52 protein-coding genes and 1 pseudogene (2 of these 53 cut by a window edge) are annotated in these 56,768 nt (G+C 61.8%); 32 read left to right on the top strand and 21 right to left on the bottom strand.

Translation table 11 applies throughout. The features are described from left to right. Positions 1-17, top strand: partial view of a DnaJ domain-containing protein gene (locus X744_RS156850; RefSeq protein ID WP_023759265.1) — the final stretch only. The gene continues 682 nt to the left of window position 1, outside the view; only the last 17 of its 699 coding nucleotides appear in the window; its start codon lies off the left edge, out of view; its stop codon occupies positions 15-17. Between the two features lie 46 nt (positions 18-63). Here X744_RS156850 and X744_RS156855 read toward each other — a convergent pair whose 3' ends face one another. Continuing rightward, the gene (locus X744_RS156855; RefSeq protein WP_023759264.1) at positions 64-1,488 is read right to left on the bottom strand and encodes a D-alanyl-D-alanine carboxypeptidase; all 1,425 of its coding nucleotides are present in this window, start codon (positions 1,486-1,488) and stop codon (positions 64-66) included. A 283-nt stretch (positions 1,489-1,771) separates the two neighbouring features. Here X744_RS156855 and X744_RS156860 point away from each other — a divergent pair, with 283 nt between their 5' ends. From X744_RS156860 to clpA, 3 genes are all read left to right on the top strand, one after another. After that, positions 1,772-2,101, top strand: a complete 330-nt coding sequence (locus X744_RS156860; protein WP_023759263.1) for a phasin family protein — start codon at positions 1,772-1,774, stop codon at positions 2,099-2,101. Between the two features lie 298 nt (positions 2,102-2,399). Continuing rightward, complete coding sequence (clpS, locus tag X744_RS156865) at positions 2,400-2,729, top strand: ATP-dependent Clp protease adapter ClpS (protein ID WP_010909565.1); 330 nt, start codon at positions 2,400-2,402, stop codon at positions 2,727-2,729. A gap of 6 nt (positions 2,730-2,735) precedes the next feature. After that, positions 2,736-5,204 (top strand): ATP-dependent Clp protease ATP-binding subunit ClpA, encoded by a 2,469-nt coding sequence (gene clpA / locus X744_RS156870; protein ID WP_023759262.1) that lies wholly within the window; start codon positions 2,736-2,738, stop codon positions 5,202-5,204. Between the two features lie 212 nt (positions 5,205-5,416). Here clpA and X744_RS156875 read toward each other — a convergent pair whose 3' ends face one another. From X744_RS156875 to X744_RS156890, 4 genes are all read right to left on the bottom strand, one after another. Further along, a complete protein-coding gene (locus X744_RS156875; protein ID WP_023759261.1) occupies positions 5,417-5,848 on the bottom strand; it encodes an HIT family protein in 432 nt (143 codons plus the stop codon). A 91-nt stretch (positions 5,849-5,939) separates the two neighbouring features. After that, positions 5,940-7,154 carry a GNAT family N-acetyltransferase gene (locus X744_RS156880; protein ID WP_023759260.1) on the bottom strand — a complete coding sequence of 405 codons (1,215 nt, stop codon included), beginning with the start codon at positions 7,152-7,154 and terminating at the stop codon, positions 5,940-5,942. A gap of 50 nt (positions 7,155-7,204) precedes the next feature. Continuing rightward, complete coding sequence (locus X744_RS156885; RefSeq protein WP_023759259.1) at positions 7,205-7,933, bottom strand: glycerophosphodiester phosphodiesterase; 729 nt, start codon at positions 7,931-7,933, stop codon at positions 7,205-7,207. A 14-nt stretch (positions 7,934-7,947) separates the two neighbouring features. Next, positions 7,948-8,412, bottom strand: coding sequence for a RidA family protein (locus X744_RS156890; RefSeq protein ID WP_023759258.1), 465 nt, complete (start codon positions 8,410-8,412; stop codon positions 7,948-7,950). Positions 8,413-8,550: 138 nt separating this feature from the next. Between X744_RS156890 and X744_RS156895 the strand changes: the two genes are divergently transcribed. The 6 genes from X744_RS156895 (at position 8,551) to tsf (ending at position 13,720) form a co-directional block, all read left to right on the top strand. Further along, complete coding sequence (locus tag X744_RS156895) at positions 8,551-9,378, top strand: cell envelope integrity EipB family protein (protein ID WP_023759257.1); 828 nt, start codon at positions 8,551-8,553, stop codon at positions 9,376-9,378. 108 nt (positions 9,379-9,486) lie between these two features. Then, on the top strand, positions 9,487-10,782 hold the full coding sequence (locus tag X744_RS156900) for a hypothetical protein (RefSeq protein WP_023759256.1): 1,296 nt from the start codon (positions 9,487-9,489) through the stop codon (positions 10,780-10,782). A gap of 59 nt (positions 10,783-10,841) precedes the next feature. Continuing rightward, positions 10,842-11,120, top strand: a complete 279-nt coding sequence (locus X744_RS156905; protein WP_023759255.1) for a DUF4031 domain-containing protein — start codon at positions 10,842-10,844, stop codon at positions 11,118-11,120. Then, positions 11,117-11,725, top strand: coding sequence for a LysE family translocator (locus tag X744_RS156910; protein WP_023759254.1), 609 nt, complete (start codon positions 11,117-11,119; stop codon positions 11,723-11,725). Before X744_RS156905 ends, X744_RS156910 begins: the two co-directional genes overlap by 4 nt. 175 nt (positions 11,726-11,900) lie before the next feature. Beyond that, positions 11,901-12,689, top strand: coding sequence for a 30S ribosomal protein S2 (gene rpsB, locus X744_RS156915; RefSeq protein ID WP_023759253.1), 789 nt, complete (start codon positions 11,901-11,903; stop codon positions 12,687-12,689). A gap of 110 nt (positions 12,690-12,799) precedes the next feature. Further along, on the top strand, positions 12,800-13,720 hold the full coding sequence (gene tsf / locus X744_RS156920; RefSeq protein WP_023759252.1) for a translation elongation factor Ts: 921 nt from the start codon (positions 12,800-12,802) through the stop codon (positions 13,718-13,720). A gap of 12 nt (positions 13,721-13,732) precedes the next feature. Here tsf and X744_RS156925 read toward each other — a convergent pair whose 3' ends face one another. Continuing rightward, a complete protein-coding gene (locus X744_RS156925; protein WP_023759251.1) occupies positions 13,733-14,668 on the bottom strand; it encodes a LysR family transcriptional regulator in 936 nt (311 codons plus the stop codon). Between the two features lie 129 nt (positions 14,669-14,797). Between X744_RS156925 and X744_RS156930 the strand changes: the two genes are divergently transcribed. The 13 genes from X744_RS156930 (at position 14,798) to lpxB (ending at position 27,896) form a co-directional block, all read left to right on the top strand. Beyond that, positions 14,798-15,340, top strand: a complete 543-nt coding sequence (locus X744_RS156930) for a nuclear transport factor 2 family protein (protein WP_023759250.1) — start codon at positions 14,798-14,800, stop codon at positions 15,338-15,340. A gap of 37 nt (positions 15,341-15,377) precedes the next feature. Beyond that, positions 15,378-16,487: an aldo/keto reductase gene (locus X744_RS156935; protein WP_023759249.1), complete on the top strand. Its 1,110-nt coding sequence runs from the start codon at positions 15,378-15,380 to the stop codon at positions 16,485-16,487. 146 nt (positions 16,488-16,633) lie between these two features. Beyond that, a complete protein-coding gene (gene pyrH / locus X744_RS156940; protein ID WP_023759248.1) occupies positions 16,634-17,356 on the top strand; it encodes a UMP kinase in 723 nt (240 codons plus the stop codon). A gap of 87 nt (positions 17,357-17,443) precedes the next feature. Further along, the gene (gene frr, locus X744_RS156945; protein ID WP_023759247.1) at positions 17,444-17,998 is read left to right on the top strand and encodes a ribosome recycling factor; all 555 of its coding nucleotides are present in this window, start codon (positions 17,444-17,446) and stop codon (positions 17,996-17,998) included. A gap of 34 nt (positions 17,999-18,032) precedes the next feature. Continuing rightward, the gene (locus tag X744_RS156950; protein ID WP_023759246.1) at positions 18,033-18,767 is read left to right on the top strand and encodes an isoprenyl transferase; all 735 of its coding nucleotides are present in this window, start codon (positions 18,033-18,035) and stop codon (positions 18,765-18,767) included. Continuing rightward, positions 18,764-19,579, top strand: coding sequence for a phosphatidate cytidylyltransferase (locus X744_RS156955; RefSeq protein ID WP_023759245.1), 816 nt, complete (start codon positions 18,764-18,766; stop codon positions 19,577-19,579). The genes X744_RS156950 and X744_RS156955 overlap by 4 nt, the downstream gene beginning before the upstream one ends. A gap of 103 nt (positions 19,580-19,682) precedes the next feature. Further along, positions 19,683-20,825: an RIP metalloprotease RseP gene (gene rseP, locus X744_RS156960; RefSeq protein ID WP_023759244.1), complete on the top strand. Its 1,143-nt coding sequence runs from the start codon at positions 19,683-19,685 to the stop codon at positions 20,823-20,825. 217 nt (positions 20,826-21,042) lie between these two features. Then, the gene (bamA, locus tag X744_RS156965) at positions 21,043-23,394 is read left to right on the top strand and encodes an outer membrane protein assembly factor BamA (protein ID WP_023759242.1); all 2,352 of its coding nucleotides are present in this window, start codon (positions 21,043-21,045) and stop codon (positions 23,392-23,394) included. Positions 23,395-23,470: 76 nt separating this feature from the next. Beyond that, positions 23,471-24,529: a UDP-3-O-(3-hydroxymyristoyl)glucosamine N-acyltransferase gene (lpxD, locus tag X744_RS156970; protein WP_023759241.1), complete on the top strand. Its 1,059-nt coding sequence runs from the start codon at positions 23,471-23,473 to the stop codon at positions 24,527-24,529. Beyond that, positions 24,522-24,989 carry a 3-hydroxyacyl-ACP dehydratase FabZ gene (gene fabZ / locus X744_RS156975; protein WP_023759240.1) on the top strand — a complete coding sequence of 156 codons (468 nt, stop codon included), beginning with the start codon at positions 24,522-24,524 and terminating at the stop codon, positions 24,987-24,989. The genes lpxD and fabZ overlap by 8 nt, the downstream gene beginning before the upstream one ends. Before the next feature lie 13 nt (positions 24,990-25,002). Continuing rightward, positions 25,003-25,836, top strand: coding sequence for an acyl-ACP--UDP-N-acetylglucosamine O-acyltransferase (gene lpxA, locus X744_RS156980; RefSeq protein WP_023759239.1), 834 nt, complete (start codon positions 25,003-25,005; stop codon positions 25,834-25,836). Then, positions 25,808-26,725: an LpxI family protein gene (locus X744_RS156985; protein WP_023759238.1), complete on the top strand. Its 918-nt coding sequence runs from the start codon at positions 25,808-25,810 to the stop codon at positions 26,723-26,725. The genes lpxA and X744_RS156985 overlap by 29 nt, the downstream gene beginning before the upstream one ends. Next, positions 26,718-27,896 carry a lipid-A-disaccharide synthase gene (gene lpxB / locus X744_RS156990; RefSeq protein ID WP_023759237.1) on the top strand — a complete coding sequence of 393 codons (1,179 nt, stop codon included), beginning with the start codon at positions 26,718-26,720 and terminating at the stop codon, positions 27,894-27,896. The genes X744_RS156985 and lpxB overlap by 8 nt, the downstream gene beginning before the upstream one ends. Before the next feature lie 253 nt (positions 27,897-28,149). Here the strand turns inward: lpxB and X744_RS156995 are convergent, their stop codons facing one another. The 3 genes from X744_RS156995 to gltX form a co-directional block, all read right to left on the bottom strand. After that, on the bottom strand, positions 28,150-30,387 hold the full coding sequence (locus X744_RS156995) for an adenylate/guanylate cyclase domain-containing protein (RefSeq protein WP_023759236.1): 2,238 nt from the start codon (positions 30,385-30,387) through the stop codon (positions 28,150-28,152). A gap of 417 nt (positions 30,388-30,804) precedes the next feature. After that, positions 30,805-32,133, bottom strand: a complete 1,329-nt coding sequence (gltA, locus tag X744_RS157000; protein WP_031260182.1) for a citrate synthase — start codon at positions 32,131-32,133, stop codon at positions 30,805-30,807. A 185-nt stretch (positions 32,134-32,318) separates the two neighbouring features. Continuing rightward, on the bottom strand, positions 32,319-33,743 hold the full coding sequence (gene gltX / locus X744_RS157005; protein WP_023759234.1) for a glutamate--tRNA ligase: 1,425 nt from the start codon (positions 33,741-33,743) through the stop codon (positions 32,319-32,321). Positions 33,744-33,843: 100 nt separating this feature from the next. Between gltX and X744_RS01000000169625 the strand changes: the two are divergent. Then, a pseudogene (locus tag X744_RS01000000169625) lies at positions 33,844-36,308 on the top strand (ComEC/Rec2 family competence protein). On the opposite strand, the gene lexA reads toward X744_RS01000000169625, so the two are convergent. From lexA to X744_RS157025, 4 genes are all read right to left on the bottom strand, one after another. Then, positions 36,302-37,054, bottom strand: a complete 753-nt coding sequence (gene lexA / locus X744_RS157010) for a transcriptional repressor LexA (RefSeq protein ID WP_023759233.1) — start codon at positions 37,052-37,054, stop codon at positions 36,302-36,304. The pseudogene X744_RS01000000169625 and the gene lexA overlap by 7 nt on opposite strands. Before the next feature lie 442 nt (positions 37,055-37,496). Further along, a complete protein-coding gene (gene kynU, locus X744_RS157015) occupies positions 37,497-38,744 on the bottom strand; it encodes a kynureninase (protein ID WP_023759232.1) in 1,248 nt (415 codons plus the stop codon). An 80-nt stretch (positions 38,745-38,824) separates the two neighbouring features. Further along, entirely contained in the window at positions 38,825-39,661 is an 837-nt protein-coding gene (gene kynA / locus X744_RS157020; protein WP_031260180.1) for a tryptophan 2,3-dioxygenase, read from the bottom strand. Next, entirely contained in the window at positions 39,658-41,283 is a 1,626-nt protein-coding gene (locus tag X744_RS157025; RefSeq protein WP_023759230.1) for an AMP-binding protein, read from the bottom strand. Before X744_RS157025 ends, kynA begins: the two co-directional genes overlap by 4 nt. Before the next feature lie 318 nt (positions 41,284-41,601). Between X744_RS157025 and X744_RS157030 the strand changes: the two genes are divergently transcribed. Further along, on the top strand, positions 41,602-42,432 hold the full coding sequence (locus tag X744_RS157030; RefSeq protein ID WP_023759229.1) for an alpha/beta hydrolase: 831 nt from the start codon (positions 41,602-41,604) through the stop codon (positions 42,430-42,432). Positions 42,433-42,478: 46 nt separating this feature from the next. On the opposite strand, the gene glp is transcribed toward X744_RS157030, so the two are convergent. The 5 genes from glp to X744_RS157055 all read right to left on the bottom strand — a co-directional run bounded on the left by glp (position 42,479) and on the right by X744_RS157055 (position 47,984). Then, positions 42,479-43,684 carry a gephyrin-like molybdotransferase Glp gene (gene glp, locus X744_RS157035; protein WP_023759228.1) on the bottom strand — a complete coding sequence of 402 codons (1,206 nt, stop codon included), beginning with the start codon at positions 43,682-43,684 and terminating at the stop codon, positions 42,479-42,481. Then, the gene (moaC, locus tag X744_RS157040) at positions 43,684-44,166 is read right to left on the bottom strand and encodes a cyclic pyranopterin monophosphate synthase MoaC (protein ID WP_023759227.1); all 483 of its coding nucleotides are present in this window, start codon (positions 44,164-44,166) and stop codon (positions 43,684-43,686) included. The genes glp and moaC overlap by 1 nt, the downstream gene beginning before the upstream one ends. 66 nt (positions 44,167-44,232) lie before the next feature. Then, positions 44,233-45,081, bottom strand: coding sequence for an indole-3-glycerol phosphate synthase TrpC (gene trpC, locus X744_RS157045; RefSeq protein WP_023759226.1), 849 nt, complete (start codon positions 45,079-45,081; stop codon positions 44,233-44,235). A 3-nt stretch (positions 45,082-45,084) separates the two neighbouring features. Next, entirely contained in the window at positions 45,085-46,095 is a 1,011-nt protein-coding gene (gene trpD, locus X744_RS157050; RefSeq protein WP_023759225.1) for an anthranilate phosphoribosyltransferase, read from the bottom strand. Further along, positions 46,092-47,984: a SurA N-terminal domain-containing protein gene (locus X744_RS157055; protein ID WP_023759224.1), complete on the bottom strand. Its 1,893-nt coding sequence runs from the start codon at positions 47,982-47,984 to the stop codon at positions 46,092-46,094. The genes trpD and X744_RS157055 overlap by 4 nt, the downstream gene beginning before the upstream one ends. Before the next feature lie 143 nt (positions 47,985-48,127). On the opposite strand from X744_RS157055, the gene tpiA reads away from it, so the two are divergent. From tpiA to X744_RS157080, 5 genes are all read left to right on the top strand, one after another. After that, positions 48,128-48,895: a triose-phosphate isomerase gene (gene tpiA, locus X744_RS157060; RefSeq protein WP_023759223.1), complete on the top strand. Its 768-nt coding sequence runs from the start codon at positions 48,128-48,130 to the stop codon at positions 48,893-48,895. 170 nt (positions 48,896-49,065) lie between these two features. After that, on the top strand, positions 49,066-49,518 hold the full coding sequence (gene secG, locus X744_RS157065; protein ID WP_023759222.1) for a preprotein translocase subunit SecG: 453 nt from the start codon (positions 49,066-49,068) through the stop codon (positions 49,516-49,518). Between the two features lie 209 nt (positions 49,519-49,727). Continuing rightward, a complete protein-coding gene (locus X744_RS157070) occupies positions 49,728-50,843 on the top strand; it encodes a L,D-transpeptidase (RefSeq protein WP_023759221.1) in 1,116 nt (371 codons plus the stop codon). Positions 50,844-50,979: 136 nt separating this feature from the next. Then, positions 50,980-52,617, top strand: coding sequence for a CTP synthase (locus X744_RS157075; RefSeq protein WP_084025403.1), 1,638 nt, complete (start codon positions 50,980-50,982; stop codon positions 52,615-52,617). A 19-nt stretch (positions 52,618-52,636) separates the two neighbouring features. Next, positions 52,637-53,182: a DUF1697 domain-containing protein gene (locus X744_RS157080; RefSeq protein ID WP_023759219.1), complete on the top strand. Its 546-nt coding sequence runs from the start codon at positions 52,637-52,639 to the stop codon at positions 53,180-53,182. A 54-nt stretch (positions 53,183-53,236) separates the two neighbouring features. On the opposite strand, the gene X744_RS157085 is transcribed toward X744_RS157080, so the two are convergent. Beyond that, on the bottom strand, positions 53,237-54,694 hold the full coding sequence (locus tag X744_RS157085; protein WP_023759218.1) for an NCS1 family nucleobase:cation symporter-1: 1,458 nt from the start codon (positions 54,692-54,694) through the stop codon (positions 53,237-53,239). 289 nt (positions 54,695-54,983) lie between these two features. On the opposite strand from X744_RS157085, the gene X744_RS157090 reads away from it, so the two are divergent. Next, on the top strand, positions 54,984-55,286 hold the full coding sequence (locus X744_RS157090) for a DUF982 domain-containing protein (protein ID WP_023759217.1): 303 nt from the start codon (positions 54,984-54,986) through the stop codon (positions 55,284-55,286). A 92-nt stretch (positions 55,287-55,378) separates the two neighbouring features. Here X744_RS157090 and X744_RS157095 read toward each other — a convergent pair whose 3' ends face one another. Next, positions 55,379-55,825, bottom strand: a complete 447-nt coding sequence (locus X744_RS157095) for a pyridoxamine 5'-phosphate oxidase family protein (protein ID WP_023759216.1) — start codon at positions 55,823-55,825, stop codon at positions 55,379-55,381. A 179-nt stretch (positions 55,826-56,004) separates the two neighbouring features. Here X744_RS157095 and X744_RS157100 point away from each other — a divergent pair, with 179 nt between their 5' ends. Next, entirely contained in the window at positions 56,005-56,229 is a 225-nt protein-coding gene (locus X744_RS157100) for a hypothetical protein (protein WP_023759215.1), read from the top strand. On the opposite strand, the gene fixJ is transcribed toward X744_RS157100, so the two are convergent. Next, on the bottom strand, positions 56,226-56,768 hold the 3' portion of the coding sequence (fixJ, locus tag X744_RS157105) for a response regulator FixJ (RefSeq protein WP_023759214.1). The gene runs 72 nt beyond the window's last position; only the last 543 of its 615 coding nucleotides appear in the window; the start codon falls outside the window, past its right edge; it ends in the stop codon at positions 56,226-56,228. The genes X744_RS157100 and fixJ overlap by 4 nt on opposite strands.

Below are 56,768 nucleotides of genomic sequence, written 5' to 3'. Positions count from 1 at the left end.
TCTCCAACCACAACTAGTCTCCTTCGACGCAGAAATCTTCCGGGAGATGGCTTCCACGCCGTCCTACTGCTGGACGGCGTAGCACTCGATGTTCTTCTTCTTCAAAGCAGTACAGGTCTTCCAGGCGGCGGTCTTCGAACCAAAGCCACCAAAGCGGGCCCGGTAATAGGTGACCCCGTCCTTGTCGAAGGCGACGGTGAAGCCGGACGCGTCGGCCAACACGTTGGGTGCCTTCTTGGCCGCCTTGTCGAGGAAAGCCTGGGCTTCAGACTGTTTCGGCGACGAGGCGACCTGAATGGCCCAGCCCGACGGCACCGACGCCGTGCTGACCGGATCGACAGGCGCAGCCGGCGTCGGCTCGGCAGCCGGCTCGGCGTAAGCAGCGACGACCTGGGCAGTGGCAATTTGAGGGGCCGAGACGATGACGGTCTTGACCTTCCTGGTCTTGATGGCCGGGGCTGCCTCTTCGGCCTGCGCGGTGTCGTCTTCCGCGACGGTGGCGTCCTCGGCAACCGTGGCATCATCTTGTGCCACCATCGGCTTGTCGTCCAGGGTCGGCGCGTCATGCTTGGGCAGGAGGACCTTGGCAAGCGCAGTGACTGGGTTGTTGCCGCTGGCCTTGGCAACCAGATCGCCGCCGCCTCGGGTAGAGGCCCTCGGCAAGTAGGTGTTGATCAACATCGCCATCTGGTTATCGCGGCTGCCGCCGGAGGTGCCGCCCATGACCACGCCGACGAGGCGGCGATTGCCGTCGGAAACCGACGAGACGAGATTGAAGCCGGAGGCGCGGGTGTAGCCCGTCTTGATGCCGTCGACACCCTTGATGCGTCCGAGCAGGCGGTTGTGGCCGTTGATGCGCTGGCGCCCGTAGAGAAAGGAACGCTGCGAGAAGTAACCGTAGTACTGCGGGAAATGCTCCCTCAGCGCGATGCCGAGCGTCGCCATGTCGCGCGCGGTGGTGAACTGGCCGGGGTCGGGCAGGCCATTAGCGTTGCGGAAGACGGTGCCGTTCATGCCCAGCGCCCGTGCCTTGGCGGTCATCATGCGGGCAAAAGTGGGTTCATTGCCGCCGAGCATTTCACCTAGCGCGGTGGCCGAGTCGTTCGCTGACTTGGTGACAATCGACAGGATCGCGGTCTCGACCGTGACAGAACCGCCCGGCTTAACCCCGAGTTTCGTCGGTGCCTCGGCGGATGCATGGGCCGAAAACACGACTGGCGAGTTCCTGCTGATCTTCCCCTTCGCCAGTGCTTCGAAGGTCAGATAGAGCGTCATCATCTTGGTCAGCGATGCCGGATAGCGCCTGCCGTCGGCGTCCGCCGAATACAGCACCTTGCCGGTCTTGGCGTCGATGACGATGGCCGCCGACCTCGCCGCCAGCGACGAGGCAACGTCGCCGCAAACGAATGCCATCGCCATCGCGATGATCATGATCGTTTTGAGAGGGGAGGTGGATTTGGAAACGATGCCCAACAACGCCTTACGCACTGGTACTTCCCTTGGATTCTTCGTTGCGCTGGAGGCGGCAAAGGGTCCTGCCTCGCTTCCGGCCAAGCTACCGGGGCAGCGTTACCAATCCGTTTATGGTAACCGCCGCGTTCACCATTTTCTTCGAGCTTGAAGCTCTCTTTATTCGATTTTTAGCCATTGGCTGCGCAGGCGGGTTCGCGCGCCGGTGGAATATTGACTTTTGTGCGGCGCACAATATATTAAGGTGCACTGCACAAGGGCGCCCCGAAGAAGGACGCCTCAACCGTCAAGGGAATTAGAAATGACCCAGACCTATGAGGATTTCAGCAAATACGGCAAAGAGTTTGCCGACACCGGATTGAAGAGCTTCGCGTCGCTCTCCAAGGGCGCCCAGGCGATCGCCACCGAGGCTGGCGAATACACCAAGAAGAGTTTTGAGTCAGGCAGCGCTACTATAGAGAAGCTGTTTTCGGCCAAGTCGCTGGAAAAGGCGATCGAGATCCAGTCGGATTATGCCAAGCAGTCCTACGAGGCGTTCGTCGCCGAGGCCACCAAGATTGGCGACCTTTATGCCGAACTCGCCAAGGAAGCTTACAAGCCCTTCGAATCGATCGTTGCCAAGGCGAAGTAATTTTCGCCCGGGCGAATTAACTTCGTCCAGACACGACCCTGAGTTGGCCCTTTGGGGCCCGTAAAAAACCCGGCAGCGGAAACGTGGCCGGGTTTTTCATGTCAACTGCCGATCAAAGGCCTCGCGCCCCTTCACGATTGCGAAAATCGTCCAAGTTTGGTCACCTAGCCATATTGTCAGCTAAACAGAAGGGCTTAAAATCGTCCATCGAACACCTACATGTCGAGTTCGCATGGGGATTCGAAAGAGGCAGGAATACGTGACGATCGGTTTGACTGCCACGAGATGCGTGGTGCGGATGCAAAACGGCGGCGGCGACGGCAATGAGGCCGGCCGCGGGACGGCCGTCATCACGCGCACGAAAACCAAAACCAAGAAGCCCAGCCTTTATCGGGTCCTCATCCTCAACGACGACTACACGCCCATGGAGTTCGTGGTTCACGTGCTGGAGCGTTTTTTCCAGAAGGACCGCGAAGCCGCCACACGCATCATGCTTCATGTTCACAATCATGGAGTGGGCGAGTGCGGGGTCTATACATTCGAGGTGGCCGAGACCAAAGTGTCCCAGGTCATGGATTTCGCCCGACAGAATCAGCATCCGCTGCAATGCGTGATGGAGAAGAAGTGAGGTAACATGCCGGCTTTCTCCCAAGGCCTGGAAAAGGCGCTTCACCAAGCGCTGACGCTCGCCAATGAGCGGCACCATGAATACGCAACCCTTGAACATCTGTTGCTCGCGCTCATCGACGACACCGAAGCGGCTGCCGTCATGCGCGCCTGCAATGTCGATCTCGATGAGCTCAAGCATACGGTTCTCACCTATATCGACACCGAACTCGACAATCTCGTCACCGGCTACGACGAGGACTCCAAGCCGACGGCCGGTTTCCAGCGCGTCATACAGCGCGCGGTGATCCATGTGCAGTCATCGGGCCGCGAGGAAGTGTCGGGCGCCAATGTGCTCGTCGCCATCTTCGCCGAACGCGAGAGCCATGCCGCCTATTTCCTGCAAGAACAGCAGATGACCCGCTACGACGCGGTCAACTACATCTCGCACGGCATTGCCAAGCGTCCGGGCGCGTCGGAAACACGCTCGCCGCGCGGCGCCGAAGACGAGCAGGGTGGCCAGAACGGCGCCGAGCCGCAGGAGGAAGGCGGCAAGAAGAAGCAGCAGCAGGACGCGCTGACCGCTTATTGCATCAACCTCAACAACAAGGCCAAGGCCGGCAAGATCGACCCGCTGATCGGCCGCGAGTCCGAGATCAACCGCACCATCCAGGTGCTGTGCCGCCGCTCCAAGAACAACCCGCTCTATGTCGGCGATCCCGGCGTCGGCAAGACGGCGATAGCCGAGGGCCTGGCCAAGCGTATCGTCGAAGGCGACGTTCCCGAAGTGCTGCACAACGCCACCATCTTTGCGCTCGACATGGGCACGTTGCTGGCAGGCACGCGCTATCGCGGTGACTTCGAGGAACGGCTGAAGCAGGTCGTCAAGGAGCTCGAGGACTATCCAGGTGCTGTGCTGTTCATCGACGAGATCCACACGGTGATCGGGGCTGGGGCCACATCAGGCGGCGCCATGGACGCGTCCAACCTGTTGAAGCCGGCCTTGTCGTCGGGTGCGATCCGCTGCATCGGTTCGACCACCTACAAGGAATTCCGCCAGTTCTTCGAGAAGGACCGCGCCCTGGTGCGACGCTTCCAGAAGATAGACGTTAACGAGCCGACCATCGAGGACGCCATCGCGATCATGAAGGGCCTGAAGCCCTATTACGAGGAATTCCACAAGGTGAAGTTCACCAACGAGGCGATCAAGGCCTCGGTGGAGCTGTCGGCGCGCTACATCAACGACCGCAAGTTGCCGGACAAGGCGATCGACGTGATCGACGAGACCGGCGCCTCGCAAATGCTGGTGCCGGAAGCCAAGCGCAAGAAGACCATCGGCATCAAGGAGATCGAAGCCACGATCGCCACCATGGCGCGCATCCCTCCGAAGACGGTTTCGGCCGATGACGAGAAGGTGCTGCAGGGCCTCGACATCGAGCTGAAGCGCGTCGTCTATGGCCAGGACACCGCGATCACCGCGTTGACCTCGGCCATCAAGCTGGCGCGTGCGGGCCTGCGTGAACCGGAAAAGCCAATCGGTTCCTACTTGTTCTCCGGCCCGACCGGCGTCGGCAAGACCGAAGTGGCCAAGCAGTTGGCCGCCTCTCTCGGCGTCGAGCTGATCCGCTTCGACATGTCGGAGTACATGGAACGTCACACCGTATCGCGGCTGATCGGTGCGCCTCCCGGCTATGTCGGCTTCGACCAGGGCGGCCTTTTGACCGACGGCGTCGACCAGCATCCGCATTGCGTGCTGTTGCTGGACGAAGTCGAGAAGGCGCATCCGGACCTGTTCAACATCCTGTTGCAGGTGATGGACCATGGCAAGCTGACGGACCACAACGGCAAGCAGATCGACTTCCGCAATGTGATCTTGATCATGACCACCAATGCGGGTGCGTCGGATGCGCAGCGCGCGGCGATCGGCTTCGGCTCGACCAAGCGCGAAGGCGACGATGTCGAGGCGATCAACCGGCTGTTCACGCCGGAGTTCCGCAATCGTCTCGATGCGATCATCCCGTTCGGCTCGCTGCCGGTACCGGTTATCCATCAGGTGGTGCAGAAGTTCGTCATGCAGCTCGAGGCCCAGCTTTCCGAGCGTGGCGTCACCTTCGACCTGTCGCCGGATGCGATCGCCTGGCTCGCCGACAAGGGTTATGACGAGCGCATGGGAGCGCGGCCGCTCGGCCGGGTGATCCAGGAGCACATCAAGAAGCCGCTGGCCGACGAGGTGCTGTTCGGCAAGCTCAAGAAGGGCGGTACGGTGCGCGTCACCGTCGAGAAGAAGGAAACCGGCGAAACCGGTCTGAAGCTCGAATCGCTCGCCGACGAGGCGCCGGTGAAGCCGAAGAAGGAAGAGCCGGAAGAAACGCCGAAGCCCAGAAAGGCCGTGGCGAAAAAGCCCGCGGCCAAGAAGCTGGTGGCTCAGAAGCCCGAAGCCAAAGGCAAGGACGGCGGCAAGCGCAGCCTCGTGCCGCAACTGCCCAGAAAGAACTGACCTTGATGGAAGTCGAAAAAGCCCCGGAGACGGGGCTTTTTCATTGGAGCGAGAGCTGCTTGTCGGTGTTCGCTGCCCGGTCGAAATCATCACGAAGAGGTGTGCGGCCAGAGCGCTGCCAGCGGCTGGAGCAAGGCATCGCACGGCCGAGTCCGATCGAGCGATGGGCTCAGCCCGACTAAGACTGTTCCAGTTTGCCGGCGATTGCGGTGTCAGCTTTGCAGTGCCGCCCGTATCTTTTCGGCGTTTTCGGCCAACACCTCCGACTTTTCCATCGCGCCCGTGTGTGGCTTCAGCGGGATGCCGTCGAAGCGCGGGATGACATGCACATGGAGATGATAAACGGTCTGGCCCGAGGCCGGCTCATTGAACTGCATGACGGTGACGCCGTCGGCGCCGAAGGCCTTTTTCACCGCCTGCGCCACTTTCTGAACGACCGTGAAAAGCGGGCCGAAAATTGACGGATCGGCGTCGAGCAGGTTGCGCGACGGCACCTTCGGCACCACGAGCGTATGGCCCGGCCCCTGCGGCATCACATCCATGAAGGCTATGAACGCATCGTCCTGGTAGACGCGGTGCGAGGGAATTTCGCCGCGCAGGATCTTCGCGAAGATGTTGTCGGTGTCATAGGCGGTTTCAGCCATGGCAAATGCTCCCGATTGTGACTTTGGTGTAGCGAAGCGGTCGAAAATCGGCAAGACGATCGTCGATCCTGCCCCTCCGGGCAGCGGGTCGCTACTCCTCCAAATCCTTGCGGAACGGGGTATGCTCTTCGAGATATTCGCTCATCCGCTCCACCTCATGGCGTTCGCGCCTGAGATAGTCGGCAACGGCGTTGCGCAGGCCGGGATGGGCGATGTAGTGCGCGGAATGCATGGTCACCGGCCGGTAGCCGCGCGCCAGTTTGTGCTCGCCTTGCGCGCCTGCCTCGACCACTTTCAGCTTGCGCTCGATGGCGAAGTCGATCGCCTGATGGTAGCAGACCTCGAAATGCAGGAAGGGATGATCCTCGATGCAGCCCCAGTTGCGGCCATAGAGTGCGTCGGAGCCGATGAAATTGATGGCGCCGGCAATGTAGCGCCCGTTGCGCCTGGCCATTACCAGAAGGATGTCGTCGGCCATGCGCTCGCCGATCAACGAAAAGAACTGACGGTTGAGATAGGGGCGGCCCCATTTGCGGCTGCCGGTGTCCATGTAGAAGGCGTAAAAATCGTCCCAGGCCTTCTCGGTGATATCCTTGCCGGTCAGCCGGTCGATCGAAATGCCATCTGCAAGCGCCTCGCGCCTTTCCTTCTTCATCGCCTTTCGCTTGCGCGAGGCAAGGGTGGCGAGGAAATCGTCGTAGGTTGAAAAGTCTTCATTGAAGAAATGGAATTGCTGATCGGTGCGGCGCAGGAAACCTGCCGCTTCCAGCACCTTCACGTCGCTATCTTGCGCGAAGGTGACATGCGCGGAAGAGACGCCGAGTTTTTGCGTGACCGCTTTCAGACCCGCCGCGAGACCGGCCTTCACCGTGGCGCTGTCCTCGCCCTTGCTGACCAGCAGGCGAGGGCCGGTGACCGGCGTGAACGGCACAGCACTTTGCAGTTTGGGATAGTAGCGGCCGCCGGCCCGCTCGAAGGCATCCGACCAGCCATGATCGAAGACATATTCGCCCTGGCTGTGCGACTTGAGATAGCAGGGAACCGCACCGAGCAACGTGCCTTGCCCATCCTCCAGCCTGAGATGGTGGCCCTGCCAGCCGGTGCGCCGCACGGCGCAGCCGGACTCCTCAAGCGCGCTCAGGAAAGCGAATGAAACGAGTGGGTTGTAGCCGTTTTCTGCGTCGTCGCGCGTGGTCCCACGGAGGCTGTTCCATTCATCGCAGGTGAAAGCGCCGACGCCGGCGGCGACGCGGATCGAATAGTCCGCATTTGCTGTTTGGCCATCGCCCTCGTCGCCTTGATCCATGAGGCTTATTTAAGCTCCGTCCGGCTCGGTACAAGTCACGTTTCAGGCACTCAGGCGACTTTGACCAGATCGGGTTCGAACCCTTCGAATGTCATCTGGTCGGCGTATCTGAAGGTCAGGTCGACAGCCGGCTGGTCATGCACGGTCCAGGTGATGACAGGCATTTTCAGCTTTTCACGCACGAAGCTGACGAACCGGTTCGGCAGGTCGCCGGCCGCATAGGAGGTGAAGGCGATCTCGTGCGCAAGCATGGAGAAATGCGCTTCGATCAACTTGACGTCGTTGCCGTACGCGGTGAGTCCCCCCGGGATACCCGGCGCGTCCTTCGGGAAATCGCGGATCAACCAGTGGTCGAACGACATGATCGCGGCTTTGCCCTTGTAGCGCTTGAGCATCTTGCCGACGCTTGCCACCAGGCCTTCGTCATAGCCTGGCACGCCCTTCAGTTCGACCACCAGTGGTACGCGGCCATCGATCAGGTCGAGCACTTCCCGCAGCGTCGGCACATGGTCCGCCGTGCCACCGATCTTGAGCGCCGCCAGTTCCGCCGCGCTGCGCTGCCAGACGAAGCCGTCCTGGCCGGTCAGGCGCTTGAGATCGCCATCATGGATGATGACGGGAACGCGGTCAGACGACAGGTGCACGTCGCATTCGATGGCATAGCCACGCTCGGCCGCGGCCGCAAAGGCGGAAAGCGTGTTTTCCCAGCGCTTCTTGTTCATGTCGTGAAAGCCGCGATGGGCGACGGGCCGGGCGGTCAGCCAGGATAGGTCGGTCATATCTGTCCTCTGGCTCATTCGACTTCGAAGACGGCTTCGATTTCCACTGCGGCATTAAGCGGCAGGCAGGCGGTGCCGGCAGCCGAGCGTGAATGCTTACCGCGTTCGCCGAGGGCCGCAACCAGGAAATCCGAGGCGCCGTTGGCAACCAGATGCTGTTCGACAAACTCAGGTGTCGAAGCCACGAAAACGGTGATCTTCACCAGCCGGCGGATCTTCTCGAGGTCGCCGAGCGCTGCCTTGGCCTGCGCCAGGATGTTGATCGCGCAGTGCTTTGCCGCGTCCTTGCCGCCTGCCGTGTCGACATCGCGGCCAAGCAATCCGCTCGCCTGCAGCTTGCCATCCTTGAGCGGCAACTGCCCGGCGGTGAACAGCAAATTGCCGGTCCTGCAATAGGGCACGTAATTGGCGGCGGGCGCGGCGGCGACAGGAAGCGTCACGCCCAGATCGCTTAGCCGCTTTTCGATTGTTTCACTCATGGTATTTCCCTATTGCTTGGTGACGCCGCGCTGGCCGGGCCGAAATTGCTATTTTTGCCTCGCTTCCGCCATGACTTTTTTTAAGCTGGACCATCTTTCCCTGCGGCATACCATCAGCCGCGACGATCGGAGTACCTTATGCGCGCAGCGCGCCTTGCATTCCATGCCGTCCTGTTGTCGGGGATCTTCTCGATCGGCCCGGCCTTTGCCGCGCCGGCGCTGCAAGCCCACCGCGCCGTCTACGACCTTACCCTGAAAAAGGCGTCCGATCAGTCCGGCATCACAGGCATATCCGGTCGCATGGTCTATGAGTTCAACGGCTCTGCCTGTGAAGGCTATACGGTGAAATTCCGTTTCGTGACCCAGATCGTGACCGCCGACAACACCAGGCTGACCGACCAGCAGACAACCACTTTCGAGGATGCCGAAGGCAAAACATTCTCGTTTGTGACGAAGTCCTTCGTCGATCAGAACCTCGACAAGGAGGTCAAGGGCATCGCCACGAAGGAGACCAAGGGCCTGAAGGTCGATATCGACAAGCCGGAAAAGAACAGCGTCGAGCTGTCGACCACCCAGTTCCCGACCCAGCATCTGGTCGAACTGATCGGCAAGGCCGAAAAGGGCGAGAATTTCTACGAAACCAATCTGTTCGACGGTTCCGAAGATGCCAACAAGGTGATGACCACCACCGTCGTCGTCGGCAAGAAAACCGATGCCGACAAGGCCGATCCGGAGGCTCCGGCACTGGCGAAGCTCGCCACCGAAAAGTATTGGCCGGTCGACATCGCCTATTTCGACGACACCGGCAAGACTGGCGAAGAGGTGCCGGAATACCGCATCAGCTTCAAACTGCATGAGAACGGCATCACCCGTGACCTCACCATGGACTATGGCGACTTCTCGATGACGGGCAAGCTGGTCAATCTGTCGCTGTTCGACCAGACGAAAGCCTGCCCGACGAAATAAGGCTTCGATCCGGACCGGTTAAGCATGCCACGCCGTGGCGAACGACTTGAACGTGCCGCAATTTTCTCTCAACCTCTCCCCAGCGTCCAGGCGCAAGGGGGGAGCAGCTTGAGCAAGATCGATGTCTTCGTTGCGCCGAGACCTAGCCGGTTACTGATCAGGGCCATGACATCCGTTAACCGGATCGTCATGCTGCGCGGCATTCCCGGATTTCGCGATCTGTTGCCGTTCAACCGCCTAGCCGGTTTGCGCGGCGTCTCCAATGTCCGCCACATCGACTTGCCCGACGCCGACCTTGAGCAGCTGAAGGCCAGTTGCGGGGCGGGGAAGGCGACCTTCATCACGCCCAATCACCCCGAGTTCTTCACCGACTGGATGATCGACAAGGAGATCGTCTCGCAGGTCAGCCCGCTCACTGCGTCATGGGCGACGAATGGCGTCGTCAACGGTCTCGGCAGAATGATGCAGAAATTCTGGCTGGCCAACAACCTGATCGCCCAGATTCCGGGCAACAGCGGGGCAGCTAAGGAACACTCCATCGCCTGGGCCTTGAAGGGCCATGGCGTGCTGCTGCATCCCGAAGGCGGCGTCGGCTGGCATGCCAATGTCGTCGCGCCGCTGCTGCCGGGTGCCGTGGAGATGGGGCTTGAGGCTCTCCGGCGCGGCCGGGCCACGGATCCGGATTTCAAGGTCTGGATCGCGCCGGTCGTCTGGAAGCTTGCCTTCACCGGGAATGTCGAAGCGGCGCTGGCAAAGGAATGCGCCTATGTCGAGAAAAGCCTGAAGATAGAACGCCAGGCGACCGACACACTGCCGCAGCGCATCCACCATGTCTATTCGACGCTGCTGACCCGCGATGAAGCCGCCTGCGGCATACAATCCGACGAAGGCGCGACATATACCGAGCGCCGGAAAGCGTTGGTCATCGAGCTCGGCCGCCGGCTCGGCGAGAGCATCTCGGCCGACACTGCCATCGATACCGCCGAGCTTCTGCGTCGGGCGCGTCGCTGGCAGCGCGAAAACACCGGCGATGCGGAACGGCAAAAGGAGGTTCGCACGCTTGCCGACACCATTCAGAGGCTACAACGCGTCGGGCCCTGGGCCTCGGCCAACCCGCGCATCACCCAGGAGGAGATCGCCGAACATCTGAAGCGGATCCGCAACGATTATTGCCAGAACGGACTACGTGACACGATGAACCGGTTCATTCCGCAGCCGGCCGGGCCGCGTTGCGCCCACATCCGGGTGCCGGAGGCGCTGGGCCTGCATGCGTATGCGGGCTCGATCGATGATGCGGTTGCCGAACTGCACCGTCGCATGCAGGAAGCCGTCACCAGCACGGTGACCGAGCTTGCGGCCAAAGGCAGCTTCATTTTCTATCCGAATCCATTCTATCGTCACTGACATCCGGACGGGCCATGTGGCCGACTGTCGTGAAAGATGGAAGGCAGACAGCAAGCTTCATGGCAGTCTATGTCGACGCAGCGATCTGGAAATGGGCTGGCCATCGCTGGTGCCATCTGTTGGCCGACGACACCGACGAACTGCATCGCTTTGCCGCGGAGCTGGCGATCAAGCGTTCATCCTACCAGGGGCCGCCCAAGACATCGGCGCCGCATTATGACATAACCGGCTTCGAGCGCGACCGTGCGGTGCGGCTCGGCGCCATCGAATGCAGCCGCGAGGAGATCGTCGCGATCTTTCGGCGGGTGCGGGTGCCGAAGGGAAAGGTCCGATCGTGACGCTCACAGCATTTCTGACTTATTGCGCTGCGATCACTCTTGCCGCCGCGACGCCGGGACCGGCGATGTTCGCGGTCATCACCAACGGCGTGTCGCGCGGGTTCCTTCGCGCGTTCATGGCCGGAGTCGGTGTTGCCGCCGGCGATGCCGTGCTGGTCACCCTGGCATTGCTCGGACTGGTGGCGCTGGCCCAGACGTTCGAATGGATTTTCCTCTTGCTGAAATATGCGGGTGCTGCCTATCTGATCTTTCTCGGCGTCAGGATGTGGCGCGCTGCCGCGCAATCGAATGAGCCGCAGGCGACGCAGGCAAGATTGTCGCGGTCATTCTTCCTCGGTGCGTCCATTGCGCTCGGCAATCCGAAGGCCATCCTGTTCCATGCCTCGATCATGCCGCTGATCCTGAACCTCGACACCATGACCCTTGCCGACGGCCTGCTGGTGATCCTGGTCGTGATCAGCGTCAACATCCTCACTATGGGTTTCTATGCTGCGCTCGCGGGCCGGGCTTCGGGTTGGTTCAGGACGCCGAGGCGCATGCGGCTGATGAACCGGTTTGCCGGCAGTGCCATGATCGGCACCGGGGCGCTGATTGCCGCACGCTGAGCGTGAAGCGCCACACGGCTTGCGTTTGTCGCGTATCCCCTCTATATGCGCGCTCATTCCACACACGGACTTTGGTGTCTGCCCGGGAGAAATCCGGCTGAAACCTCCGGTGGCGTTCGAGGACAAAGTCCAAAAATGCCTGTGTCCGTGGAGGCTAACCGGAAAGGAACTTTGAATGGCACTGCCTGATTTCAGCATGCGCCAGCTTTTGGAAGCTGGCATTCACTTCGGCCACCAGACCCATCGCTGGAACCCGAAGATGGCGCCCTATATCTACGGCGCACGCAATAACATCCACATCATCGACCTCTCGCAGACGGTGCCTTTGCTGCACCAGGCGCTGAAGCAGGTTTCCGACACTGTCGCCAAGGGCGGCCGCGTGTTGTTCGTCGGCACCAAGCGCCAGGCGTCCGACATTGTCGCCGATGCGGCACAGCGTTCGGCTCAGTACTATGTCAACTCGCGTTGGCTCGGCGGCATGCTGACCAACTGGAAGACGATCTCGAATTCGATCCAGCGCCTGCGCAAGCTCGACGAAATGCTGGCCGGCGAGGCCCAGGGCCTGACCAAGAAGGAACGCCTCAACCTCGATCGCGAGCGCGAGAAGCTCGACAAGGCGCTGGGCGGCATCAAGGACATGGGCTCGACGCCCGACCTGATGTTCGTCATCGACACCAACAAGGAAGCGATCGCCATCCTCGAGGCCAAGCGTCTCGGCATCCCGGTCGTCGCCATCATCGATTCGAACTGCGATCCGGACAAGATCGACTTCCCGATCCCCGGCAATGACGACGCGGCCCGCGCCATTCAGCTCTATTGCGACCTGATCGCCAAGGCTGCCATCGACGGCATCGCCCGCCAGCAAGGCGCGCTCGGTATCGACATCGGCGCTTCGGTCGAAGCCCCGGTCGAGCCGGCGCTCGAGCCGGCCCCGGCCCCGGCGTCGGAAGCCCCCGAAGCTTGACAAGCGAAGGCCGGTTGCGGCCTTCATCTTTCTCATATTTTGGCACGCTAAACAGACGCATCATCGAATATCGATGGTGCGTCGGTGCATTTAAAACCAAAGAGGCGACAATGAGCATTTCGGCTGCACAGGTCAAAGAACTCCGCGACTTGACCGGCGCGGGCATGATGGATTGCAAGGCGGCGTTGACCGAGACCAACGGCAACATGGAAGAAGCCGTGGACTGGCTGCGCAAGAAGGGTATTTCCAAGGCCGACAAGAAGGCTGGACGTACTGCAGCGGAGGGCCTGATCGGCGTCGATTCCGGCGTTCGCGAGGCTGCCGTGGTAGAAGTCAATTCGGAGACCGACTTCGTTGCCCGCAATGCCGCGTTCCAGGAAATCGTCGCCAAAATTGCCAAGGTTGCTCTGGCCTATGGCACGACAGAAGCCGTGGCTGCCGCGAAGTATCCGGGTTCTGACAAGTCGGTAGCCGATACCATCAAGGACGCTGTCGGCACCATTGGCGAAAACATGGGCTTCCGCCGCTCGGCCAAGCTGACCGTTCCGCATGGCGCCGTCGCCACCTACGTCCACAACGCGGTTGCCGATGGTCTCGGCAAGCTCGGCGTTCTGGTTGCCATCGAGACCACCGGCAACGAGCATGCGGCGCATGCTTTCGCTCGTCAGGTCGCCATGCATGTTGCCGCCACCAATCCGATGGCGCTGACCGCTGAGCAGATCGATCCGGCCGCGGTCGAACGCGAGAAGGCGATCTTCTCCGACCAGGCACGCCAGTCCGGCAAGCCGGAAGCGATCATCGAGAAGATGGTCGAAGGCCGTCTGCGCAAGTTCTACGAGGAGGTCGTGCTCCTGAAGCAGGCCTTCGTGCTCAATCCCGACATCACCGTCGAGAAGGCGCTGACGGATGCCGAGAAGGACATCGGCGCGCCGGCCAAGATCACGGCTTACCTGCGCTTTGCGCTGGGCGAGGGCATCGAGAAGGAAGAGACCGACTTCGCGGCGGAAGTCGCGGCCGCGGTCAAGAAGTAACTTCCTACCGCTTTATTCCGAAAGCGTTTTTCGGCCGGATGTCCGCAGGGATGTCCGGCCGATTTCTTGTGCGGTGTCGATAAAGGCCCGCAGTTTCGGCGCCATCGCCGCCCGGCGCGGGAAATAGAGGAAAAGGCCGGGTTCCTCGATTGCCGACTGCGGCAGAACCTGCACCAGGCGGCCGGCCGCAAGATCGGCGCGCGCCAGCGGCTCGAACATATAGGCAAGGCCCACTCCGGCAAGCGCCAGGGCAATCGCCGCGAGCGAATCCGTGACGATGGTCGTACCGCCGGTCTCCATGACGACATCCTTGCCATCTTCGGTCAAATCCCAGCGATAGAGGGCACCGGAGCGGACAAGCCGGTAGCCGATGCAATTGTGGTTGGCGAGATCGGCGACGCAACGCGGACGGCCGCGGCGTCCGATATAGTCGGGAGAGGCGACGATGACGGCTTTGAACGGAGGCGTGAGCCGCACGGCCACCATGTCCTGCGCGATCATCTCGCCCAGCCGGATGCCCGCATCAAAGCCTTCGCCGACGATGTCGACCAGCCCCTGGTCGGCGAAAATCTCCACCGTAACGTCCGGATAGCGCTCGGCCATCGCCGCGACGACAGGCGTCACCGCCAATGGAATCGCGATGGTGGAGGCGTTGATCCTGAGCAGGCCGGAGGGCCTGCCCTTGACGCTGCGGATTCGGTCGATCCGTTCACCAATATCCTGAAGGGCAGGGGCCGCGGTCTCCACCAACGCCTTTCCGGCTTCGGTCAGCGAAACGCTGCGCGTCGTGCGTGCGAACAAGGGCTGGCCGATACGCTCCTCGACCAGCCGCACGGCATGGCTGACCGCTGACGGGCTCATGCCGAGTTCGGCCGCCGCAAGCGCGAACCCGCCGCGCCGGGCAACGGCAACGATCACAGGCAAATGTATGAGGAGATCGCGGTCCATTCATGAGCAATATCGCATTGTCTTTGCGAACTATGCAATCTTATCGACGCCGATTCAGTGGTCTACATTGTCGCCAACACATCGGCGCCCACACTTTGCCGATCGACTGATGGCATCAGGAGGAGAGACATGTATGCGTTGAAGCACGTAACGTTCGCGGCAGGCATGGCGCTGGCGCCCATTGATACCGGCGGGGCGGAACCTTCCGGCTGGCAGGCGCTAGCGGACGAACGCGCGGTCATCCGGATAGCCGATGGCATCGACCGCGCCGTCGACGCGCAGGACTGGAAACTGGCGCGCAGCTATTTCGCGGATCGGGTCACCGCCGATTTCAGCAGCCTGTCCGGGCAGCCGGCGGCCAACATCGCCTCCGACGACCTGATCGGCGCCTGGGCCGGCAACCTCAAGGGTAGCAAGACAAGCCTGCATCTGCGCACCAACCATCAGGTCGCTCTCCAGGCGAACACGGCGACGGTCCGTTCGAACGGCTATGCCTGGAACCGGATGGAGGGCAATGGCGACCCGCTTTGGGAAGTCTGGGGCACCTATGAGCATCACTTGACGCGCTCCGCCGCCGGCTGGAAGGTCGACGGCTTCGCGTTCCACATGACGCATGAGCGCGGCAACCCGTGGGTCAAGGCAACCCCGGGCAATGACACGGCGGGCCAGTGACGCCACGGCATTCACCAGCAAGCATTGGAAGACGATCATGACCATGACCTATTACACGCTCGGCAACAGCGGCCTCAGGGTCAGCCGGCTGGCGCTCGGCACGATGACTTTCGGCAAGGAATGGGGGTGGGGAGCAGACAGGGACACGGCCCGCGCCATGTTCGACGCCTATGTCGAGGCGGGCGGAAATTTCTTGGATACGGCGGACCTCTACACTGGCGGCACGGCCGAAGCCTGGCTTGGCGAATTCATCGCCGAGCGAGGCTTGCGCGACACCGCGGTGATCGCCAGCAAGTTCACCATGAACATGCAGCCGGGCAATCCGAATGCCGGCGGCAATGGCCGCAAGAACATTATGCGGGCGGTTGATGCCTCACTGAAGCGGTTGGGCACTGACTATATCGATCTCTATCTCATGCATGTGTGGGACAGGCTGACGCCGGCCGAAGAGGTCATGCGTACGCTGGATGACCTGGTGCGGATGGGCAAGGTGCGCCATGTCGGCCTGTCCGATGTGCCGGCCTGGTATGCGGGGCGCGCGCAGACGATTGCCGAACTGCGCGGATATGAGCCGGTTTCGGCCCTGCAACTCGAATATTCCCTGGCCGAACGCGCGATCGAGAACGAGTTCGTGCCTTTCGGCACGCGCCATGGCGCCGGCATCATGGTCTGGAGCCCGCTCGCCAGCGGGCTGCTCAGCGGCAAGTATCGGCCGGCCCGGGCCGGAAATGTGGGCCGGCTCGACGGGTTCCGCAATTCGACGCATCCGGGCTTCCAGAAATTCACTGAGCGTAACTGGGCCATCGTGGCCGAACTCAAGAAGGTTGCATCCGAGCTCGGCCGCAGCATGCCACAGGTCGCGCTCAACTGGGTGGCGACGCAGCCGGGGATCGCCACCGTCATCATTGGTGCGACCACGCTGGCCCAGATACAGGACAATCTTGGCGCGCTGGACTTCGAGATTCCGCCAGGGCTTCGCGACCGGCTGGATTCGGTCAGCAGAACGCCCGCGTCGTTCCCCTATTCCTATTTCGGGCCGCAGATACAGGCGCGCGTCACAGGCGGTGCCGCAACCGGCGACAAGCCCTCCGGCTACGCATCGCCGGTGCTTGTCGAGGGCGAGCCAGCCAGCGTGTCCGCCGACTGATCGATCCGGCAGGTTACCACCAATTTGCCGGTCGGGCGCCGCGTGACATCGCGGCGCCCTTCGTGTATCGGAACGCGATTGTTCGGGGCGGTGACTGCGCGGGGGTTGCCGCCCGGAGCGCGCCACACGCAAATGACGAGGACCAGATGACGGTGAAGCCCCTCTACCGACGTGTCTTGCTGAAAGCGTCGGGCGAAGCATTGATGGGCGAACAGCATTTCGGCATCGACGTTTCGGTCGTCGATCGCATCGCCGGCGACATCGCCGAGGCGCGTGCACTGGGCATCGAGGTCGGCGTCGTCATCGGCGGCGGCAATATCTTTCGTGGCGTGGCCGTTGCTTCCAAGGGCGGCGACCGTGTCACCGGCGACCACATGGGCATGCTTGCGACGGTCATCAATTCGCTGGCGCTGCGCACGTCATTGAACAAGATCGGTGTCGACGCCGTGGTGCTTTCGGCTATCGCCATGCCTGAGCTTTGCGAGAGTTTTTCGCAGCGCCAGGCGACCAGCTACATGAATCAGGGCAAGGTGGTGATCTTTGCCGGCGGCACCGGCAATCCGTTCTTCACCACTGATTCGGCCGCTGCACTTCGCGCGGCTGAAATCGGCGCCGACGCGCTGTTCAAGGGCACCCAGGTCGACGGGGTCTACTCGGCGGACCCGAAGAAGGACCCAAATGCGACACGTTTCGAGCGCATCAGCCATGGCGAAGTCATAAATCGCGGCCTTTCCATCATGGATACGGCAGCGATTGCACTTGCGCGCGAAAACAACATTCCGATAATCGTCTATTCGATCCACGAAAAAGGTGGTTTCGGCGATATTCTAAGGGGCGGCGGCCGCTGCACGGTCGTCACAGACGATTGACCCGGGCCTGATCCCGAAGAAAGGGAAGCAGGCTCGAACACGGCCCCGAAGCAGTGAACCCGCGTCAGACGGGTCGAGGAGATTAAGATGAGTGGTGAGTACGACGATCTCAAGCGGCGCATGGATGGAGCAATCGCAGCGTTCAAGCATGATCTGGCTTCGCTGCGGACCGGTCGCGCCTCCAGCAATCTGCTCGATGCGATCCAGGTGCAGGCCTATGGCACCACGATGCCGATCAATCAGGTCGCCAACGTCTCGGTGCCGGAGCCTCGTATGATCTCGGTATCGGTCTGGGACAAGTCGATGGTCGGCGCGGTCGACCGCGCCATCCGCGAATCCAATCTGGGTTTTAACCCGATCGTCGACGGCACCAACCTCAGGATTCCACTGCCCGAACTCAACGAACAGCGTCGCAAGGAACTGGTGAAAATCTCGCACACCTATGCCGAGAATGCCCGGGTCGCCGCGCGCCATGTGCGCCGCGACGGCATGGACTTCCTGAAGAAAGCGGAGAAGGACGGCGAGATCAGCGAAGACGATCAGCGCAAGCGCTCGGACCAGGTCCAGAAACTTACCGACGAGACGATCAGCACCATTGACCACCTGCTTTCCGATAAGGAAGCTGAAATCATGCAGGTTTAGGGTCGTGGCCATAGGCTGACCCGAAAGCGAGAACATGGCAACGCCCGCGCATGTCGCGATCATCATGGACGGAAACGGACGCTGGGCCAAGGCGCGCGGCATGCCTCGTCTTGCGGGCCATCGTGCCGGCGTCGAGGCGCTGCGCAAGACGGTTCGCGCCGCACCCGGGCTCGGCATCTCCTACCTGACCGTCTATGCGTTCTCGTCGGAGAACTGGTCGCGTCCGAAGTCCGAGGTCAGCGACCTGATGGGCCTCTTGAAAATGTTCATCCGCCGGGACCTGGCCGAACTGCACCAGAGTGGCGTGCGGATCAGAATCATCGGCGACAGGGCAGGGCTGCAGCCCGATATCAGGGGGCTGCTCGACGAGGCCGAATCGCTTACATCAGCCAATGAATCGCTGACGCTGGTGATCGCCTTCAACTACGGCGGACGCGACGAGATCGTGCGCACGGCGCGCAAGCTTGCTTCGGCGGTGGCGCGTGGCGAACTCGAGAGCGACGCGATATCAGCCGAAAGCTTTGCCGGCGCCCTCGACACGCATGGCATTCCCGACCCCGAGCTGGTCATCCGCACCAGCGGCGAGCTCCGGCTGTCGAACTTCCTTTTGTGGCAGGCCGCCTATAGCGAGCTCGTCTTCCTGCCTTGCTATTGGCCCGACTTCAGCCGCGAGCATCTTGCCGAAGCGTTGCGTGAGTTTGCCGGCCGCGAACGCCGATTCGGCGGACTTGGAGCCCAGGACGTCGCTTCGCGACCGGCCGCGGGATGAGCAATCTCCGGCTGCGCGTCATTTCGGCGATCGTGCTTGCCATCATCACCCTTGGCTTGACCTGGCTCGGCGGTATGCCGTTCCGCTTGCTGTGCGCCGTGATCGCTGCGGTCATTTTCTATGAATGGACCCGCATGTCGCGCCGGGCCGGGGCCACGGGTCTGGGTTTCCTGCCGGAAGCGCTGCTGGTTGTCTTCATTGGCGCCTTGATTGGCGGCCTTGGCGCGTCCTGGCTGTTGCCATATGTCGTGGTCATGGTTGCCACAACGGCGATTGCCGCGTCGGTTCGCAAGGCCGGGCAATGGGACGCGAGCGGTCTTGCCTATGCTGCCGTTTCAGGCCTGTCGCTGGCCTTGCTGCGCGACGGTGACCGTTCGGGCCTTGTCGCCATCCTGTTCCTGTTCGCGGTCGTCTGGGCCACCGATATTTTTGCGTATTTCGTTGGCCGTGCGGTTGGAGGCCCGAAGCTGGCGCCGGCGATCTCACCTGGCAAGACACGCAGCGGCGCGCTCGGCGGCGCTGTCGGAGGCGTTGTCGCGGGGTTGATCCTCGGCGCCGCTGCCGGCGTCGGCAACCTGGCGTTGCTCAGCCTGGTGGCGCTCGTGTTGTCAATTGTCTCACAGGCCGGGGACCTGTTTGAATCCTGGGTCAAACGCCGCCACGGCCGCAAGGATTCGGGTACGCTGATCCCAGGCCATGGTGGCGTGATGGATCGCGTCGATGGGCTTGTCGCGGCGGCTTTCGCCCTATACGTCATTGGCTGGATTTCGGCGACCGCCGATCATCCGGCGCAGGGTCTGTTCCCCGTTTGAGTGGTGTCATTTCAGGTCCGATGCGCGATGCGCCTTGGATTCGCCCGGATTGGTGTCACAGTCACGGCGCAATCCGCGCTGTGGAAGAATTTGAGGGTTTGTCTTGAACGAGATTCTTCACGCGCTTTTCAGCACAGAAGGCTTTGTCCTCGGCACGCTGGTGCCGTTCCTCTTTGTGCTGACCGTGGTCGTATTCGTCCATGAGATGGGCCATTACCTTGTCGGGCGCTGGTGCGGCATCGGCGTCAAGGCCTTCTCGATCGGCTTCGGTCCCGAACTCTTCGGCTTCAACGACAGCCACGGCACGCGCTGGAAACTCTGCGCGATACCGCTTGGCGGCTATGTCAAATTCGTCGGCGACATGAGCGCCACCTCGAGCCAGCCCTCGACGGAAGAACTCAAGACGCTGACGGAGGAGGAGCGCAAGGTCGCCTTTCACACGCAGCCGATCTGGAAGCGCGCGGCAACAGTGGTGGCCGGGCCAGTGTTCAATTTCCTGCTGACGATCGTCGTCTTTGCCGTGCTGTTCACTGCCTATGGCCGTTATGTCGCGGAGCCGATGGTGGCCGAGGTGACGGCCGACAGCCCGGCGGCGAAGGCCGGCATCCTGCCCGGCGATCGATTCGTCAGCGTCGACGGCAACAAGGTCGAAACCTTTGGCGACGTCCAGCGCCTGGTCTCGGGCCGCGCCGACGACATTATTACCTTCGTCATGCTGCGCGGCGGCAAGGAGGTCACGGTGACCGCGGCGCCGCGGCTAATGGAACAGGAAGACGCGCTCGGCAACAAGGTCAAGGTCGCCGTGATCGGCGTTGTCAACAACAAGGAACTCGGCCAGCCGCGACTCGTCACCTACACACCCGTCGGGGCGGTTGCAGCGGCCGTCCAGGAAACCGGGCATGTCATCCAGCGCACCGGCCAGTTCCTGCAGCGCTTTGTCGTTGGGCGCGAGGACAAATGTCAGCTGGGCGGCCCCGTGAAGATCGCGGACATGGCCGGCAAGGCGGCGAAACTGGGATTCGAATGGCTCGTGCAGCTGGTTGCAATGCTGTCGGTTGGCATCGGGTTTCTCAACCTTTTGCCGATTCCCCCCCTCGACGGCGGCCATCTCCTGTTCTACGGGGTGGAGGCCGTCATTCGCCGTCCGGTGTCGGAACGGATGATGGAAATGGCCTATCGGGCCGGGTTGCTTCTGGTGCTGTGCTTCATGGGGTTCGTTTTCTGGAACGATCTGTTTGGATGCTGAAATCATGAAGAAATTCGGCTTCTGCATGGCCGATGTTGAGACGCCGTTTACCATGCACGGGGATATGAGTGACGCGAAAGCCACGCCGCAAGGCTAAGTAAATACAAATTAACCAGAAGCCTTGCGTGTAGGGAAAATCCGGTTAATACGGTAGGGGAAATTACCGCACGTCCGGTTTTCTCGCCGTGGGGACTACGAGAAAAGGTTATTAAGCCCGATGAAGGCAGCATCCAAGTTTCTGAGCGCCGCTTCCGCGGTGACCCTGTCCGCGGCTCTTGTCGTGTCAGGCGCTCTCGCAGTGCAGTTCGTTGCCACATCGGCGGCCGAAGCCGCTGTCGTCAGCAGAGTCGAAGTGAGCGGCAACCAGCGTATCGACGCTGAGACAATCCGCAATTACATCACCATCAAGCCGGGCAAGGCGTTCTCCAGTTCCGATATCGACAGCGCCATCAAGGCGCTGTTCGGCACCGGCCTGTTCTCGGATGTGCAGATCAACCAGGTCGGATCGACCCTGGTGGTCAAGGTTGCCGAGTACCAGGTCGTCAACCAGGTGCTGTTCCAGAACAACAAGAAGCTCAAGGACAATGCGCTTGCGGCGGCGGTGCAGCTGAAGCCGCGCGGGACGTTCTCGCAGGCAACGCTCGATGCCGACGTCGAATCGATCAAGGCTGCCTACAAACGTATCGGCCGGGACGATGTGACGGTGACCACGCAGGTCATGCAGCTCGGCGACAACCGCGTGAACGTGGTCTTCAACATCACCGAAGGCGAACGTACGCAGATCGCGGCGATCAATTTCGTCGGCAACAGCGCCTATTCGAGCCGCCGCCTGTCGGATGTGATCAATACCAAGCGTTCGTCGTGGGTATCGTTCATCCTGCGCGACGACGTCTATGACGAGGATAAGCTGCGCGCCGACCAGGAGCTGCTGCGCCGTTTCTACTACAATCACGGCTATGCCGACTTCCAGGTCGTGTCCGCAGTCGGCGAGCTCGACAGCGCGACGAACAAGTACACGGTCACCATCACCGTCCAGGAAGGCGACCGCTACACATTCGGTGACGTCAGCGTCGAAAGCACGATCCCGGAAGTAGACGGCAAGGCACTGGAATCGGTGATCGAGACCCGCAAGGGCGACGTCTACAACGCCAAGGACGTCGAGGATTCCATCATTGCCCTGACCGAGAAGGTGGCCGGTTCCGGCTATGCCTTCGCGCAGGTGACGCCACGCGGCGACCGCAATTTCGAAAACCACACCATTTCGGTGGTCTACACGATCGACCAAGGCACCAAAGCCTATATCGAGCGCATCGAGATCCGTGGCAACGACCGCACGCGCGATTATGTCATCCGTCGCGAGTTTGACGTCAGTGAGGGCGACGCCTTCAACCAGGTGCTCATCCAGCGCGCGAAGAAGCGTCTGGAAAACCTTAATTACTTTGACAAAGTCGATATCTCGACCGTTCCGGGCTCGCAGCCTGACCAGGTCGTTCTGGTGGTCGACGTGGTCGAGAAGTCGACCGGTGAATTCTCGGTTGGTGCTGGCTATTCGACCGGTGGCGATACGGCTGGCCCATCCGTCGAAGGGTCGATCACCGAGCGCAACTTCCTTGGTCGTGGCCAGTTCATCAAGGTGTCGGCAGGCGGCGGCAAGAATTCGCGCGATTACAGCCTGTCCTTCACCGAGCCCTATTTCCTCGGACGGCGTATCGCTGCCGGCTTCGACATCTTTAAGCAGACCCGGAACTACGATCACTACGACAGCGACACCACGGGTGCGACCGTTCGCTTCGGTCTGCCGATCACGGACAGCATCTCGACCCAGTTGGCCTACAACATCTCGCAAGAGAAATATAAGCTGGATGATGATTGCGATCCCAACGCCGGCTGCGACGTTTCCACGGCTATCCTAGACGGCATCGAACAAAGCCCTTGGATCAAGTCGTCGGTCAGCCTCGGGCTGGTCTACAACACCATCGACGATATGAAGAGCCCGCACGAGGGTATCTACGCCACCACGACGGTGGAAGTCGCAGGCCTCGGCGGTGATGCCAAGTTCGTGAAGGTCACGGGGCGCGGCAGTATCTACCAGACGCTGTCGGAGCAGTACGACCTGGTCGGGCTCATTTCAGGTGGCGCTGGCCATGTTGTAGGATACGGCAGCGATGGTTTGCGGATCTTCGATCAGTTCCAAAGCTCCGACCGCATGATCCGTGGCTTCGCCTATGGCGGCATCGGTCCTGTAGACGTCAACACGGGTGACCATCTCGGCGGCACGACCTATTTCAATGCCTCCGCAGAAGCCCAGTTTCCGTTGCCGGTCGTGCCGGAAAGCTTCGGCTTGCGTGGCGCGGTATTCGCCGACGCGGCAACGCTCTATGGAAGCAAGGTCGACACCGCTGGAGTCACTCAGGACTCGGTCGGTATGAAGTTGCGTGCCTCGGTCGGCCTCGGCCTGATGTGGGCGTCGCCGTTCGGTCCGATCCGTATCGACTATGCGATCCCGGTCAAGAAGGAAGCGCGCGACGATGTGCAGGAATTCAACTTCGGCATATCGACCCGCTTCTGATCGGTGGCCAACGATGCTCCCGGGTCTTTAAGGTCCGGGAGAAAATGTTCCGATCTAGCTGGATATAGCTTCTGGAATGACCGATCCGGTGTTCTTCGCGCCATCACGCCGGTATACGGCGGGCGAAGTCGCGAATCTGACCGGCTCGGTGCTTGTCGATTCCGGCCAATCCGATATTTTCATCGATGCGCTCGCGCCGGCCAGCGAGGGCGGCGAGAATGCGCTCGTATTTGTCGACGGCAGGCGTAATTCCGCGCTGATGCCGTCGCTGCGGGCGGCCGCGGTGCTGTGTCCGGCGGAATTTGCGGGCAAGGCGCCGGCCGGCATGGCCGTTCTGGTTCATGCCCGTCCGCAGCAGGCCTTCGCGCTGGTCGGACGCCTTCTGTTTCCTAGGGCGGCGACGCCAGGACCGATGACCAGTGAAACCGGTGTCTCGCCGCATGCTCATGTCGATGTCACCGCGCATGTCGAAGCAGGTGCCATCGTCGAGGCCGGAGCGGTCATCGGGCCGGGAGCGTCGATCGGCAGCGGTACCGTCATCGCGCCCAATGCGGTCATCGGACAATCCTGCCAGATCGGCCGCGACGGTTATGTCGGTCCGGGCGCCAGCATCCAGTATGCCTTGATCGGCAACCGCGTCATCATCCATGGCGGTGCCAGGATCGGCCAGGATGGTTTTGGCTTCGTCGGTGGCGCCAAGGGCCCGGAACGCGTGCCGCAGATCGGCCGTGTCGTCATTCAGGACGACGTCGAGATCGGCTCCAACACCACCGTCGATCGCGGCGCCATGTCCGATACGATCATCGGCCAGGGTACCAAAATCGACAATCTCGTGCAGATCGCCCATAACGTTCGCATCGGCCGCAATTGCATAATCGCCGGGCTTTCGGGTATTTCTGGGTCCGTGGTCGTGGGTGACAACGTCACTATGGGCGGTGGCGTCGGGCTTGCGGATCACCTAACCATCGGGACAGGGGCCAAACTTGCCGCCAGAAGTGGATTTATGAGCAATGTCCCTGCAGGCGAGATCTGGGGCGGTTATCCGGCACAGCCGATGGCGGAAGCCATGCGGGAGATAGCCATGCTGCGCAAGCTCGCCAGGAGCCGCAAAAAGGGCGAGGGAGGCAATGGCTGACATGATCGCGTCGACGACGCTGGAAGCGGTCGACATTATGGGGCTGATAAAGCTCTTGCCGCACCGCTATCCGTTCCTGATGATCGATCGCATCGTCGACATCGATGGCGACGAGTCCGCCGTTGGCATCAAGAACGTGACCATAAACGAGCCACATTTTCAGGGGCATTTTCCAGAGCAGCCTGTGATGCCAGGTGTGCTTATCGTCGAAGCGATGGCGCAGACGGCTGGTGCCATCTGCATCCGTAGCCTCGGGACTGAAAAGCCGTCGCTGGTCTATTTCCTGACCATCGACAACGCCAAATTCCGCAAACCGGTCGTCCCCGGCGACCAGTTGAAGATCTATGTCAAGAAAATCAAGAAACGCGGCAATCTGCTCAAATTCGCTTGTGAAGCCATGGTCGACGGCGCCAAGGCGGCCGAGGCCGAGATTTCAGCCATGATGGTCACCAGCGACTGACGATCGAATGCTTATGAAAATCAAGACATCCATCCATGTTTCTTCCGTTGTGGAGGAAGGCGCCCAAATCGGCGACGGTGTGCGCATCGGACCGTTCTGCCACGTCGGCGCCGATGTCGTGATCGGCGACGGCGTCGAACTGGTCAGTCATATCTCGGTAATGGGCGCGACTTCAATCGGTGCTTCGACCAAGGTCTACCCAATGGCGACATTGGGCGCCCCACCACAGAACACCAAGCACAGGGGCGGCCGCACCACCCTGGTCATCGGCCAGAACTGCACGATCCGCGAAGGCGTGACCATGCATCTCGGCACCGATTCCAGCCGCGGCGAGACGACGGTCGGCGACAATGGCAATTTCCTTGCCTACGCCCACATCGCCCATGATTGCGTGGTGGGCAACAACGCGACGTTCGCCAACGGCGCGACGCTGGGCGGCCACTGCGAGGTCGGCAACAATGTCTATATCGGTGGGCTGACCGCCGTGCATCAGTTTGTCCGCATCGGCGACAACGCCTTTCTGGGCGGCTGCTCGGCGATCGTCGGCGACGTCATTCCCTATGCCATCGCGGTCGGCAACCGTGCCAGCCTGCGCGGCCTCAACATCATAGGCCTGAAGCGCTCCGGCCTGCCGAGGTCCGAGATCCATGTGCTGCGCAAGGCCTACAGGATGATCTTCGACCGTTCCCGCACAGTTGGCGAGAACATCGAATTCGCCAAGGCGGAGTTCGCGTCTTCGCCGACCGCCATGAAAATCATCGATTTCATCTCCAGTCGCGGCAAGCGGCACTACGCTGTGCCGTCGCTCAAGGGCGGCGATGGCGACGATGTCGATGACGAAGACTGAGACAGCGGCAGCGCGTCTTGATCTCCCGCCAGGCGCCAGGGTCGGCATTATCGCCGGCGGTGGCAGTCTGCCCGTAGAGGTCGCGGCCGGTTCGGCTGAACAAGGCTATCCGCCCTTTGTCATCCTGATGGACGGCGAGGTCGACCGCACGGCGGAGCTCTCCCGGTATGAGCATGAAAGCCTCGCTCTGGAAGGCATCGGCTCGCTGATATCGTTGCTGCGGCGGCACCGGATCACCCATCTGGTGCTTGCCGGGGAGATCAAGCGCCGGCCAAGACTGACACAGCTGCGTCCAAGTCTCGGTCTGCTCGCAGTGATACCGGTCGTTGTCGCGGCGCTGGCGCGTGGCGATGATGGCCTGCTGAAGGTCTTGGCGCGAGGCCTCGAAGCGCGGGGAATAAAGGTCGTCGGCGCCCATGAGATCGTGCCGAACCTTGTCGCTGCCGAAGGCGTGCTGACGAAAGCCTCGCCAAGGAAATCCGACTGGCGCGACATCGAGGCCGGCCTTGCGGCGGCAAAGGCCATAGGGGCGCTCGATATTGGCCAGGCGGCGATCGCCGTCGGCGGCCGGACCATCGCGTTGGAAGGTATCGAGGGAACAGCAGGACTGCTCGACCGTGCGAAGCTGCTGCGTGGCCACGGCCGTATTGCCGGCAAGACCCGCGGTGTCCTGGTCAAGTGCGCCAAGCCTGGTCAGGAACTGCGCGCGGATCTTCCCTCCATCGGCCCGCAAACGGTCGAAGCCGTGCATGCGGCCGGGCTTGCCGGCATTGCCGTGGAAGCGGGACGTTCGCTGGTTCTCGAAGGCCCGGAAACCATCGCGCGCGCCAACGCGCTTGGTCTGTTCGTCATTGGTCTGCCTGCCGCGACGGAGCCACGCAATGGTTGACAGGGCATTGAAGATCGCAATCGTTGCCGGCGAGGAGTCCGGCGATCTGCTCGGTGCCGACATCGTGCGTTCGCTCAAGCAGGCTACCGGGCGCGACGTGCGACTCGTCGGCCTCGGCGGTCGCCATTTGCAGGCACAGGGACTGGTCCCGCCATTCGATGCCGGTGAGATCGCCCTCATGGGCTTCAGCGCCATCCTGCGCGACCTGCCGCGGCTGATGCGGCGGATCAACGAGCTGGCCAGGAGCGTTGCGGACGAGAAGCCTGATTGCCTCATCACCATCGACAGCCCGGACTTTTCGTTGCGCGTCGCCAAAAAGGTCCGTGCGGCCAATCCATCGATCCCGATCATCCACTATGTCTGCCCGAGCGTCTGGGCGTGGCGGCCGGGCAGGGCGGCGGCGATGAAGCCCTATGTCGACCATATCCTCTGCATCCTGCCGTTCGAGGTGAAGGAGCTTGAGCGGCTGGGCGGCCCCCTGGGCACCTATGTCGGGCATCGCCTCATGCATGATGCGGGCGTGCTCAGCGCGGCCAAGGCACAGGACCTGCCGCGCGACCTTGCTGCGGACCGCGTGAAGACGCTGCTCGTTCTGCCCGGCTCGCGGCGCGGCGAGGTGCGTCGGCTGCTCGATCCGTTTGTCGAAACCGGGTCGATGCTGCGCGCGCGCGGGCACCGCCTGCGGCTGTTGCTGCCGACAGTTCCGCATGTCGCCGACCTGGTCAAATCCTCGGTAAACCGTTGGGATGAAAAGCCTGAGATCATCATCGATCCGCAGCGCAAATGGCAAGCGTTCGGCAAAGCCGATGCCGCACTCATCGCGTCCGGGACGGTGTCCCTGGAACTGGCGCTGGCCGGTGTGCCGATGATCTCCTGCTATCGGCTCGATCCTGTCGCGCGCGTCGTCGCGCCGTATATGGTTTCGGTCTGGTCGGCACTGCTGCCCAATCTGATCTCGGATCGAGCGTTGATCCCTGAATTCTACAATGAGTACGTCAAGCCGAACAATTTGGCTCGGCAATTGGAGGCGCTGTTTGCCGACAGCGGCATGCGGGCCTGGCAGAAGCAAGGCTTCGCCGAGATCACGCGGCGCATGGCGACCGAGAAGCCATCCGGAGAGATCGCTGCGCAGGTCGTGATGCGGTACATTAAGAGAGCGAATAGCGAATAGGAAGAAGGCCGTTCTCACCGCCTCGGTCTATATGAGGGCATAGCGTTGGTTTCCCGCTAAACAACGCCAAGGGAGATCAAATCGCGAACACGAACCGGATGGTGTGCTGAACTTCTCTGTGGGTGGAACGTTGCCCTTCTCTCGTCGGTGGGAACGAGCAAGCAGCGCCACTTCCGGTCATTTGCGGTTATGGCGAACAAGGTCGCATGTATATCCGCAAGCAGACTTTCGGGCTTTTGCGGCATTTTGGAGTTCACTTGACGACCGAAAACTCGAACTGGTCCCCGCGGTAAACGGCCTTGTATTCGTCGTCGCGCCCTGGCGTCCTGAACACATTGCGAAAAATCGCCCCACAGCTTGTCAGTTCTATGGGAAAGGCGTTGCACAAGAAATCGCCTTGCACCCACGAGGTTCCTACGCGGCTCCTCTGGCCAACGGTCTCGCTGACGGCGCCGTCGACCGAGGTTGTGCGCTGCATCGGCAGGAACGTGGGCATTACCAATTTTCCGCGCGTTTCGTGCCCGAACATGAGAGACTTTATTTCCGCCCCTGTGAGCCGGTCCTTCGGATTCATGCCTGCCTTTGCCAATGCCGACAGCTCTGGCACACCTGCCTTGGTCAGCCCGGCCAAAAGGCGTTCGATATCGGCTGTATTCTTGAACACCATGTAATCCTGGGTCATCAACTGGCTCGGCTCCCATTCCATTCTCTGCGCAACAACCTTCCTAAGCGTTTCCAAAGCCGCCGCGGCCTGGTCTGTGCGCCCAAGATGCCCATAGGCCGAAATAAGGACCTGCAGGGCATAAAATTTCGCCCGTGGATCGGCCGATATAAGGTCCATCTTCTCGATAGAGCGAACCGCGTCCTCAAACTTCTCCTGGCCGAACTCGGCCAGTCCGGCTTGGTAGCGCCTGTAGTCCATCCACGAGTTTGGGTCGACGCGCGCAGCCGCATCGAGATAGCTAAGCACTTCCTTCGGCCTGCCGTTGAAATTCAGAGCATTGGCCAGCGAGAGATAATTCCAAGTATCGCTGGGATCTAGCGCCACCGACTTCAGAAGAACGGTAACTGCGTCGTCCGAGTCGTGCTCGCGGACCATCAACTCGGCGACGAGCTGATAGTAGCCCGGCGAAGGATACCTGGCCGCCGCTTCCAGGGTTTCATAGATCTTGCCCTGGGCCACGTCGGTCGTAAGCCCCATTACTACGACCCGACCGACATCCGCGTCCCAGTAGGCCCAGGCGAGCTGGGCGTACGCCGCGCCGAAATCGGGGTCGAGTTGCACGGCTTGCTGGAAATACTTCACAGCCTGCGCAAACTCCTCGGGCGTGTTGATACGGTTGTAGATGTCCATCCCCTTGAGATAGGCCTCATAGGCCTCGGGATTACTGGTGCCTCCGGCCCGGGTAGCCGGCGCGCCGCTCACCAGGCGGAGCTGGAGCGCACCCGCGATGCTGCTGACAACGCTGTCCTGCAGCGCGAATACGTCTGCCCACCGGCCGTCGAAACGCTCCGCCCAGAGATGTCTGGAAGTCGAGCCATCGATCAGCTGCGCATTGATGCGCATGTCGTCGCCGACGCGGCGAATCGAGCCTTTCAGCAGGTACCGGACGCCCAATGCCGCCGCAATCTCCGCCGGCTTTGGGTCCTTGTCCTTGTAAGCGGAGGCCGCGTTGGGGGAGAAGACGAAAAGACCCGGCACACGCGCCAGTGCGGTCGTCAGATCCTCGGTGAAGCCGTTGGCGAGATATTCTTGTTCCTTGTCGTCGCTGAGATTGTCGAAGGGCAGGACGACTAGCGAGGCCCGGGTGTCGGCTGCCTCGCTGACGGTCGGAACGGCAAGCTGTGCAGGCCTCTCCCACGGCTGCCACCATGCTACTGCAAGGCCGAGAGCCAGGACGAGAACACCCGCCGTGACTGGAAGACGCCAGGCGCGCGGCTGGCGGCGAGCATGGAGGGTCTTGCCCGCTGCCGCTGGATCAAGCAGTACGCGATACGCCCGAACTGGTTCGGTGATGTTCTTAACCCTCTGTTCGCCCATTGACGCAAATGTGAACGCTAGCTTCCTCTCGACCTCCTTGGCCACTTTTCCCGAGACGCAGATGCCGCCCGGTTCCGCTAACTGCTGAAGTCTGGCCGCGATGTTGACCCCATCGCCATACCGGTCGTCGCCGTCAACGATCACCTCGCCGAGGTTGATACCGATCCGCACCAGGATCTGTTCCGACTCGGGAAGCGAGGCGTTGCGCTCGGACAGGCCGCGCTGCAGCGACACTGCACATTCGACGGCATCGACGACACTGCCGAATTCGGCCAGCATCCCATCGCCCATCAGCTTGAAGATATGGCCGTGGTGGCGAGCGATTTCGGGTTCGAACAGCTCTTTGCGTCCGGCACGAAGGCGCTCGAATGTACCGGCCTCGTCGCGCTCCATCAGAGACGAATAGCCCACTACATCTGCGGCTAGAATCGCGGAAAGCTTGCGGTCCATTGTTGGCCTGGCCCCGGCGGAACATAGCATTGGTTGTTCCGATAAGAAACTGACCTCACCAGCACTCAGCAAATCCCTATTTTCCGCGCGTTCATTGATGGCTGATGCGGCGACGGTTGACCAATATCGTATTCTACCACATTCAAGACATTCGAGCTTACCTGTCGGAATGGCTCGTTTGGGTCATGGATGTGAATTCGGCCGAGCGGGTGGGAGCATATTGCCTTCTCCGGCGACTTCCTTTGGGATCGAGCAGCCAAAGCAGCCGGCCGGAAAGCTCTCAATCTGTCCGCGAAACAGCGGGCAGCATGACGATGTTCAAGCTTCGTTCCCCCTTAGCGTTGTTTAGCGGGAAACCAACGCTATGCCCTATATAAAAGTCCCTATTCGCTACTGGCTATTCGCTATTCGCTCCCATCACCGCTTGGCGATCGGCACGTAGTCGCGCTCCGGCGCGCCGGTGTAGAGCTGGCGCGGGCGGCCGATCTTCTGGCGCGGATCCTCGATCATCTCTTTCCACTGCGCGATCCAGCCTACGGTGCGGGCGACCGCGAACAGCACGGTGAACATCGTGGTGGGGAAGCCCAGCGCCTTCAGCGTGATTCCGGAATAGAAGTCGACATTCGGGTAGAGCTTCTTCTCGATGAAATAGGGATCGGTCAGCGCGATCTTCTCCAGTTCCATAGCGATGTCGAGCAGCGGATCGTCCTTGATGCCGAGCTCGCCCAGAACCTCGTGCGCCGTCTTCTGCATGATCTTGGCGCGCGGATCGTAGTTCTTGTAGACGCGGTGGCCGAAGCCCATCAACCGGAACGGGTCGTTCTTGTCCTTGGCGCGGGCGATGAACTCCGGGATATTATCGACATGGCCGATCTCGCCCAGCATGTTGAGCGCCGCTTCATTGGCGCCGCCATGGGCCGGCCCCCACAGGCAAGCAATGCCGGCGGCGATGCACGCGAACGGGTTGGCGCCAGAAGAGCCGGCGAGCCGAACGGTCGAGGTCGAGGCATTCTGCTCGTGATCGGCATGCAGGATGAAGATGCGCTCCATGGCGCGCGCCAGCACCGGGTTGATCTTGTATTCCTCGCATGGCACGGCAAAGCACATATGCAGGAAATTGGCGGCGAAATTCAGCTCGTTCTTCGGGTAAATGAAGGGCTGGCCGATGTGGTATTTGTAGGCCATCGCGGCGATCGTCGGCATCTTGGCGATTAGCCGCATCGACGCCACCATGCGCTGATACGGGTCGGAGATGTCGGTGGAATCGTGATAGAAAGCCGACAGCGCGCCGACCACGCCGCACATCACGGCCATCGGGTGCGCGTCGCGGCGGAAGCCGGTGAAGAAGCGCGACATCTGTTCGTGCACCATGGTGTGGCGCGTCACGCGGTAATCGAAATCGTCCTTCTGCGCCTTGGTCGGCAATTCACCGTAGAGCAGGAGATAGCAGACCTCGAGGAAGTCGCCGTGTTCGGCCAACTGGTCGATCGGGTAGCCGCGATGCAGCAGTATGCCGGCGTCGCCGTCGATGAAGGTGATTTCGGATTCGCAGCTTGCGGTCGAGGTGAAGCCGGGATCGTAGGTGAAGGCCCCGGTGGTGGTGTAGAGCGAAGCGATGTCGATGACGTCAGGCCCGACAGAACCGCTTCTCACCTTGAATTCATGGGTCTTGCCGGCGAATGCAAGCGTTGCCGTGGCCTCCTGGCCCTTGCCGCCCAAGTCCAGTTTTTTAGCAGCGTCGGTCATTGCAAACTCCTTCTTGTTTCCTCATGCCGGCAAAGGCAAAAATTCCGCAGAGCGACACGTTGAGATCACCGCAATGCGCGTATTCGCCACCGCATTTCAGGAGGTGCGTGCCAGATTGGGCCAAGGCCTAATGTTGCACTGCGAAACCCGCCTTTCAATGCCAATCTTCTTGGGCCAGTTTGCTCCTAATCGATTTGGTCTTCTATGCGCGCCAGGCTTTCCTCGCGGCCGAGCACGGCAAGCACATCGAACACGCCCGGCGAGGTGCTTTTGCCGGTCAAAGCGGCGCGCAGAGGTTGGGCCACGGCGCCGAGCTTGTGGCCACCAGCCATGGCAACCTCGCGGATCGCGGCCTCCGCCGAGGCGGCCGTCCAATCACTTGTAAGCCCATTCAAAGCTTCGTGAGCGCCGCGCAGGATCTTGCGGGCATCGTCATTGAGCAGAAGGGCCGCCTTGTCGTCGATCGGTAGTGGCCGGGTGGCAAACAGGAAGGCAGCACCATCGACGAGTTCGACCAGCGTCTTGGCTCGCTCCTTAAGGCCCGGCAACGCGGCCAGCAGCTGCGCCTTGTTGCTGTCGTTCAGGCGCGCGGCCATCGCCGGGCCGCCTTCGAGATAGGGCAGGGTGGCGATGAAGATATCGAACAGCTCGGCATCGCTCATGCGGCGCATATGCGCGCCGTTGATCGCCTCCAGCTTGGCGAAGTCGAATCGGGCCGCGCTTTTGTTGACGTCACCGATGTCGAACCAGGAGATCATATCGTCGATCGACATGATCTCGTCGTCGCCGTGGCTCCAGCCCAAGCGCGCCAGGTAGTTCAGCAATGCCTCCGGCAGATAACCCATGGCACGATAGGCTTCGACGCCGAGCGCGCCATGCCGCTTCGACAGCTTGGCGCCATCGGCACCGTGGATCAACGGGATGTGCGACATCGAGGGCACGGCCCAGCCCATGGCGTTGTAGATCACAGTCTGGCGCGCGGCGTTGGTCAGATGATCGTCGCCGCGGATGATATGGGTGACGCCCATGTCATGATCGTCGACGACGACTGCATGCATGTAGGTCGGATTGCCGTCCGAACGCAGGATGATGAAATCGTCGAGATCCTTGTTGGGGAAGCGTACCTCGCCCTGGACACGGTCATGGACAATCGTCTCGCCCTCGGTCGGCGCCTTGATGCGGATGGCACCCTTGTCGCCTGCAGGCGCCTCTGAGGGGGCGCGGTCGCGCCAGCGGCCATCATAGCGGGGCGGCAGGCCTTTGGCTCTGGCGGCCTCGCGCATCGCCTCCAGTTCGGCCGGCGTGGCATAGCAATAATAAGCCTTGCCCAGGCGCACGAGTTCCTCGGCCACCTCGCGGTGGCGCGGCGCGCGCTCGAACTGCGACACCGGCTCGCCGTCCCAGGTCAGGCCGAGCCAGGAAAGTCCGTCGAGAATGGCAGCCGTCGCCGCGTCGTTGGAGCGTTCGCGATCGGTATCTTCGATGCGCAGCAGCATCGTGCCGCCGGTGTGCCTTGCATACAGCCAGTTGAACAGCGCCGTGCGCGCGCCGCCTATATGCAGGTAGCCGGTGGGCGAGGGAGCAAAACGGGTGACGACCTTGTCGGACATGTAACTCTCGGAAACCATCTGAAGCGGGTGCGGTGCGCGGACTTTCGCGCGCCCGGCGTTCATGTAGCATAGGGTGTCGAGGGCGCAAGGGGCAGACCCGATGGCTGGACGAGGCTGGGGCTCGGATCAGGACGAGGACGCTGTCATTGGCGTCAGCGAGCGGTCCCTGTTTGCAGCGCCACTGCCAGCTTCATTGCCGCCGCCATCGCCCCTTGTGCCGGCACCCGACAAGGCGCCTTTGCAAGCCGGTGTCTCCGCCCCTGTTCCAACTGCCGAAGCCAGCAGGATCGTGCGCTTGCGCCGGCAGATTGGCCTGATATCACCGCCGCGCCTGCGCAATAGCTGGCCATGGCGGCGGGCCTGGAACTCGACCGAGGCGTGGCCTTCCTGCTGGTGCCGGTCTGCCTGGCAAGCGGGGCGATCGGCTATTTTTCGCTTGTGGCGGAGCCGGACTTCGCAAAGCCTGTCGCAGTTGTCATCTTGGCGGGGCTCTGTGCGCTGGTCTCGCGTTCCTGGCCGAAAACCCATCTGTCCTTCATGGCGGCGCTTTTGTGTACACTCGGCCTGCTCGCCGCGAAGGTCGAGACATGGCGAGCCGGAACGCAGATGCTGGGCTCGGAAATCTCGACGCAAGTGACCGGCCGGGTCGTCTCGCTCGAACGGATGGAGAGCGGTCGCATCCGGCTGACAATCGACGTGGCATCGACTGCAAGGCCGAAACTGCGCTATGCGCCGGAGCGGGTGCGGCTTTCGGCACGCAATATCCCGGCGGACATGACCGCCGGTTCCCTGATCACTGGGTATGCCAAGCTGTTGCCACCGACCGGGCCGGTGCGGCCGGACAGCTACGACTTCTCCTTCGACAGCTATTTCGCCGGCATCGGCGGCAGCGGTTTCTTTCTCGGCAATCCAAAACTTGTCGTCACCGAGGACGATAGCATGCCGCTGGCGGCCCGGCTTTCCTCGGGGATCGAAAAAGCCCGTGAAGCCATTGCCGATCACATTAGGGGCAGCGTCGGTGGCGCCGAAGGCGAGATCGCCGCGGCGCTGATCGTCGGCGTTCGCGCCGGCATTCCCGATGACGTGAACGAGGCGATGCGGCGTACCGGCATCTATCACATCATCTCCATTTCCGGACTGCACATGGCGCTGGTCGCTGGCACCATCATGGGTTTGCTGCGTGGCGCCTTCGCCCTGTTTCCGGATTTTTCCGCGCGTCGCCCGGTCAAGAAGTATGCTGCGGCTGCCGCACTGTTCTCGATCGCCGCCTATCTTATCATCTCAGGCGTCGTCGTTGCCGCCGAGCGCAGTTTCATCATGCTGGCGGTGATGCTGATTGCCGTTCTTTTTGATCGGGCAGCACTGACGATGCGCAATCTGGCGATCTCGGCGATCGCGGTCATCATGGTGTCGCCGCATGAAGTGGTCGGCCCGAGTTTTCAAATGTCGTTTGCCGCGACGGCCGCGCTGGTCGGTGCCTATGCCGGCTGGGCGGATCATCGTGCGGGGAAGGCGAGGCCACCGCCGCCAAAGCGATCCTTGCCCGGCTTCCTGACGCGAAAATTCCTGCTGGCGGCAGGCGGCCTTGCCATGACCTCCATCATCGCCGGCAGCGCCACGGCGCTGTTTGCCATCTGGCATTTTCAGCGTGTGTCGCCGCTCAGCCTGTTCGCCAACCTGGCCATCATGCCTATCGTAACAGTCGTGATGTTCCTGGCTGTCGCCAGCGCGCTGCTGATGCCATTCGGGTTGGACTGGCCGGCCCTCTATCTGATGGGCAAAGGCCTGACGGTGATGATCGCGATGTCCGGATGGATTTCCGAGCGTTCGCCAGTCGACGCAATCGGTTTGATTTCGCAGCAATCCGTCGTGCTGGTGACGATTGCCTTGGTCATCGCGACGATGGCGACCACATGGTTGCGGCTCGCAGCGCTTCCCTTCGCGCTTGCCGGCCTGTTGACCGTCTCGGATACGCGCGTACCTGACGTGCTGGTCTCGGAGGATGCGAGGCTGGTGGCGCTGCCGATTGGCGGCGGCGAACTCGCGGTCAGCCGGGCCAGGCCGAACGAATTCACCGTCGACAACTGGAAGCGTGCGCTGACATCCGAAAGCATTATCGCGCCGGAGGTGTTCGACGAAGGCGACGGGCAATTCGACGTCGAGGATGCGGCTGAAATGCCGCCGGGAGCGCCATTCTATTGCACATCAGGCGTTTGTCTCGCCAGGCATCCGTCCGGAGCTATCATTGCCTATGTCGAGGACCGAAAGGACACCTGGAAAGCCTGCGGCTTCGCCGACCTGATCGTCATCAACGACGCGACGGCCTATGACGCTTGTCACAACCCGCTGGTTCTCGTCATCACCAAACGGCAACTGGCTCGCAATGGCAGTGCTGCCGTCTTCTTCGATCGCCAGTCGGCGACCACGCCGGCAACGGTCAGCTTTGCGGTGGGTAGGCCCTACCGGCCTTGGCACGTGCAACGCAAGTTTTCGCGTGAGGCGAGGGGCCTGCCGCCCTTCAAGAGACCGGACAAGCCCGTCGTTAAACCGCAGCTGCCTCAGTAACGGCGGATCAGGCCGACAAGCTTGCCCTGCACCTTGACCCGGTCTGGTCCGAAAATCCGTGTCTCATAGGCCGGATTGGCGGCTTCGAGAGCAATCGAGGCACCCTTGCGGCGGAACCGCTTCAGCGTCGCTTCCTCTTCATCCACCAGCGCCACGATGATCTCGCCAGGGCTCGCCGTATCGGCGTTGCGGATGATGACGGTGTCGCCGTCGAAGATGCCGGCCTCGATCATCGAGTCGCCCTTGACCTCCAGCGCATAGTGCTCGCCTCCCATGATCATGTCCGGCGGCACCGAGATCGAATGGGTCTGGTGCTGGATGGCATCGATCGGCACACCGGCGGCGATGCGCCCCATCACAGGGATCGACACGGCGGAGACCACGTCGTCGTCATTGCCGGCTGAAGGCATCCGTGAAGACGCCGGCTTGATCTGCCGGCCAAGGCCGCCCTGGCCGAGACTGGCCTGACCAAGACTGCCCTGGATGACGCTAGGCGAGAACTTTTTCGCCGCGTTGAGGCCGGGCGCGATCGAATCCGGCAGCCGCAGCACTTCCAACGCGCGCGCCCGGTTGGGCAGCCGGCGAATGAAGCCGCGCTCTTCCAGTGCCGTGATCAAACGATGAATCCCGGATTTGGAGGCAAGGTCGAGCGCCTCCTTCATCTCGTCGAAGGATGGCGGAATGCCGCTTTCCTTCAGGCGTTCATGAATGAACATCAGCAGTTCGTGTTGCTTGCGTGTCAGCATGGCGGCCCCCAGGGTACCTAAAACCAGAATCAGAAAACAAACCCAGAACAAACACTATATGTTCCAGTTGTGTTCTGCAACCGTTTAAAGTTTAATGAATCTGTTAAGGCCGCTGAAATTATTTGGCGCGCGCCAGCGCGCTTGGGTGATCACGGCATGCCGTCACAAGGCGCTTTCCGGCATTGAAATTGTTATGGTTAATGGGCTGCCGCCCATCGTTGGCCCAAGCTTTGGCATGAGCTGCCCATGGATCCGCGACGGGGCATTTCCAGCCTTCCATGCGTTCGTCTGCCGTGAACGAAACGAAGCCAAAATGCCAACCTTGGTTAATTTGTTGATGCCAGTGTTGGCCAGCAGCGGCAACCGGATTTGTGCACTGGAAATTCGTCCCTCCATCATCCGACCAAGAGGCAACGATGCGACAACAGTTGGGACGACTGCGTCAGGTCACGGCCTCCTTGACGGCGAAACGCTGGTCCTTCCATGCATCCGTTCGCAGAATGTCTTCCAGCACCTCGACCGCCAGCCACACGTCCTTGTAGCCGACATAGAGCGGCGTAAATCCGAAACGGATGGTTGACGGCGCGCGGAAGTCACCGATCACTCCGCGCTCGATCAGCGCCCGCACGATTTGATAGCCATGATCGTGAACGAACGACACCTGGCTGCCGCGCCTGGTCGCGTCGCGGGTGCTCTCCAGCGTGAGGCCATAGGCACCGCACTTCGCTTCGACGAGCTGGATGAACAGTTCGGTCAGCGCGACGCTTTTCTTTCGCAATGCCGCCACGTCGACGTCGTTCCAGATTGCGAGCGCACCTTTGAGCGCCCGCATCGACAGGACCGGCTGCGTGCCGCACAGAAAGCGGCGGATACCGGTGCCGGCAACATAGCCTCGTTCGAAGGCAAAGGGCCGTGCATGCCCCCACCAGCCGCTGAGCGGCTGGCTGATCGCGCCGTGGTGGCGTTGCGCGGCATAGATGAAGGCTGGCGCGCCTGGACCGCCGTTGAGGTACTTGTAGGTGCAGCCGACAGCGAAATCGGCTTTTGCATGATCGAGCTCGACTGGCAGAGCGCCAGCGGTGTGGCATAGATCCCAAACGATCAGCACTCCGGCCGCATGAGCTATGCGCGTCAGCGCCGCCATGTCGCGCAGTTCACCCGATTTGTAATTGACGTGGTTGACCAGCACCACCGCGACGCTTTCGTCGATCAGCTCTTCGATGGTTGGCGCGTCGACGCCCGCGAGGCGCAGAAGGACCCCATCGCGGGTCGAGGCAACGCCTTCGGCGATGTAGAGGTCGGTGGGAAAACTGTCAGCCTCGGCGACGATCGCCGATCGGCCGGGCCGCATCTCCATCGCGGCATGTAGCACCTTGTAGATGTTGATCGACGTCGTGTCGCAGACAACAGTCTGTCCGGCTGCGGCCCCGATCAAGCGTCCGAGCTGGTCGCCAAGTTCGATCGGCATCTCGAACCATCCGGCTGTATTCCAGGCCCGAATGAGATCCTTGGCCCATTCCTCGGTGGCCGCCTGCTGCAGCTCGCCGAAAACGGCATGCGACGCTGCCCCAAGCGAATTGCCGTCGAGATAGATCACCCCCTCCGGCAGAATGAAACGATCGCGCATGGCGCGGAGCGGATCCGTGGCATCCATCGTTTCGATTGCAGCGAGATCAGGAATTCCACTCATGGTCAGTCAGTCCTCGGTTGTTCGCGAAGGTTTTCCGCTGCAAGCGCGCCCTCGATGTGCCTGTTCTCATTTCGATTGTGTCAAAGCCGGGTACGGACTGCCCACAGCTCCGGAAACAGCACGACCTCGAGCATCTTCTTGAGATACGAAGCACCCGACGTGCCGCCGGTGCCGCGTTTCAGGCCGATGATGCGCTCGACCGTGGTGACGTGGTTGAAGCGCCAGCGGCGGAAATAGTCCTCGAAGTCGACCAGCTTCTCGGCCAGTTCGTAGAACATCCAGTAGCGCTGCGGGTCGCGGTAGATGGTCTGCCAGGCGACCAGAACCTCTTCATTCTCGGTTCGCGTCTCACGCCAATCCGTGCGCCTGGCATCGGTGCCGATGTCGAATCCGTTGCGCGCCAGAAGCAGCAGCGCTTCGTCGTAGAGCGACGGCTCCGCCAGGATCGCCTCCAGCTTGCCGCTGAGGTCCGGCCGGTGCTTGTGAGGGCCCAGCATGGCGAGGTTGCGGTTGCCGGCCATGAACTCTATGGCGCGATACTGCCAGGACTGGAAACCCGAGGACTGGCCGAGTGCATCGCGGAACTCGGTATATTCGCTGGGCGTCATCGTGCGCAGCACATCCCAGGCGTTGTTGAGCTGTTCGAAAATGCGGGCGACGCGCGACAGCATCTTGAAGCTTGGCTCGAGGCGATCGGCGCGGATCGAGCGGATCGCAGCGCCAATCTCGTGCAGGGCGAGCTTCATCCACAGTTCGGAGGTCTGGTGCTGGATGATGAACAGCATCTCGTCATGCGCCGAAGACAGCGGCGTCTGGGCCTCCAGCACTTTCTCCAGGTGCAGATAGTCGCTGTAGGACATGCTCTCCTTGAACGACATCTGTGCGCCTTCGGACGCCGGATCGTAGGGTTCGCTCAATTGATCTTCTCCGTGCGCAGCCGAAAACGCTGGATCTTGCCGGTCTGGGTCTTGGGCAGCGCGGCGATAAATTTCACCGATCGCGGATATTTATAGGGCGCGATCGTTGCCTTGACGTGGTCCTGCAGGCGCTTGGTCGTCAATGCGTCCGGCGCTACGCCCTGCACCAGCACGACGTGCGCTTCGACGATCTGGCCGCGTTCGGCATCTTCCGTGCCGATCACCGCGCATTCGGCAACATCCGGGTGCGACAGGAGTGCCGCCTCGACCTCGGGTCCGGCAATGTTGTAGCCGGCGCTGACGATCATGTCGTCGGAGCGCGCGGCGAAATGGAAGAAGCCGTCTTCGTCCTGCGTGAAGGTGTCGCCGGTGAGGTTCCAGCCGTCGCGGACGTAGTCCTTCTGCCTGTTATCGGCCATGTAGCGGCAGCCGGTCGGTCCGCGCACCGCCAGCCTGCCGGTCGCGCCGCGCGGCAGCTCGCGCATCTCCTCGTCGACGATGCGCGCCTCGTAGCCGCCCACCGGCTTGCCGGTCGACGCCGGCTTCATGTCGTCAAAGCGGTTGGAGATGAAGATGTGCAGCATCTCGGTGGCGCCGATGCCGTCGAGGATAGGCTTGCCGGTCTTTTGCGTCCACTCTTCGAAAACCGGAGCGGGCAAGGTTTCGCCAGCCGAAACGGCGACACGCAGCGATGACAGATCGGCCCCTTCATCCATGGCCTTCAGCATGGCGCGGTAGGCGGTCGGCGCGGTGAAGGAGACGGTCGCCTTATAGGTCTCGATGATGTGTATCATGTTGGGCGGCGTCGCCTGTTCCAACAGTGTCGCTGCCGCACCGAAGCGGAGCGGGAAGATGGCGAGCCCGCCAAGGCCGAAGGTGAAGGCCAGCGGCGGCGAGCCGACAAAGATATCGTCCGGTGTCACCCGAAGGATTTCGCGTGCGTACGCATCGGCGATGATCAGGAGGTCGCGGTGGAAATGCATCGTCGCCTTCGGCACGCCAGTCGTGCCCGAGGTGAAGCCGAGCAGCGCGACATCGTCGCGGCCGGTGTCGACGGCGGTGAACGTCACCGGCTTATCGAGAGCGGCACGGTCGAGTTCAGCATCATGGTTGGCGGTGCCGTCGAAGCCGATGACCTGTTTGAGGAACGCGCTGTCCTTGGCGCAGGCTGTCATCTCGTCCATCAGCCTGGTGTCACACAACGCGATGGTGATTTCCGCCTTGTCGACGATCTTGGCAAGCTCACCGGCGCGCAGCATCGGCATGGTGTTGACGACCACGGCGCCGACCTTGGTGGCGGCCAGCCAGCAGGCGACCATGGCGGGGTTGTTGGCGGAGCGGACCAGCACCCGGTTGCCCGGCTTGACGCCGTAGTTCTCGACCAGCGCGTGGGCTAGCCTGTTCGTCCAGTCGGACAGTTCCTTGTAGGTGCGGCGGCGGCCATTGCCGATCAGCGCGGTGTGGTCACCGAGGCCCCTCTCGACCAGCCTGTCCGTCAGTTCGACGCCGGCATTGAGACGTTCGGGATAATCAAAGCCGTCGAGCAGGAAATCCGGCCACTGCTCCGGAGGCGGCAGGTGATCGCGCGTGAACGTGTCGATATGCGCTGAAGGCCCAAGCATGTCGCCGCTATCCCGTCTGCTGCCTGGCCAGTGCGCGATGTGCCTGACCTGTGTGGTGGATTTGAAGTTCCTGTCTTTCGCGGGAGGTTTTCGTACCGCCAATCGTGCCAGCTCGACTATGCCACCGGGAAAGGACGAGCATCTACGGGGTCAGGGCAGCACAGCAGACCTCCCATTTCGTCGGCTGATCGTCTTGTCAGGATCGCACCAGTCGAAATTTGTTTCAAGCCTAAAATGTTTTGGCCTTGAAGCATTGACGCATGGCGTGCCGGTGGCCATTGCTAGCTCACAAGCGATGCCGTTTTGGGGGAGGCGCAGATGTTCGAACGTCACATTGTCGATTGGGATGATGCCTATGCCAACGGCGCGAACATCGCCGGCAGTGACCGCTGGCCGGCTGCGTGGGCGGAGCCAGCGCAAGCATTTCGTGATGCGCTCTCAATGGAGGGCCGGGCACGGCTCGACATCGCCTATGGTGACGGACCGCGCAATCGGCTCGATCTTTTCCTTCCCAATGTCGCGCCCAAGGGGTTGGTGGTAGTCCTCCACGGCGGTTACTGGCTGGAGACCGACAAGAACATGTGGTCGCACCTCGCCAATGGCGCGGTCAGCAGCGGCTTTGCCGTGGCGATGCCGTCCTACACGCTGTGCCCGGACATACGCATTGCCGGTATAGTCGGGGAAATCGGCGCGGCTATCGGCAAGGCAGCGGCAATGATCGACGGGCCGCTGATGCTGACGGGACATTCGGCCGGCGGCCATCTCGCAACTCGAATGGTGACGATATCAACGCCTCTGGCGGCCGATGTGGCGCGGCGCATACGCCATGTCGTTTCGATTTCAGGCCTCCACGACCTGCGTCCGCTTATGCGCACCGGGATGAACAAGGCACTGGCAATCGACGAAGGGGAGGCGCTGGCTGAAAGCCCGGCGCTGCTGCGACCCATGGACGGCGCCCGCATCACCTGCTGGGCTGGTGGTGGTGAGCGCGCCGAATTCCTGCGCCAGAACGCGCTGCTTGCCAACATCTGGACCGGCCTCGGCGCCACCACCAGCACCGTGGTCGAGCCCGACCGTCATCATTACAACATTGTCGATGGCCTTGCAGATCCGGCGCATCCGCTGACACAAGCCTTGATCTCGGAATAGCCGAGCACAATTTTCACAACTCTATTAAAGGTTTGCCGGAGCTTCTTCAGCGCAGCATCAGCACGCTACAGGCCTCGCCCGCAGCGGCTGCGGGGGCAAACGGCGCACGCACGATCAGCCCGTTGGCGTCGGCCAGCATTCTCAGCATCGAGGAATCTTGGATGCCGAACGGCGTCGCCACCAGCGCGCCATTGTCTTCCCTGACCACCGCCCGCACATAGTCCTGGCGCAGATCATTGGCCGGCATTGCGGCACCCAATCGCGCCGGACGAATGTCCTGGCGATAGTCGCGGCCACCGAGCCGCGCCAGCAGCGGCTTCAGGAACAGCTGCGAGCAGACCAGGCTTGCGACCGGGTTGCCGGGTAGGCCGATGCATCTAATGTCGCCAAGGCGGCCGAACATCAGCGGCTTGCCGGGACGCATGGCGATTTTCCAGAAGCCGAGCGTCATGCCTTCGCCGGTCAGCACGTCATGGATTAGGTCGTGATCGCCGACCGAGGCGCCTCCAAGCGTGACGATGACATCCGCGCCGGCACTGACCGCCTCTTTCACCAAGGCTGCAATCGCGTCCTTGCGGTCGGCGGCAATGCCGAGATCGAGCGCGTGGGCGCCGACGGATTGCGCTGTCGCGGCAACGCCATAGGCATTGGATGAGATGATCTGGTCCGGCCCAAGTTCGCTGCCGGGCGGCAACAATTCGTCGCCGGTGGCGATGATGGCGACCAGCGGCCGTTTTACCACGCTGACCCGGGAATGGTTTGCCGAAGCCGCCAGCGACAGCGCCGCCGGATCCAGCACGCGGCCTTTTTCCAGCAGCACGTCGCCTTTTGAAAAGTCGAGGCCGATGCGGCGGATGTTTCGCCCTTGGGCGGTTGGTTCGATCACTTCGACGTCGCTGCCACCGAGATCCCTGACATTTTCCTGGACGACAATGGTGTCGGCGCCTTCGGGCAGCGGCGCACCCGTGAAGATGCGCACGGCCTGAGCGTGGCTGACGGTGCCGTCAAAGCCGCGTCCGGCCGGCGCCATGCCGATCACCGAAAGTCGCGACGGCACCGACGCCACATCGATAGCGCGGACTGCGTAGCCATCCATGGCGGAAGCGTTGAAGGGCGGCTGGGTACGCAGCGCAACAAGCGGTTCCGCCAGCACGCGATCCGCCGCCTCGAACAGGGGAACGTTTTCGCCGGCCAAAGGTGCTGCACCCTCGAGCAGGCGCTCGAGCGCTTCGGCGATTGGAACCAGCGCCATCAGGCGCCTGCCTTGTACGCGCCCGACTTGCCGCCGGTCTTTTCGACCAGCCGAACGCCGGAGATGACCATGGCGCGGTCCACCGCCTTGGCCATGTCATATATCGTCAGACAAGCCACCGAAGCGGCGGTCAGCGCTTCCATCTCGACGCCCGTCTTGCCAGTGACGCGCGCCAGTGCCGTGACCTTTAGGCCGGGCAGGGCATGGTCCGGCTCGATGTCGACGGAAACCTTGGTCAGAAGCAGCGGATGGCAGAGAGGGATCAGTTCATGTGTCTTCTTCGCCGCCATGATGCCGGCGATACGCGCGGTGCCGAGCACGTCGCCCTTCTTGGCGTTGCCGGCGAGAATCGTCTTCAGGGTCTCGGGCTGCATCGCGACAAAGCCCTCGGCGATCGCCGTACGTGTCGTCTCCACCTTGTCGCCGACATCGACCATGTTGGCCTCGCCCTGCGCGCCGAGATGGGTGAGGCCTGATGTCATCGTCAGATCGCCATAGAGCGACGTGCGTCCGTTCGGACGCACAAAGTACGCTCTATCATTTTGAATCTATGCATCGTGCTCTCCGAAAATCGATTCCGATTTTCGGGCCGATGCATCTGGCGCCTTGCCCGTCAGAAGCAGGCGTGTCGCCGTGACGACGTCCTGTTGCCGCATCAGGCTCTCGCCGACCAGAAAGGTGCCGATGTCGCTCTTTCGAAGCCTGAGGCAATCGTCATGCGAGAAAATTCCGCTCTCGCTGACCAGCAAGCGGTCCGCCGGCACCATCGTCGCCAGCCGCACTGAGGTCTCGAGGCTAGTCTCGAACGTGCGCAGATTGCGGTTGTTGATGCCGATCAGCCGCGACGACAGCTTTAGCGCGCGCTGCGTCTCGGCCTCGTCATGCACTTCGACCAGTGCATCCATGCCAAGTTCGAACGCCGTGGATTCGAGGTCGCTGGCCAGGGTGTCGTCGACGCTGGCCATGATGATGAGGATGGCGTCCGCACCCCAGGCGCGGGCTTCGTAGACCTGATACGGGTCGAATAGGAAATCCTTGCGCAGCGCGGGCAGGGCGACGGCGGCTCGCGCCCTGGTGAGAAATTCAGGCGCACCCTGGAACGACGGCGCATCGGTCAGCACCGAAAGACAGGCAGCGCCGCCTTTCGCATAGGCCTGTGCCAGCGCTGGCGGGTCGAAATCGGCGCGGATCAGGCCCTTGGATGGGCTCGCTTTCTTGATCTCGGCGATCAGCGCAAAAGCGCCGGATTTGCGCTTCGCTTCGAGCGCGGCAAGAAAGCCGCGCGGTGCATCGGCATCCTTCGCGCGCGCCTTGATTTCGGCGAGCGGCACATGTGCCTTTGCCGCTGCGATCTCGTCGCGCTTGTAGGCCTCGATCTTGCGAAGAATGTCAGACACGTTCTATCCGTTCGAAATCTCGACCAGCCTGTCGAGCACTTGCAGCGCCCGGCCGCTGTCGATGGCTTGCGCCGCCGTCGCGATGCCGTCGCCAAGCGTCGTCACTTTGCCTGCCACGACCAGTCCGGCGCCGGCATTGATCAGCACGGTGTCGCGATAAGCGCCGGCAGCGCCACCCAGCATATCGCGCAATGCCTTGGCGTTGTAGTCCGCGTCGCCACCGCGCAACTCATCCTTGGTATGGCGCGCCAACCCGACCGCTTCAGGGGTTAGCGTGAAGCTGCGGATCTCGCCGCCGATCAGTTCGGCGACCTGCGTCTCGCCGGTGGTGGTGATCTCGTCATAGCCGTCGCCATGGGCAACCCAGACATGCTCGGCGCCCAGCGCCTTCAGCGTCTCGGCTACCGGCAGGATCCATTCCGGCAGGAACACGCCGACCATCTGCCGCTTGACGCCGGCCGGATTAGAGAGGGGCCCCAGCAGGTTGAAGATGGTGCGGGTGCCGAGCTCGACGCGGGTCGGGCCGACATGCTTCATCGCCGGATGGTGCGCGGGCGCGAACATGAAGCCGACGCCCGCCTCGTGGATGCAACGGCCGATAAACTCGGGCGGTATGTCGATCTTGACGCCGAGTGCAACCAGCACGTCGGCGGCTCCTGTCAGCGACGACAGGCCGCGATTGCCATGCTTGGCAACCGGCACACCGCTTCCGGCAATGACAAAGGCCGATGCCGTCGAAATGTTGACGCTGTGGGAATTGTCGCCACCCGTGCCGGCGATATCGATGGCGCCGTCAGGCGCTTCGACGCGCAACATTTTGGCCCGCATGGTGGCGACGGCGCCGGAAATCTCGCTCACCGTTTCGCCGCGCACGCGCAGCGCCATCAGGAAGCCGCCTATCTGGCCGGGCGTGGCGTCACCCGACATGATGATGTCGAAGGCCTCGCGCGCCTCCTCGAAGGAAAGCGCGCTTCCGGTCGCGACCTTGGCGATATAAGTTTTCAGCGCGCTCATCTTGTCGAGGCTTGGGCGACTGCGGCCTGGTCGACGCGAACGTCGTACTGCGTCTGCAACTGCGCCACCAACTGGTCGAGCAGGTCGTCAGACATGCCGGAAGTGAAGGACTTCTGCGCATCGTCTGGCACCGAGCTGGCATCGGCCCCTGCAGGCTCGAACACTTCGGCGACCTTGTACAGGATCTGCCCGTCTCCGGTAGGCGAGGGGATCAGGCCGGTGCCGCCTTCGCCGACTCCGAACATCGCCGCGGCGCCCTCCTTGCCGAAATCGACATCGTCGGCCTCACGTTTGACGCCGCGCTTGGTCTGCTTTTCCAACTTCAGTTCGCCCGCGATGACGTCGAGCGTGGTGCTAGCCTTGAGCCGCTTTTCAAGCTCATCTGCCTTGGCGGCCAACCGCTTGGTTGTCTCCGCCGCCGTCCAGTCGGCGACGACTTTCTGACGAACCTCGTCCAACGTGCGGTCCCGAGCCGGCGTGACCGAAGCCAGTTCATAAAAGACAAAGCCGTTGTCGGCGGTGGTCAAAGCGTCATTCTCCGTACCGGGCTCGGCATCGAAGACAGCCTTGATCAGCTCTGGCGATTGCGGCAGGTCCTTGACGATGCTTCCGTCGGGCCGCAGCCCGCTGCGGTCGATGGCATCGATGGTGACGACCTTCAGCTTCAGCTTGGCGGCGGCATCGGCAAGCGAACCGCCGGCGGCGCGGGTGTCTTCGTAATTGTCACGCACGTCGAGGAGGATGCGGCTTGCCTCGCCCAGCGCCAGGTCCTTGCGGATCTGGTCGGACACTTCTGCCAGTGGCTTCACCACCTCGGGTTTGATCTCGGTGACGCGCAGCAACACCGGACCAAAGGCGCCTTGCACGACTTGGCTGACTTCATTGGTATTGAGCGCGAAGGCCGCATCGGCGACGGCCTTGTCGGCGATCTTGTCCTTGGCCAACGTGCCGAGCAGCGTGTCGGCCGGGGTTTTGCCTTCCGCCGTGACGAGCTTGTCGAACGTCACACCGGTCTTAAGCGAATCGAGCGCGGCCTTGGCCGCATCAGGCGTCTTGAACACAAGCTGCTCGATGGTGCGCATTTCCGGCGTGGTGTAGCGCGCCTTGTTCTTGTTGTAATCGTCTCTGACCTGTTGGTCGGTGACGGCGGTCGTATCCATGATGTCGACCGGTTCAAGCCTGACATAGGAGAATTTGCGGTATTCGGGCGCCGCATACTTCTTCTTGTTCGCCTCGAAATAGGCGGAAAGCACGCTGTCGGACGGCGCCTCGATCGGCTCGACCAGTGCTTTGGGCAGCGTCAGATAGTCGATCGTGCGGTCTTCGCCGCGATACAGCGCGACGGCCTTGAAGAAGGTGTCCGGGGCTTTCAGACCATCCGAGACCGCTTCGACGATCTGCTGGCGAACCGCCACCTGGGCACGGTTCTTCAGATAGTCCTCCGGCCGCATGCCAATCTGCCGCAGCATATATTCGAAGGTTCTGCGGTCGAACTGGCCGCCCGGGCCCTTGAAGGCCGGATCTTCGCGCGTCAGTTCGGCCAGCCGGTCCTTGGAGAGGCCGAGGCCAAGCTTGCGGGCCTGTTCGTCGAGAACGGCGCCCGAGACGAGCTGGGCAAGAACCTGGTTATCGACGCCGAGCGCCTTTGCCTGTTCGTGGCTGAGACGCTGGCCAAACTGTTGCGACATGACCGCAAGCTGGCGATCATAAGCGAGCCGGTATTCCTTGATCGACACCTTGGTGCCGCCAGCGGTTATGACCGAATCATGGCCGGCGAAACCGCCCATCAGCCGTCCGGAAATGCCCCAGGCGGCGAAACTGACCACCAACAGCGAAAGCAGCGTCTTCGCGACCCAGGTACCTGCCGCGCTTCTCAATACACCAAGCATCGTTACTTCCGATTTATGCGCAATTTCGCATGCGCCGAGTCTGAACCAAGCGCAATAGCGCCCTTCCGGTCCACTGTCGATTGCTTTGTGGGCTGATTTTGGTAGTGAGGGCCAGAGCCCGATATCGCCCGGAGAAGCAAACCATGACGCCAGGAATTCGCCCGCTTGTCGCCGGCAACTGGAAAATGAACGGCACCAGTGCCTCGCTCAACGAACTCAGGATGATCGGCAACGGTTTCCTGAGTGGGCTCGATGCGGAGACCGAAGCGCTGGTCTGCGTTCCCGCGACATTGCTAGCCCATGCCGCGGAGATCTTGTCGCGCACGCCGGTGCATGCCGGCGGTGAAGATTGCCACAGCAGGGAGAGCGGCGCCTACACCGGCTGCATTTCGGCGGAAATGCTCAAGGATGCGGGCGCCAGCCATGTCATCGTCGGCCATTCCGAGTGCCGTGAGCAGCGCGGCGAGGATGACGCGACGGTACAAGCCAAGGCCTCCGCCGCCTGGCGTGCCGGGCTCGTGGCCATCATCTGCATTGGCGAGACCCAGCAGCAGCGTGAAGCGGGCGCGACTCTCGACGTGCTGTCGCGTCAGGTCGACGGATCGGTGCCGCCAAGCGCCACCCCGTCCAACACCATCATTGCTTATGAGCCCGTATGGGCGATCGGTACCGGCCTGACGCCGACCGCGGCCGATGTGGCCGAAGCACACGCACATATCCGCGAAAAGCTGGCGGAAAAACTCGGCGGCGTTGCGGCAAAGGTGCGCATCCTCTATGGCGGCTCGGTCAAGCCCTCAAATGCAGTCGAACTGCTCGGCGTCAGGAATGTCGACGGCGCGCTGGTCGGTGGCGCCAGCCTGAAGGCCGCGGATTTTCTTGCCATCGCCGAGGCTTATCGCAACATCGCTTGAACATGTTCGCCACGCCGGACGGGGCTCCCGGCGCTGGAAATCGTTGCAAAGAAGGCGTTGCTTCCCATATTCCGGCCACGGGCTTGGAAATGCCATCAAAGCATTGTATTGAGCCGCCTCCAATTCACCGGTCGTGTCCGCGACCGGGCAAGGCTTTGCCAGGATAAACTATGGAAACCGTACTGATCGTCATCCATCTCATGGTCGTGCTCGCCCTCGTCGGGGTGGTGCTGCTGCAGCGTTCCGAAGGCGGCGGCCTTGGCATCGGTGGCGGATCCGGCTTCATGACCGCGCGCGGTGCCGCCAATGCGCTGACGCGTGCGACGGCGATCCTGGCGGCGGCCTTCTTTGCCACGTCGCTGACACTGTCGATCGTCGCCCGCTATGGCGAGAAGCCGATCGACATCCTCGACCGCGTGCCCGCGACATCGGATGGTGCCGGCAAGGGTGTCCTCAACCAATTGCCAGGCACGACCACACCGGCGCCCGCCGGCAACGCCACGCCGACGCCGCCGTCCGGCAACGACGCCGCAGCTCCGGCGGGCACGGCGCCTGCCGCCGGCTCGAAACCGTCTTCGACCAATGGCACCGCTCCGGCGGCCCCGCAGGTTCCGAACCAGTAATCTCCAGGCTCTGCAGCCGCGGCCTGTTGTCGATTGAACACAGTCGCGGCAAATGCAGCACAATCACGAAGATTCGACGTGGTGAGGCGCGGCCTCGCGCTTGAGGCGTTCGCGTTTATTCGACTATAGATTGCGCGCGGCATTTCCGGCGCCTTGGGGGCGCTGGGCGACGCCGTGGGCAACAAGCATAGAACGATCGGATCTTCGCCATGCAGCTTCGCAGCTTCATTTTCCTGGGACTTTGCGCCGCACTCGGCATGAGTTCCCCAGCCTTCGCCGGCGCGCCGGCAAATATGGCCGCACCTTCCGTTGAGAAAACCGGCGCCATCAATGTCGCCGTCAAGAGTGACGCGTCGCAGTTGAAGCTTCTCAAGAAGAAGAAAAATCCGACGCCGGACGATCTCGCCCAGATCAAGAAGATCGAGGCCAAGATCGTTGCCGACAAGGAAGCCGCCAAAGCCAAGGCTCTCGAAGCCAGGAAGCTGGCGATGCGCGAGGCGGCCAAGGCCAGGGCCGACGCTGAACGGCAGGCGTTCCTGGCCAAGAAGGGCAAGAGCGCGCCGGCTACCGAAGTGGCTGACGCCAAGCCGGCCAAGACGCAGGCTGTAAAGATCATCGAACCGATCGCGCCGATCCAGTCGGCCGAGTCGCTCCCGGCTGAGGCGATGAATGTCGCCTTGACCGGCAACAATGGCGAGCTGCGCAGCGAGGTCGTCGGCCAGAAGCGGCCAAGCGGCGGCGGTCTGTTCGCCGGTCTTTTCGGCGGTACTTCATCCGGCTCGTCGGTGAGCTATCTTCCCGAGACGCGGGCTCTCGATCAGGCTCTCGCCAAGAAGGAAGCCAAGAAGCAGTTCAAGGTGAAGCCGGAATTCGTGCCGCAGGACGTGGAATTCACCGGCTATGACGCCGGCACCATCGTCATCGACACCAGCGCGCGGCGGCTCTACCTCGTCGAATCATCTTCGACCGCTCGCCGCTACGCCATTGCGGTCGGCCGCGAAGGCCTGCAGTACAAAGGCACGGTGGCGGTCGGCGACAAGCAGGAATGGCCGCGCTGGATCCCGACGCTGGACATGCAGAAGCGCGAGCCGAAGCATTACGGCCAGTACAAGGACGGCATGCCGGGCGGTGGCCAAAACCCGCTCGGTGCCCGCGCCATCTATCTCTATGACGGCAAGAAGGACACGCATCTGCGCATCCACGGCACCATCGCGCCGCAGTCGATCGGAACCAGCGCCTCGAATGGCTGCTTCCGCATGATCAACGAGCACGTGATGGACCTCTACAGCCGCGTCAGGGTAGGCACCAAGGTCGTCATCATCTGACGTTTTCGTCATCCTGCCAAAGGGCCGGCTCAGCCGGCCCTTTTCTTTTGCCTTGCCTATGGTCCAAGCGCCTTCTTGGGAAAAAACCTTCGCGGTGGTTTTTTCTCTGGCGGAATCAATCCGGCCGCGTTAAGCGATGACTCCCATGGCGCGATATGTATTCATCACAGGCGGCGTGGTTTCCTCACTTGGAAAAGGCATTGCCGCAGCGGCCCTTGGGGCTCTCTTGCAGGCGCGAGGCTATCGCGCACGCATCAAAAAACTCGATCCCTACCTCAATGTCGATCCGGGCACGATGTCGCCGTACCAGCATGGCGAGGTTTTCGTTACCGATGATGGCGCCGAGACCGATCTCGATCTCGGCCATTACGAGCGCTTCACGGGGCGTTCCGCCAATCAGCAGGACAACATCACCACCGGCCGCATCTACAAGAACATCATTGAGCGCGAGCGCCGCGGCGATTATCTCGGCGCCACCGTGCAGGTCATCCCGCACGTTACCGACGAGATCAAGAATTTCGTCCTCAATGGCAATGACGACTATGATTTCGTGTTGTGCGAGATAGGTGGCACAGTCGGCGACATCGAGGCGATGCCATTTCTGGAAGCTATACGCCAGCTCGGCAACGACCTGCCGCGCAACAATGCCGTCTACGTTCATCTGACGCTGATGCCCTACATCCCGACGGCCGGTGAGCTGAAGACCAAGCCGACCCAGCATTCGGTCAAGGAACTGCGCGGCATCGGCATCGCGCCCGACATCCTTCTGGTCCGCGCCGACCGCGCCATTCCCAAGGAAGAGCGCAGAAAACTGTCGCTGTTTTGTAATGTGCGCGAGAGTGCGGTGATCCAGGCGCTCGACGTGCCGCATATCTACGACGTGCCAATGGCTTACCACAAGGAAGGGCTCGATTCGGAAGTGTTGGCCGCCTTCGGCATCGATCCGGCGCCGAAGCCGCGCATGGAGCCGTGGCAAGCGGTGTCCAACCGCATCCACAATCCGGAAGGCGAAGTCACCATTGCCGTGGTCGGCAAATATACCGGGCTCAAGGATGCCTACAAATCGCTGATCGAGGCGCTGTCGCATGGCGGCCTGGCCAACCACGTCAAGGTCAAGCTCGACTGGATCGAATCGGAGATCTTCGAAAAGGAGGATCCGACGCCTTGGCTGGAAAAGGTTCATGGCATCCTGGTTCCCGGTGGCTTTGGCGAACGCGGTGCTGAAGGGAAGATCCTGGCGGCGAAGTTCGCGCGTGAGCGAAAAGTGCCGTATTTCGGCATCTGCTTCGGCATGCAGATGGCCTGCATCGAGGCAGCGCGGTCGCTGGCCGGTGTCGAGCATGCGTCATCGACCGAGTTTGGCCCGACCAAGGAGCCGGTCGTCGGCCTGATGACCGAATGGCTGAAAGGCAACATGCTGGAGAAGCGCCGCGAGACCGGTGACCTCGGCGGCACGATGCGGCTCGGAGCCTATCAGGCAGAGCTCGCCAAGGGCTCGAAGATCGCCGAGATCTATGGCGACACACAGATTTCCGAGCGCCACCGCCACCGCTACGAGGTCAATGTCGACTACAAGGAGCGGCTCGAGGATTGCGGCCTGGTCTTCGCCGGCATGTCGCCCGACGGCGTGCTGCCGGAAACGGTCGAGTACCCCGATCATCCGTGGTTCATCGGCGTGCAGTATCACCCGGAACTGAAAAGCCGGCCGCTCGACCCGCATCCGCTGTTCGCCAGTTTCATCGAGGCGGCGGTGGAGCAGAGCCGGCTGGTGTAGTTGCACAGGCCGGCAGATGATGCGGACTTATGTCGCGCTGCTCTACAGCATCATTCTGGGTGAGGGGCGACGGGTCGTCATGGCCGACCTCAAGGCGATGGCCGAAGAACTCGGGCTGAAGAACCCGCGCACGCTGGTAGCGACCGGCAACCTGGTCTTCGAGGCGCCGGCAACGAACGTCGCCGATCTGGAACAACGGCTGGAAGCTGCCTTCGAAAAAACCTTCGGCCGCCATGTCGACATCATCGTGCGTTGTGCCGAGGACTGGCTGAAGCTTGCCGCCGGCAATCCGTTCCCGGACGAATCTGCCAAGGCAGGCGACCAGGTGGCCGTAAGGGTGATGCGCAAGCCTGCACCCAAAGGTGCCGAAGCGGCGCTCCAAGCCTATGCCGCCAAGGACGAGAAGGTGTTTTCGGTCGGCGGTGACATCTGGGTCCTCTTTTCTCGCGAGAGGCCAAGCTCGCGGCTGCTTGCGGCGACCAGCCACAAGCGCCTGGGTGTCGGCACCTCGCGCAACTGGAACACGGTGCGCAAACTGGCCGAGATGGTAGGCGGTAGGCAGTAGGCAGTAGGCAAGCGGTTCTCTACGCGCTAGCACCTACTGCCTACTGCCTCATTTTCAAGCCTTTGCCGTCTTGGCGCCAGCGCCCAAAGCGGCGGTGCGCAGCACGTAGTAGATGATGCCGGCGATCGCCACGCCGAAGAACCAGCCATAGACGCCCCACCACGACGGCAGCCAGTTGGTGAAGTTCGGCAGGATCGACGAGAAGATGGCACCGATACCGGCGGCGATGAAGGCATTGACATGCCAGCCGCCCTGGAATCGGAACTCGCCGTCCTCGCGATAGAGTGCCTCGACATCGACCTCACCCTTCCGGATCAGATAGTAGTCGACCATCATCACGCCGAAGATCGGCCCCATCGTCGCGCCAATGACGTTGACAAAGGAAGCGGCACTGCCTTCCCACGGTGCGAAGGGATAGAGCACGAGCGCGATGACGGCCGCGATATAGCCGCCCTTTTTGAAGTCGATCTGCCTGGGAAAGACGTTGGAGAAGTCGAAGGCCGGCGAGACGAAGTTTGCCACCACGTTGATGCCGAGGGTTGCCACGGCAAAGGTCAAGGCCGCGAGCGCTGCCAGGAACCAGCTGTCGAACTTCGCCGAGATCTGGTCGGGATGCAGCAGCACTTCGCCATAGACGTCAAAGGCGGCAATGGTGGTGACACCGGCGACCAGGGAAAACAGGATCAGGTTGATCGGCAGGCCCCAGATGTTGCCCTTGCGCAGCGATGCCTTGTCCGGCGCGTAACGGGCGAAATCGCAGAAATTGAGATAGAGCGCGGAAAAGTAGGTGACCCAGATCGCCGCCACCGCAAACAGCGACGTCCATGTTCCTGGCGTGCCCGGTACGCCCGCGTCCTTGGTCTTGTCCAGCAGCACGTCCATAGGGATATCGCTGGTGAAGGCAAATCTCCCGGATTTGACGCAGAGGTAGATCGCCAGGATCAGCATCATCACCCACACTGCCGGTCCTGCCCAATCCTGGAAGCGGCGCACCGTTTCCATGCCGTTCTGGATGATCAGCAATTGCAGCGCCCAGATGACCACGAAGCAGATCACCTCCAGGCCGGTATGGCCGAGGAAATGCGTGTTGGCGTTGAAATCGGCAAACCATTGCGAGCGGATCAAAAGTGCCACGATCGCGCCTGAGGCGGCGGCGGTCTGTGCGCCATACCAGAAGCAGGCGACGACGGCGCGCACCAGCGCCGGTATGTTGGCGCCCCAGATGCCGAAAGAGGCGCGCGCAAGCACGGGGTAGGGCACGCCTGTCTTCACGCCGGCGTAGCCGACCATGTTCATCAGCGCGTAGATGATCAGTGAACCGATGCCGATGGCGATGAGGAAATTGACGAACCCGCCACAGAACAGAAAAAGGCTGGCGGCGAGATAGTAGCCCCAGAGGCTGTGAACGTCCGACGTCCAGACGTTGAAGATCGAGAATGGTCCCCAGTTTCGAGTTTTGGCTGGCGCCAGGTCCTCGTTGTACAGATCAGGTGAAGCACCCTGTATTGTCATTGCAATGGTCCCCTTTTGCAGCACGCGCCCTCACGCGTTGGCGGTGCAGGGTAAGCCTGACGCAGGGGAACCGACAAGCAATCTATTTGTCGGCTTTGGCCTTAAAGATATTCAATGAGAACTGCGATTATCGACGGCACTCCATGGTGGGCCGCCTCTGGATCTGCCGGGCCGATGATTCGAAATTCCGATCTCCTAAAAAGAAATCTCGGATTGCGTGGAACCGGCTGTCGAATGGCGCGTTTCATTGGGTTCGATTGAGCGCATCGCGATCGACGGGGAGGAAACGATGAACGACCTGCATTTCATTTCGCCCGTGCGGATCTCGCGCGGGCAGGGGCATCCTACTGAAGAAATTGATAGTGTTGCCGAGGCCATGGCGTTCTTGCGGAAATGGCCGACGGGACGGCGCGGTCCGGTTTATCAGTGCGCGCTGAATTGCTGCTCGGCCGCCCTGTCGGGCCAGATGACGGCCGAGGAAGCTCGGAAAGCGTTCACAGGCTTTGCCCGCATAACACGTCTTCTCGATGATGACATGGCATTGCCGGCGGCCGGCGAGGACAAGGCAAGCGTGCACGCGCTGCGGCGGTAGGTGGCTCGCATCATCATCCTTACGGGGAAGTACCTACGACAACGGGTTCCGTCGGCCCAGCCGTCCCATCTGTGGTCGGGGTGGTCGTTCAGCTATTCACTTGCCTCGCGACCCGACACCTGCTCGACCAGGATGCGAAAAAACACATGTGGGCTGCTGTCCGACACAGGAGGCACGACCGGCTTGAGCGCACCAGGCTCCCACCAGTCGGCGTGTTTGCTCAGCACTGACCATGCATGGTCGCGCTCGATCTTGTGGCCAACCCGGTCCGGCAATTCCTCATAGCGGCCATCGACTACGACGCTTCTCCATCCACGCCCTTTGCCGCGCTCGTCGACCTGGACGGATACCAGCGGATTGCCTCGCATCCATTCGATCTTCTTGCCCGGCATTGAAAATGCGTAGAGGTGATTATCCGCATGTGCGTAGTAGAGAGGCACGACGTAAGGCTGCCCGTTCTTTGAGCATGCTAGCCGTCCGACCCGATTGGCAGTCAGCAATCTCGTACTTTCCAGGGCGGAAAGGGTTTGAATCAGCATCGGTGCCGTCTCCTATTTCGCGGCTATCCCAAAGTGTTGTTTGCGCCGCTTTGAACCATCACCATTCGGGTGCTTCCGCCCGGCTCATGGCTGGCAAAGTCCACATTCGCGCATTTGGCAATTGCGGAAAATGATTCAGATCAAGGCGCGGGCTGGGGCTTCTGGAGAATCATCTGGAGATGTGGAAACCGATCCTCACCGCTCCGTTTGGGCGCAACCTCACACTGGCCGTCTTCGACGAGGATGGCGAGCATGCGTTAGTGTTTCCCTGCATGAAGGAGCGGGAAGGCTGGAGGAACGCCGCCACCGGCGCATGGGTAGACATCCGCCCGACACACTGGTGCGATTGGGGGTCTCACGGTGTGCCGGCTCTCGACGACAACTCCTTTGACGATGGTTCCTAGGATTTGGATTCTACGATCAGTGCCATGCGCACGAGGTGCGACAGGCTGCTCGCGCTCATCTTGCTCATGACATTGGCGCGATGGATCTCGACCGTACGTGGGCTGATTCCGAGGTCATAAGCGATCGTCTTGTTTGGTAGACCTGAGACAAGTCCATCGAGCACTTGTCGCTCTCTCTCCGACAGCGTCGATAAACGGCCGTTGATTTCGGTGGATTGTGGGTGCGTCGTATTCGCCTGATTGCGCTTATCCAAAGCGGAACGGATCGCACTTATCAGAATATCGTCGTCGAAAGGTTTTTCGATGAAATCGGACGCCCCCTCCTTCATTGCCTGAACGGCGAGCGCCACATCAGCATGGCCCGTCATCACGATGACCGGAACCAAATGTCCGCGGGTTCGGAGCTGCCGCAGGAACTCGATCCCGTCGATGCCCGGCATGCGCACGTCGGTGACGATGCAACCGTCGGGATTGCCCGTCGCGGTATCCAGAAAAGCTGTCGCCGATTCGTGCAGCCGCACGGCAAAGTCGGCTGTTGC

Origin of the sequence: Mesorhizobium sp. LNHC252B00 (assembly GCF_000502955.1) — a bacterium.
In the GTDB taxonomy this organism is placed as follows: Bacteria; Pseudomonadota; Alphaproteobacteria; order Rhizobiales; family Rhizobiaceae; genus Mesorhizobium.
The sequence above is the reverse complement of the archived record's forward strand: the minus strand, read 5'-3'. Positions and strand labels throughout refer to the sequence as shown.

What these genes read in the sequence shown, in the direction of transcription:
- X744_RS156860 (WP_023759263.1), top strand. Translation starts at nt 1,772, where the DNA reads ATGACCCAGACCTATGAGGATTTCAGCAAATACGGCAAAGAGTTTGCC.
- clpS (WP_010909565.1), top strand. Translation starts at nt 2,400, where the DNA reads ATGCAAAACGGCGGCGGCGACGGCAATGAGGCCGGCCGCGGGACGGCC.
- clpA (WP_023759262.1), top strand. Translation starts at nt 2,736, where the DNA reads ATGCCGGCTTTCTCCCAAGGCCTGGAAAAGGCGCTTCACCAAGCGCTG.
- X744_RS156875 (WP_023759261.1), bottom strand. Translation starts at nt 5,848, where the DNA reads ATGGCTGAAACCGCCTATGACACCGACAACATCTTCGCGAAGATCCTG.
- X744_RS156880 (WP_023759260.1), bottom strand. Translation starts at nt 7,154, where the DNA reads ATGGATCAAGGCGACGAGGGCGATGGCCAAACAGCAAATGCGGACTAT.
- X744_RS156885 (WP_023759259.1), bottom strand. Translation starts at nt 7,933, where the DNA reads ATGACCGACCTATCCTGGCTGACCGCCCGGCCCGTCGCCCATCGCGGC.
- X744_RS156890 (WP_023759258.1), bottom strand. Translation starts at nt 8,412, where the DNA reads ATGAGTGAAACAATCGAAAAGCGGCTAAGCGATCTGGGCGTGACGCTT.
- X744_RS156895 (WP_023759257.1), top strand. Translation starts at nt 8,551, where the DNA reads ATGCGCGCAGCGCGCCTTGCATTCCATGCCGTCCTGTTGTCGGGGATC.
- X744_RS156905 (WP_023759255.1), top strand. Translation starts at nt 10,842, where the DNA reads ATGGCAGTCTATGTCGACGCAGCGATCTGGAAATGGGCTGGCCATCGC.
- rpsB (WP_023759253.1), top strand. Translation starts at nt 11,901, where the DNA reads ATGGCACTGCCTGATTTCAGCATGCGCCAGCTTTTGGAAGCTGGCATT.
- tsf (WP_023759252.1), top strand. Translation starts at nt 12,800, where the DNA reads ATGAGCATTTCGGCTGCACAGGTCAAAGAACTCCGCGACTTGACCGGC.
- X744_RS156925 (WP_023759251.1), bottom strand. Translation starts at nt 14,668, where the DNA reads ATGGACCGCGATCTCCTCATACATTTGCCTGTGATCGTTGCCGTTGCC.
- X744_RS156930 (WP_023759250.1), top strand. Translation starts at nt 14,798, where the DNA reads ATGTATGCGTTGAAGCACGTAACGTTCGCGGCAGGCATGGCGCTGGCG.
- X744_RS156935 (WP_023759249.1), top strand. Translation starts at nt 15,378, where the DNA reads ATGACCATGACCTATTACACGCTCGGCAACAGCGGCCTCAGGGTCAGC.
- pyrH (WP_023759248.1), top strand. Translation starts at nt 16,634, where the DNA reads ATGACGGTGAAGCCCCTCTACCGACGTGTCTTGCTGAAAGCGTCGGGC.
- frr (WP_023759247.1), top strand. Translation starts at nt 17,444, where the DNA reads ATGAGTGGTGAGTACGACGATCTCAAGCGGCGCATGGATGGAGCAATC.
- X744_RS156950 (WP_023759246.1), top strand. Translation starts at nt 18,033, where the DNA reads ATGGCAACGCCCGCGCATGTCGCGATCATCATGGACGGAAACGGACGC.
- X744_RS156955 (WP_023759245.1), top strand. Translation starts at nt 18,764, where the DNA reads ATGAGCAATCTCCGGCTGCGCGTCATTTCGGCGATCGTGCTTGCCATC.
- bamA (WP_023759242.1), top strand. Translation starts at nt 21,043, where the DNA reads ATGAAGGCAGCATCCAAGTTTCTGAGCGCCGCTTCCGCGGTGACCCTG.
- lpxD (WP_023759241.1), top strand. Translation starts at nt 23,471, where the DNA reads ATGACCGATCCGGTGTTCTTCGCGCCATCACGCCGGTATACGGCGGGC.
- fabZ (WP_023759240.1), top strand. Translation starts at nt 24,522, where the DNA reads ATGGCTGACATGATCGCGTCGACGACGCTGGAAGCGGTCGACATTATG.
- lpxA (WP_023759239.1), top strand. Translation starts at nt 25,003, where the DNA reads ATGAAAATCAAGACATCCATCCATGTTTCTTCCGTTGTGGAGGAAGGC.
- X744_RS156985 (WP_023759238.1), top strand. Translation starts at nt 25,808, where the DNA reads ATGGCGACGATGTCGATGACGAAGACTGAGACAGCGGCAGCGCGTCTT.
- lpxB (WP_023759237.1), top strand. Translation starts at nt 26,718, where the DNA reads ATGGTTGACAGGGCATTGAAGATCGCAATCGTTGCCGGCGAGGAGTCC.
- X744_RS156995 (WP_023759236.1), bottom strand. Translation starts at nt 30,387, where the DNA reads ATGGACCGCAAGCTTTCCGCGATTCTAGCCGCAGATGTAGTGGGCTAT.
- gltA (WP_031260182.1), bottom strand. Translation starts at nt 32,133, where the DNA reads ATGACCGACGCTGCTAAAAAACTGGACTTGGGCGGCAAGGGCCAGGAG.
- gltX (WP_023759234.1), bottom strand. Translation starts at nt 33,743, where the DNA reads ATGTCCGACAAGGTCGTCACCCGTTTTGCTCCCTCGCCCACCGGCTAC.
- lexA (WP_023759233.1), bottom strand. Translation starts at nt 37,054, where the DNA reads ATGCTGACACGCAAGCAACACGAACTGCTGATGTTCATTCATGAACGC.
- kynU (WP_023759232.1), bottom strand. Translation starts at nt 38,744, where the DNA reads ATGAGTGGAATTCCTGATCTCGCTGCAATCGAAACGATGGATGCCACG.
- X744_RS157025 (WP_023759230.1), bottom strand. Translation starts at nt 41,283, where the DNA reads ATGCTTGGGCCTTCAGCGCATATCGACACGTTCACGCGCGATCACCTG.
- X744_RS157030 (WP_023759229.1), top strand. Translation starts at nt 41,602, where the DNA reads ATGTTCGAACGTCACATTGTCGATTGGGATGATGCCTATGCCAACGGC.
- glp (WP_023759228.1), bottom strand. Translation starts at nt 43,684, where the DNA reads ATGGCGCTGGTTCCAATCGCCGAAGCGCTCGAGCGCCTGCTCGAGGGT.
- moaC (WP_023759227.1), bottom strand. Translation starts at nt 44,166, where the DNA reads ATGACATCAGGCCTCACCCATCTCGGCGCGCAGGGCGAGGCCAACATG.
- trpD (WP_023759225.1), bottom strand. Translation starts at nt 46,095, where the DNA reads ATGAGCGCGCTGAAAACTTATATCGCCAAGGTCGCGACCGGAAGCGCG.
- X744_RS157055 (WP_023759224.1), bottom strand. Translation starts at nt 47,984, where the DNA reads ATGCTTGGTGTATTGAGAAGCGCGGCAGGTACCTGGGTCGCGAAGACG.
- tpiA (WP_023759223.1), top strand. Translation starts at nt 48,128, where the DNA reads ATGACGCCAGGAATTCGCCCGCTTGTCGCCGGCAACTGGAAAATGAAC.
- secG (WP_023759222.1), top strand. Translation starts at nt 49,066, where the DNA reads ATGGAAACCGTACTGATCGTCATCCATCTCATGGTCGTGCTCGCCCTC.
- X744_RS157070 (WP_023759221.1), top strand. Translation starts at nt 49,728, where the DNA reads ATGCAGCTTCGCAGCTTCATTTTCCTGGGACTTTGCGCCGCACTCGGC.
- X744_RS157075 (WP_084025403.1), top strand. Translation starts at nt 50,980, where the DNA reads ATGACTCCCATGGCGCGATATGTATTCATCACAGGCGGCGTGGTTTCC.
- X744_RS157080 (WP_023759219.1), top strand. Translation starts at nt 52,637, where the DNA reads ATGCGGACTTATGTCGCGCTGCTCTACAGCATCATTCTGGGTGAGGGG.
- X744_RS157085 (WP_023759218.1), bottom strand. Translation starts at nt 54,694, where the DNA reads ATGACAATACAGGGTGCTTCACCTGATCTGTACAACGAGGACCTGGCG.
- X744_RS157090 (WP_023759217.1), top strand. Translation starts at nt 54,984, where the DNA reads ATGAACGACCTGCATTTCATTTCGCCCGTGCGGATCTCGCGCGGGCAG.
- X744_RS157095 (WP_023759216.1), bottom strand. Translation starts at nt 55,825, where the DNA reads ATGCTGATTCAAACCCTTTCCGCCCTGGAAAGTACGAGATTGCTGACT.
- X744_RS157100 (WP_023759215.1), top strand. Translation starts at nt 56,005, where the DNA reads ATGTGGAAACCGATCCTCACCGCTCCGTTTGGGCGCAACCTCACACTG.